Below are 57,671 nucleotides of genomic sequence, written 5' to 3' on the forward strand. Positions count from 1 at the left end.
TTCTCAAAATCGGTGGAGCTGCATGACAAAGTCATCGGGCATTATCTGAACATAAAACACTATCAGTAAGTTGGAGTCATTACCTTGCTGCCCGTGCTGAGCGCGGCCAATACCCTGACGCAACTGGGCGACGGCATTGTGGCACTCTATTATCTGCCGCTCTTTTTCCTGCTCACCTTAATGCTGTTTTTCGGCGTTGGGGCTATTCCCGGAATAGTGCTGTCGCTGTTTATTCGCTATTACCCGCAAGTTGGGCTGTTTGAAACCGTTGCCGGGATCTTCCATTTTATTATTCCCTTAGTGCTGAGTTGGGGCGGTTATCGCGTCTTTGCCCCCAGACGCAATATGACGGCTTACGGCGATATACGGCTGATGGCGCAGCGCATTTTCTGGCAGGTGTTATGTCCGGCAACGCTGTTTCTGGTGCTGTTTCAGTTTGCGGTTTATCTGGGCGTGTATGAGAGTCGCCAGAGCCTGGCGGGGCTGAACCCGCTTAATATTCACACGCTGATCAACTATCAGGCGCTGCTGGTCAGCGGCTTAACGGGCGTACCGCTGAGTTACCTGATAATCCGGCTGATTCGCCATCCGCGTTACTTCAGGGCATTGATTTCTCAGAGTCGCGCACAGATCGATAAAAAGGTGACGTTCATCGAGTTTCTGGTCTGGTTGATCATACTGGGCGGGTTGCTGCTGTTGCTGCTGATACCAATGAATGAGAACAGCTCTATCTTCACCACTAACTACACGCTGTCGCTCCTGATGCCGGTGATGCTCTGGGGCGCGATGCGCTTTGGTTACAGGCTGACATCCCTCATCTGGACGCCGGTCCTGCTGGTCTCTATTCACTATTTTTACCGTTATATCCCTGTGAATCAGGGCTACGACATTCAACTGGCGATCACCTCTTCCAGCTACCTGGTCTTCTCGTTTGTGGTGGTCTACATGTCGATGCTGTCGACCCGCCAGCGTGCCGTGAATAAGCGCTCCCGCAGGCTGGCGCTCCTCGACCCGGTTGTCCATATGCCTAACCTGCGGGCGTTGTTACGCGATCTGGCCCGGAACCCGTGGTCGGCGCTCTGTTTACTGCGTATTCCTGAACTGGAAGTGCTGGGCCGAAATTATGGCGTATTGCTGCGAATTTTATACAAACAGCAGCTGGCACAGTGGGTTAATGGCACACTCCAGCCCAATGAGCGGGTGTATCACCTTACCGGGTATGATCTGGCGGTGCGACTCAACGCGGAATCGCACCAGCAGCGAATCGAGACCCTGGATGAGCATATCAAACAGTTCCGTTTTATCTGGGATGGCATGCCGCTACAGCCGCAGGTGGGCTTGAGTTACTGCTATGTGCGCTCACCCGTGAACCATCTCTATCTGGTGCTGGGGGAGTTAGGGGTTATTGCCGATCTGTCGCTCTCAACCAACCACCCGGAAAACCTTCAGCAGCGTGGTGCTGTCCATCTGCAGCGCAGCCTGAAGGATAAAATCGCGATGATGAGCCGCCTGCAAAAGGCGCTCGACAACAACGAATTCACCCTGCTGGCGCAGCCCGTTCGTGGCCTGCGTGGCGATCGCTATCATGAAGTGCTGCTGCGGATGCCGGATGCGGACGGCGCATTGCTTACCCCCGATCGGTTCCTGCCCGTCGCTCAGGAGTTTGGCCTGTCGTCGCGGGTCGATTTGTGGGTGCTGGAGCGCACGCTGCGCTTCCTGGCCGAACACCGTGACAGGCTGCCCGGCCAGCGCTTTGCCATTAATCTTGCGCCCTCAACCGTTTGTCGGGTTCAGTTCCCGCTGGAGGTGAGCCGTCTGCTGAATAAATACGCCGTGGAGGCGTGGCAGTTGATCTTCGAGGTGACCGAGTGCAGTACCTTCGGCAGCGCGGAGCAGGCGATGCATACCCTCCGGCAGCTACAAAAAATGGGCGTACGCATTGCGATAGATGATTTTGGTACCGGCTATGCAAGCTATGCGCGGCTGAAAAGCGTGGACGCAGACATCCTCAAGATTGACGGCAGCTTTATTCGCAATATCGTCAGCAACAGCCTGGATTACCAGATTGTGGCCTCTATTTGCCATTTAGCGCGAATGAAAAAGATGCTGGTGGTTGCGGAATATGTGGAGACCGAAGAGATACGTAGCGCGGTTCACGCGCTCGGTATCGACTATGTGCAGGGCTATCTGATAGGTCGGCCGGAGGCACTTGAGTCACTGCTGGAGGCAGAGGCGTCCTTGACGGACGCCTGAGCCGTTACGCCGCGACGTCGGCGCTCTCTTCTTCGATTTTGAGCAGCCAGCCGGTGACCGCTTCCCAGTACTGCTGCTCTTTTTCCAGATCCAGCAGAACCAGCGCATTCTGGCTAAACCAGTCGTGCGGGAAGCTCAGCGTCCAGTGATGGTCATCCGTTTTGAGTTTCAGCGTGGGCGGCGTGGTTGTGGCCTGACGCTGGTTATTCAGCAGCACGCCCAGACGCAGCAGCTGAATCATCGGCAGGAACTGCTTTTTCTTGAACAGCGTGAAGCGCGGCAGATCGTCGAGCTTAATGGCTTTGCGATGATAGCGCACCAGCGTCGCCATCATGGTTTGCTGCTCCTGGTTGAAGCCCGGCAAATCGCTGTTTTGCAGAATGTAGGCGGAATGACGGTGCATGCCGCTGTGGTTGATGTTCAGGCCCACTTCGTGCAGCATCGCGGCCCATTTCAGCAGGGCGGCAAGCTGCGGATGGGCAAGCTTCGGATTCTGCTCCTGCCACTGATCGTACATCTGAACGGTCGTTTCCAGCACCCGCTTCGCCTGTTCGCGGTCGATGTTGTACTGGTTTGCCAGGCTTTGCGCGGTACGGCTGCGAATATCCTGATGGCGGAAGCGGCCTTCCATCTCATACAGCACGCCTTCACGCAGCGCGCCGTCAGAGAGACGCAGCTCTTTAATTGCCAGCGCATCGAATACGCCGCACAGGATAGCCAGCCCCGGTACAAACACCGCTTTACGCTCATCCGAAAGACCCGGCAGGCTTAACGCGTCGAAACTTTTATGTTTCAGCACCTCTTCGGTCAGCAACGTCAGGCGTTCGGGGGTGATAAAACCGTCTTTTTCACCCATCGCCAGCAGCACTTCATGGGCCGCTTTGATGGTGCCCGAGGCCCCCAGCGCGACGTTCCAGCCCTGGATACGGTACTGCCAGGCCAGATTTTCCAGCTTCTGAACGGCGGCCATGCGCGCCCGCTGGAAGTTTTCCCGCGAAATCGCGCCGCCCGGGAAATACATCTGCGCAAAGCTGACGCAGCCCATACGGCGGCTTTCCACCAGACGCGGTTCAAAGTCTTCGCCAATGACCAGCTCTGTGGAGCCGCCGCCGATATCAATCACCAGCTTGCGGCCTTTTTCCGGCTGCGTGTGCTCAACGCCCATAAAAATCAGACGCGCCTCTTCGTTACCGGAGATGATCTCAATGGGGTAGGGGATCACTTTTTCCGCACGCTTGAGGAATTCAGGGGCATTCAGCGCCTGGCGCAGGGTATGCGTTCCCACAATGCAGACGCTGGAGGGTGAGAAGCCCTGCAGGCGTTCAGCAAACAGCGACAGGCAGTTCAGGCCGCGCTCCATCGCCTCTTCGCTGAGCATGCTGCGTTCATCAAGACCATCTGCCAGGTGTACGCGCTGCTTCAGACGACCGATGATCTGCAGCGCGCCATCCACCTCACGGGCGATGACCATGTGGAAACTGTTAGAACCAAGGTCGACCGCGGCGAATTCCTGTGGTCGTGGGGTCTTATCATTTATCGGCATAGGTTAATCGGGTTGCTCGAGTGATTTGATATAGTCGTAAATCGCCAGTTGCGACCGCACTTTGCGGCGGTTGCCGCGCGGTACATAGCGGTTACTGAGTTCTTTGTCGATATAGCGCGCTTTCACCGTGTCGCTAAACAGAATCTCGATAATGTCGAGAATACGCTGTTTCAGGCGCGGATCCAGCAGCGGCGCTGCGACTTCAATTCGATAATCAATATTGCGCGTCATCCAGTCTGCCGAAGAGAGATAGACCTGTTTATCTCCCGCATTATCGAAAATATAGACCCGATCGTGCTCCAGGTAGCGGTCGACAATGCTGATGACGCGAATATTATCGCTGATACCTTCCAGTTCCGGGATGAGGGAGCACATGCCGCGGATCAGCAGGTTAACCGGAACGCCGGAGCTGGACGCCGCATAGAGTCTGTCCACGAGACCTTTGTCGACCAGATTGTTGAGCTTCAGCGTGATGCCGGACGACAAGCCTTTCTGGGCGTTGGCAATTTCTTTGTCGATCATATCGTACAGCAGGCGGCGCGAGTTCTGCGGTGACACCAGCAGATAATCGAAGCTCACCGGGCGGTACGGGTTCTCAATAAAGTTGAACACCCGACGCACCTCGTTGGTGATGCGCGCGTCGGCGGTCAGCAGCGAGTAGTCGGTATAAATTCGTGCGGTTTTCTCGTTAAAGTTCCCGGTACCGATGTGGGCATAGCGCACCACGTCGTCACCCTCTTTACGGGAGATAAGGAACAGCTTGGCGTGAATTTTCAGCCCCGGGGCGGAGAAGATAACGTGTACACCTGCTTCCGTCAGACGGCGCGCCCAGTGGATATTGGCCTCTTCGTCGAAACGTGCCTGCAGCTCAACCACCACGGTTACTTTTTTGCCGTTGTGCGCGGCGTGGATCATCGCGTCGATGATGCGGGAGTCTTTCGCCACGCGGTAAATATTGATTTTGATTGCCAGCACGCTCGGGTCAAAGGAGGCCTGACGCAGCAGCTCCAGCACGTGTTCAAACGTGTGATACGGATAGTAGAGCAGGACGTCGCGTTCGCGGATGGCATCGAAACCGTTACGGAACTTATCGAACCAGAGATGACGCAGGCGCGGCAGCGGTTTATTCACCAGATTGGCTTTGCCGACGTTCGGGAAGCCAATAAAGTCTTTAAAGTTATGGTAACGACCGCCCGGCACGATGGAGTCATAGCGCGAGATAGTCAGCTTGTCGCGCAGCATTTCCACCATCGCGTCTGGCATATCACGCTGATAGACAAAGCGCACCGGTTCGGCCGTCAGACGCTGCTTGAGGCTGGAGGACATCAGCTCCATCAGGCTGGCTTCCATCTCGTGCACCAGGTCATATTCGGCGTCACGGGTCATCTTCATCGAGTAGGCGTTTAACGCGTCGTAATCGAAGAAGCCTTTGAAGATATCGTCCAGACAGTAGCGCAGGATGTTATCCAGCAGGATCATCGGTTTGCGTCTGCGCGGGGTTTCCGGCGGCAGGTTCACAAAACGTGGCACCTTGTCGGACGGGATCTCCAGCAGCGCGTAACGGATGGATTCACCGCGAATAATTTCCACCGCCAGGTAGGTGTAGTCATCTTTCAGGAACTGCACCAGATCGGTTTCGCGGTTGATCAGAATAGGGGTGATGTGCTGGCGCAGATACTGTTTAAAGTAGTGGCGCAGCCAGTTTTGTTGGTTAACGGAGAGCTGACGTTCGTTAATCAGGAAGATTTGATTGCGTGCCATCTCCAGCAGCAACTCGTTATAGAGGCCGTCAAATTCCTGATCGGCTTTCAACACGCGGGACTGAATTTTGCCTAACAGATGGCGAGAGTGAGAGTTTAAGCCCTGCTCTTCGCTGATGATGATCCGCCGTTTCAGCTCGGCAAAGCGAACCTTGTAGAACTCATCAAGGTTGTTGGAATAAATGCCCAAAAAACGCATGCGCTCAATAAGCGGGTTGCTTTTGTCCGCCGCTTCCTGGAGTACGCGTTCGTTGAATGCTAACCAGCTTAGCTCTTTCTCGATATATAACTTTTCCTGACCCATTACAGCTCACACTCCAGTTCAATCACAGGACGTGGTAAATCCGTCTCGTCCTTATTATGGCGAGCATTTCCACGATATGTCCAACAGTGCCAGAAAAGTATGACAGTTATTTTTTTGTTGGAGATTTTAGAAGGTTGGAGAAGGGAATATCGGGTAATGCGCTTTGTTGGTCGGGTAAGCGCTGCTGCGCCACCCGACAGAACAGACTACTCTTCGGCCGCGTAACCCTGCGGGGGCAGTTTCACGCCATCCAGCCAGGCAGCCCCGTCGTGCATCGCCAGACGCCCGTCGACAAACCAGCTGACCACCAGTGGATAAATGGCATGTTCCTGGCTCTGCACGCGTTCGGTGATGTCGTCTTCGGTGTCGCCGTCAAAGACCGGGACTTTCGCCTGCAGGATCACCGGTCCGCCGTCCAGCTCATCGGTCACGAAATGCACCGAGGTCCCGTGCTCTTGATCGCCGTTTTCCAGCACCTGACGATGGGTGTGCAGGCCGGGATATTTCGGCAGAAGCGAAGGGTGGATATTCAGCAGACGCCCGGCGTAGTGCCCGACAAACGCCGGGCTCAGGATACGCATATACCCCGCCAGCACCACAACGTCCGGCGCGTAGGCATCAATCTCCTGAACCAGTTCGCGGTCAAACGCTTCACGGCCGGCGAACTGACTGGCCTCCAGCGCGTGCGCGGGAATGTTTGCTTCCCGGGCGCGCTCAAGGCCGAACGCGTCGGCCTTGTTGCTGAATACTGCCCGAATGGTGCCATTGATTTTCTTCTGTTTGCAGGCGTCAATGATGGCCTGCAAATTGCTTCCGTTGCCGGAAATGAGCACCACGATGTTTTTCATTCAATGACCACACGCTGTTCGGAATCGGAAGCTTTGATAATACCGATTTTCCACGCGTTTTCACCTTTGTCCGTCAGCAGCTTAACGGCTTTATCCGCTTCGCTCGCTGGCAGGGCGATCACCATACCTACGCCACAGTTAAAGGTGCGGTACATTTCGTGAGAACTCACGTTGCCCGCGGTTTGCAGCCAGTTAAAGACCGCTGGCCACTGCCAGGACGATTCGTCGATTACCGCCTGGGTGTTGTCCGGCAGTACGCGCGGAATGTTTTCCCAGAAGCCGCCACCGGTCAGGTGGGCAATGGCGTGAACATCAACGTTCTCAATCAGCTCCAGCACGTTTTTCACGTAGATGCGGGTCGGTGCCAGCAGATGGTCAGCCAGAGGTTTACCTTCAAGTTCGGTGGTTTGTGGGTCGCAACCGCTTACTTCGAGGATTTTACGCACCAGCGAGTAGCCGTTAGAGTGCGGGCCGCTGGAGGCCAGCGCAATCAGCACATCACCATCAGCCACTTTACTGCCGTCGATAATTTCTGATTTTTCTACCACACCCACGCAGAAGCCTGCGACGTCATAATCTTCGCCGTGATACATGCCAGGCATTTCCGCGGTTTCACCGCCAACCAGCGCGCAGCCAGACTGCAGACAGCCTTCGGCAATACCGTTGATCACGCTGGCTGCGGTATCCACATCCAGTTTGCCTGTCGCGTAGTAGTCGAGGAAGAACAGCGGCTCAGCGCCTTGTACCACCAGGTCGTTTACACACATCGCGACCAGATCGATACCGATCGTGTCGTGACGTTTAAAATCCATCGCCAGGCGCAGTTTTGTGCCTACACCGTCAGTACCCGAGACCAGAACAGGTTCACGATATTTTTGCGGCAGCGCGCACAGTGCGCCGAAGCCACCCAGACCACCCATCACTTCCGGGCGGCGGGTTTTTTTCACCACACCTTTGATTCGGTCAACCAGCGCATTACCTGCGTCAATATCAACACCGGCATCTTTGTAGCTGAGAGAAGTTTTGTTGGTCACGGCTCAAGTCCCCACGCGATTGCATAGCTAGTAAGAAAAATCGGCGCAATTCTAACAGTCCAGGCAAACGTTTGCGAGCCTATTCTCGGCGCGAGGATCTTTTTTTCTGCTCCGCCCCCGGCGGCGCGCAAACTTGACTCCGTTCACGAAAATGAAACCGGTTTCGGCGATCTGCTTGCATGCGGTTTAGGGAATGAACATCATGAAATGAAACCGGTTTCAGTTTCATTTAGGAGGAATGAAGGCCATGAACATCGCCGCATTTGATATCGGTGGCACCGCGTTAAAAATGGGCATTGCGACAGCGCAGGGAGAGCTACTGCAAACGGATAAGGCCGCCATCAGGAACAGCGACGGTGACGCCATTCTTGCGCAGATGCTGAACTGGGTAACGACCCATCCCGGGCTTGAGGGGATCGCCATCAGCGCGCCGGGGTATGTTAATCCGCATACCGGTTTTATTGAGATGGGCGGGGCCATTCGCCGCTTCGACCAGTTCGCAATGAAAGGCTGGCTTGAGGCGAAAACGGGTTTACCGGTTACCGTCGAGAATGACGCTAACTGCGTGCTGCTGGCGGAGCGCTGGCAGGGTAAGGCGAAAGATATCGATAACTTTCTGGTACTGACCATCGGCACCGGGATCGGCGGAGCAATTTTCTGCAACGGCAGGCTGGTTCACGGGGCGCGTTTTCGCGCCGGAGAGTTCGGCTACATGCTCACGGAAAGGGCAGACTCAAGACGCGTTGCCCGCCACTCCATGAATGAAAACTGTACGTTACGCACGCTTCGCAAGCGCTATGCCGACTTTCACGGTCTGACGCTTGAGAGCGTCACCGGCGAGGCCATTTTTGATGGCTATGACGCAGGCGACACCGTATGCCGCCGCCTGGTGGATGATTTTCTTAACGGCATTGCGACAGGGCTCTACAACCTGGCGAATGTGTTCGACCCGCAGACCATCTTCATTGGCGGCGGTATCGTGGAGCGGCCCGGGTTTATGGATCTGCTTCGCACCCATCTTGCGTGGTTTGGCATCGCGGATATCGCCGATGTCGTCAGCCACGGCAACCGGGCCGGTCTTGTCGGCGCGGTTTACCACTTCAGACAGCAGTATCCGTCAGCAATCAGCAACATCGAATGAGGGAAAGAGTATGTCAGGATTTAAAGAAGGTTTTCTGTGGGGCGGCGCGGTGGCCGCGCACCAGTTGGAAGGTGGCTGGAAAGAGGGCGGTAAAGGCGTAAGCGTCGCCGATGTTATGACCGCTGGCGCCCACGGCGTGCCGCGTGAAATCACCGACGGCGTGCTGCCAGGAAAAAATTACCCGAACCACGAAGCCATCGATTTTTACCATCGCTATAAAGAAGACATCAAACTCTTTGCGGAGATGGGGTTCAAATGCTTCCGTACCTCCATTGCCTGGACGCGTATTTTCCCGAAAGGGGATGAGCTGGAGCCGAACGAAGCGGGCCTTCAATTCTACGATGACCTGTTCGATGAGTGCCTCAAATACGGCATCGAACCGGTTATCACCCTGTCGCATTTTGAGATGCCGTATCATCTGGTCACCGAGTACGGCGGCTGGCGCAACCGTAAGCTGATCGACTTCTTTGTCCGCTTCGCAAAAGCGGTCTTCCAGCGCTATCAGCATAAGGTGAAGTACTGGATGACCTTTAACGAGATCAACAACCAGGCTAACTTCCACGAAGATTTTGCGCCGTTTACCAACTCCGGGCTGAAGTATGCGCCGGGTGAAGACCGTGAGCCAGTGATGTTCCAGGCCGCGCACTATGAGCTGGTGGCCAGCGCGCTGGCGGTAAAAGCCGGGCGCGAGATTAATCCTTCCCTGCAGATCGGCTGCATGATTGCCATGTGCCCTATTTATCCGCTGACCTGCGCGCCTGACGACATCATGATGGCGATGAACGCGATGCATCGTCGCTACTGGTTCACCGACGTTCACGTGCGCGGCAAGTATCCGCAGCATCTGCTTAACTACTTTGCGCGTCGTGGTTTCACGCTGGACATTACCGAAGAAGACAAAGCGGCGCTGAAGCAGGGCTGCGTGGATTACATCGGCTTTAGCTATTACATGTCCTTCGCCACCAAAGCGACGGCGGATAACCCGGAACTGGATTACGATGAAAGCAAGAGCCTGGTCTCCAACCCGTACGTGCAGAAATCTGACTGGGGTTGGCAGATTGACCCGGTTGGCCTGCGCTACTCTCTGAACTGGTTCTGGGATCACTACCAGCTGCCGCTGTTCATCGTTGAGAACGGCTTCGGCGCGATTGACGTGCAGGAGAGCGACGGCACGGTGAACGACCAGTACCGCATTGATTATCTCTCGGCGCACATCCGCGAGATGAAAAAAGCGGTGGTGGAAGATGGCGTGGATCTGATGGGCTACACCCCGTGGGGCTGTATCGATCTCGTTTCTGCCGGCACCGGCGAGATGAAGAAACGCTACGGGTTTATCTTTGTTGATAAAGACAATGAAGGGAACGGCACGCTGAACCGCAGCAAGAAAAAGTCGTTTGACTGGTATAAGCAGGTGATTGCGAGCAACGGCGACAACCTGTAATTGTCGGGTGGCGCTTACGCTTACCCGACCTACACTACACGTAGGCCCGCGTAAGCGCAGCGCCACCGGGCAGAACCCCGCACCCAAGCCGGAGTCTCGCCTCCGGTTTTTTTGTCTCTAAATCACTTTGCTTGATATACGTCAAGCAAGATGGGTATGGCCTAATCCGAAAAAAGCGGTATAATCCCGCGATTTTTTTGCGGACGCCACCTCAGAGGAGAAAGAGAATGAAGATTGTGGAAGTGAAACACCCACTCGTTAAACACAAGTTGGGCCTGATGCGTGAGCATGACATCAGCACGAAGCGTTTTCGCGAACTGGCATCTGAAGTCGGCAGCCTGCTGACCTACGAAGCGACCTCTGACCTCGAAACGGAAAAAGTGACCATCGAAGGCTGGAACGGCCCGGTGCAGGTTGAGCAGATCAAAGGTAAGAAAATTACCGTGGTGCCAATCCTGCGTGCTGGTCTTGGCATGATGGAAGGCGTGCTGGAGCACGTACCGAGCGCGCGTATCAGCGTGGTGGGGATCTACCGTAATGAAGAAACCCTGGAGCCGGTTCCGTACTTCCAGAAGCTGGTGTCTAACATCGACGAGCGTATGGCGCTGGTGGTTGACCCGATGCTGGCGACCGGCGGCTCAATGATTGCCACCATCGACCTGCTGAAGAAAGCAGGCTGCAGCAGCATCAAAGTGCTGGTGCTGGTTGCGGCACCGGAAGGGATCGCGGCGCTGGAAAAAGCACACCCGGATGTGGAGCTGTACACCGCGTCTGTCGACCAGGGGCTCAACGAGCACGGGTACATCATCCCGGGGCTGGGCGATGCCGGCGATAAGATCTTTGGTACGAAATAATCGAATAACGATAAATAAGCCGACTTTGAAAGTCGGCTTTTTTTTGAATAAAACACACATAACTAACCATCTCAGAGGAAAACACTATGACGCGCCGTGCTATCGGGGTGAGTGAAAGACCGCCGCTTTTACAGACTATCCCGCTTAGTTTGCAGCACCTGTTCGCTATGTTTGGCGCAACCGTGCTGGTGCCAATCCTGTTTCACATTAACCCGGCTACCGTGCTGTTGTTCAATGGTATCGGGACGCTGCTGTACCTCTTTATCTGTAAAGGCAAAATCCCGGCGTATCTGGGGTCGAGCTTTGCCTTTATCTCGCCGGTGTTGCTGCTGCTGCCCCTGGGGTATGAAGTGGCGCTGGGCGGCTTTATCATGTGCGGCGTGCTGTTCTGCCTGGTCTCATTCATTGTGAAGAAGGCCGGTACCGGCTGGCTGGACGTGATGTTCCCACCGGCGGCGATGGGGGCCATCGTTGCCGTCATCGGTCTGGAACTGGCAGGCGTGGCGGCGAATATGGCTGGCCTGCTGCCTGCTGATGGGCAGTCGCCGGACTCCAAAACCATCATCATCTCACTGGTGACGCTGGGCGTGACGGTATTTGGCTCCGTGCTGTTCCGCGGTTTTATGGCGATTATCCCGATCCTGATCGGCGTGCTGGCGGGTTATGCACTCTCCTTCGTGATGGGTGTTGTCGATACCACGCCAATTGCTCAGGCGCACTGGTTTGCCCTGCCAACCTTCTATACGCCACGCTTTGAATGGTTTGCTATCTTCACTATTCTGCCTGCCGCGCTGGTGGTTATTGCTGAACACGTTGGCCACCTTGTGGTGACGGCGAACATCGTCAAACGTGACCTGATCCGCGACCCGGGTCTGCACCGTTCGATGTTTGCAAACGGCTTCTCGACGATCATCTCCGGTTTCTTTGGCTCCACGCCAAACACCACCTACGGTGAGAACATCGGCGTCATGGCGATCACCCGCGTTTACAGTACCTGGGTTATCGGCGGTGCGGCAATCATCGCAATCCTGCTCTCCTGCGTGGGTAAACTGGCGGCAGCGATCCAGATCATCCCGGTTCCGGTGATGGGCGGCGTGTCTCTGCTGCTGTACGGCGTAATTGGCGCATCCGGTATTCGCGTGCTGATTGAGTCCAAAGTGGACTACAGCAAAGCGCAGAACCTGATCCTGACTTCCGTTATCCTGATCATCGGCGTGAGCGGCGCGAAGGTACACATCGGCGCGGCCGAGCTGAAAGGCATGGCGCTGGCGACCATCGTTGGTGTGGGCCTGAGCCTGATTTTCAAGCTGATTTCCGTGATCCGCCCTGAAGAGGTGGTGCTGGACGCTGACGAAAGCGAAAAAGCGTCACACTGATCGTAAAACCGGGTGGACGATCCGCCCGGTTCTCTCCTGGCAGGTTCCGTGCTAAACTCCGTTCCGATTTTATGTAAGATCTGGTTGAGGTACTTCTGAACGGACCGGCACAGCTCTCTCTGCCACTCTATCTCCCTGACGACGAAACTTTCGCGAGTTTCTGGCCGGGTGATAACCCCTCTTTACTGGCTGCACTGCAGAATGTGCTGCGCCAGGATCACAGCGGATACATCTATATCTGGTCACGCGAAGGCGCGGGACGCAGTCACCTGTTGCATGCCGCCTGTGCTGAGCTTTCAGCGCGGGGAGATGCGGTAGGCTATGTACCGCTGGATAAACGTACCTGGTTTGTGCCTGACGTGCTGGAGGGAATGGAACATCTCTCCCTGGTCTGCATCGATAATATCGAATGCGTGGCGGGGGATGAGCCGTGGGAAATGGCGATCTTTAACCTCTATAACCGTATCCTGGAATCGGGCAAAACCCGGCTGCTGATCACCGGCGATCGTCCGCCGCGCCAGCTGAATCTGGGGCTGCCGGATCTGGCCTCCCGACTCGACTGGGGGCAAATCTACAAACTGCAACCGCTGTCAGATGAAGACAAACTCCAGGCGCTTCAGCTGCGCGCCAGACTGCGCGGATTTGAACTGCCGGAAGACGTAGGGCGCTTCCTGCTCAAGCGTCTGGATCGGGAAATGCGCACGCTGTTTGATACGCTCGATCAGCTCGATCGCGCCTCCATTACCGCCCAGCGCAAGCTCACCATTCCGTTTGTGAAAGATATTCTGAAGCTTTGAGTTTTTTGCCCGGTAGCGCTGCGCTTACCGGGCCTACGGGATCGAGTAGGCCGGGTAAGGCGCAGCCGCTACCCGGCTAGAGGTCTCCCATCAGGTGCTCAACCAGCAGCGGAATCGGCCTCCCTGAGGCCACGCTTCTGCCACCCTCACGCCACAGCGCCGTACCGCTAATATCCAGATGCGCCCACGGGATTGTCGGCGGGCAGAAGTGATGCAGCAGCCACGCCGCCGAGGCACTGATCGCCGCATTGTTGGGCGGCGTATTGCACAGATCGGCGATGGCGCTGTCGGTCTGCTTTTTCAGCCGCGCATCCAGTGGCAGGGACCACACTTCATCTCCGCTCTGTTTTCCTGCCTGCGTCAGCGCCTGGCGCAGTGGCTCGTCCTGGGTCATCAACCCGCTCAGCTCATATCCCAGCGCTTTGACCACCGCACCGGTCAGTGTTGCCATATCGATAATGTAGCGCGCCTGCGGATGGCGCTGGCTGGCCCAGGCGATAGCGTCTGCCAGCACCAGTCGGCCTTCGGCATCGGTATTGTTGATTTCAACCGTGGTGCCGTTGCAGGCTCTGGCTACCGTGCCAGGCTGCATGGCGTCCGGGCCGATGGCGTTTTCTGCCAGCGCCAGCACGCCCATGAGGCGCACGGGGAGCGCCAGCTCTGCAACGGTCAGCATCAGCCCCAGCACGTTCGCTGCCCCGCACATGTCATATTTCATGGTGTACATGCCCGCGCCGTCCTTGAGCCACAGGCCGCCGGTATCGAAGGTAATGCCTTTACCTACATAGCAGCGCACCGGGCCGTCAGAAATACCGTCATAGTGAATAGCCAGCAGTCGTGGCGGGCAGGAGGCGCCTTTGCCAACGGCGTGAAGCAGCCCCAGACCCTGCTCAACGATCTGCTTTTCATCCAGCACTTCACAGCGCAGGGCAGGGAAGGCCGCGCACAGCGTCTGCGCCTCCTGCACCATAAACTGCGGCGTGCAGCGGTCGGAGGGGATATCGGCCAGACGGCGTGCGGCGACCATTCCACGGCTAATGGCGAGCTGCTGGCGGAAGATAACGTCCAGCCGCGCCTGCTGTTCTGGCAGGCAGAGGGCGGTAACGTGCTCAACGCGCAAAGTGACATCGTCCGCTTTCTTCAGCTGCAGATCGCTAAGCCTGTGCGACTGATTAAAAAGAAAACGCAGGACCTGTTGCAGTACAACGTCGTCAATGTGGGTGACATCCAGGACCACGTCGGTGCTGACGGGCGTGGCCAGCAGCGGACGGAGTGCCGTAAGCAATCCTTCGGTAAGGCTATCCTGCCAGAGAGCATCCGGCACCAGCGTGATGCGTGCAAAAGGCGCACAGCCAAAACGGGTGTCGGCAACGGCATCTTGCCCGCGCATTTCCGCAATCAGTGGCGTGTCCGGTAACAGCGTAGACGAGCTGCGGGCGATGAGGTGGCCGTGTGGCTTTACGTCAGAAAGGGCGGTGATCAGCTGATACGTCATCATCATTACTCCTCAATCGGTGCGTGGATCCGTGCGGCATAGGCCTGCATCCATTCATCATCCACCGCCTGATAGTGCGTTTTTTCCCGCAGGCGTTCGGCGCGAAACACGGTCAGCGGCTGGCGTGCCGTCGCCACCACAAAGGAGAACGTTTTAATGTTGGTGGCGGCGCCAAATTCACCTTTGTTATTCATGCATACCACGGAGAGATCCCCCGCGCGGCCAAAGCGCGACATCAGCTTGTCTTCCAGCTCGAACACCACGGAATCTGCCGCCTGCTGCGGAGACATCCCCTGCGCCATGCGGCGAACAATTTCGTAGCTGGTGCAGCCTTTCATCAGATCTTCGCCCACGCCCGTGGCGGTGGCGGCGCCGGTTTCACTGTCGCAGTAGAAGCCGGAGCCGATGATCGGCGAATCGCCAAGTCGGCCGCGCTTTTTCATAAACAGGCCGCTGGTGGAGGTCGCCACGCTCATGGATCCCTGTTTGTCGAGACCGATAATCCCGACCGTGTCATGGCCATCGTAGGGGCTTAAGCCTTTATCCAGCGTCTCCCGGCAGCGCTTGCGGTAGTGCTGCATGGCCCGGTCGGTGAGCATCGTTTTGTCGGCAAAACCCTGGCTCAATGCCCACTCGCGTGCGCCCTGGCCGACCAGCAGGCTGTTATAGCGCTGGCGGCTTAACGCCTGCGCCACGCGTACCGGGTTGGCGATATCCACCAGATTTCCCACGGCGCCAAACGCCAGCGTGTCGCCGTCCATGTAGGCGGAGTCCAGTTCCACCTCGCCATTTTCGGTTGGTAGCCCGCCGTAGCCGACCGATTTATAGAACGGGAAGTCCTCGACGGCGGCAACGGCATCCACGACCGCGGCAGCCACCGGTTTCCCTGCTGCCAGCGCAGAGGCCGACTCGGTGACGCCTTCAAGCGCCATTCGCCAGGTGGCGATAATTCCCCACATGCTTTACTCCTGTTTTGCAAGGGTGGTGTCGGTTTGCGTCACGGTGGCAATCTCCGCGGCGCGGTACTGTTTATCCACGATACGCATGAATGGCAGATACAGCATGGCGCCAATCAGCAGGTTGATAAGCTGCATGATGCTGCCGCTGAGATGCCCGGTGACGATAAAACCGCTGATAACAGGCGGCAGCGTCCAGGGGATAAACACCCCGGTGGTGACGGCGACCGCACCAATTTTCATTGCCACGTACTGCACGGTGACCAGCACCAGCGGCACCAGATTGAACGGAATGAGCATGATCGGGTTCATGATCACCGGCAGGCCGAACAGAATCGGCTCGTTGATGTTAAACACCGAGGCCCCCGCGCCCAGGCGTGCCACTTCGCGCATGTTTTTACTGCGGGCAAAAATCAGCATCGCAATCACCAGCGACAGCGTGGCCCCTGCGCCGCCCATCCAGATCATGTCAAAAAACTGTTCGGTAATAATGTGCGGTGGGGTGGCGCCGGCCTGAATGGCGGCGATGTTATCGGTCTGGTTCTCCATCCACAGCGGGCGAATAATGCCGTTGATCATCGAACCGGAGTTAATGCCCACTGACCACAGAATGGTGATGCTGAATACGGTCATCAGCGCGCCAAAATAGGAAGTGCCGTAGTGGCGAACCGGGGTTGCCACCACCTCGTAAATAAACTGATGGATGGTGTTGTAATGGGTGTTTTCAAAGCCGATGCGGATCATCAGCACCAGGATCATCACCAAGAGGGCAGGGATCAGCGCCGCGAACGACTCCTGCACCGCAGGCGGCACGCCATCCGGCATTCTGATAACCAGTTTTTTGCGCTTCAGCCAGCAGAACAGCTCCGTCCAAAGCAGAGAGCCAATCATTGCCACGAATAACCCTTTACTGCCAATCCACTCTACCGGCATGACGGTGATGCCACCCTGTTCCGCCACTTTGATAAAAGGGGTCAGGATCAGAAAGGAGACCAGCGCCAGAATGCCGCAGGAGATACGGTCTTCGCCATAGTGTTCAGCCAGGCGATAGGCGACCAGGAAGCTGATAAACAGCGACATGGTCGAGAACACCGCGTTGAACGGGATTTCGATAATCGCGCTCCAGCTTTCCCCAAACGCCTGAGACATAAACTGCTGATAGGTTTGGTTGGGGAAGGAGGAGATCACCAGCAGGATAGAGCCGACGATGATAAACGGCATGAATGAAACGTAGGCACCGCGAATGGCACCAAGATGACGCTGCTGGGCCGTTTTGGCCGCCAGCGGCATCAGTTTTGCTTCAAGAAATCCCAGAACATTGTTCATTGTGAACTCCGTACAAGATTGAGAGGTATTGTTTATGTTATCTCTGGGGATTATCAGTGAAGCGCGGCGAGCGAAAGGTGAAATCGGTCACAAAGCAATCGCTGGTGTATTATAAATCTCATAAGATTAGTTCTGGAGTTTGTTGCGATGGAAATCAAACTGCACGCCAATGCGACCACGACGCCGCGCATCCGCCGTTATCTTCAACAGTCGGATAAGAGCGACAGAGAGCTGGCCGTAGAGCTGGGGATTTCGGTCACTACCGTCAGACGCTGGCGCAATCGCGACCAGGTGTCGGATAACCATACGACGCCTAAAGTGATACACAAAGCGATGAGACAAGAGCAGGTTGCGCTGGTGAATGCCCTGCGTGACATCCTGGGTGCGCCGTTGGATGACCTGCTGCTTATGGTCAACGACGTCCTGGGGATCGCTGTTTCCCGCGCCACCCTGAACCGCTATCTCAAACCGGCCGCTGCAAAGCAAAAAGGGGCCCCCTTGCAGGGGAAAAAGGCGCTGAAAGCGGGTATTACGCCCCATACGCTGGAACTGCACCATTTGCCTTTGTCGCTGCATATGGACGACGGCGGGGAGCAGCATCTGCTTTGGGCGCGAGAGCCGGTGAGCCGCTGGTGCTATGCCCGGCTTTATGCGGGACTGTCGCCTCAACGACTGAATACCTGGACGCAGGAGGTGCTGGCGGCGTGTCCGGCTGCTATACAATCTATTGAGACTTTTGGTTTTGAGGCGACGCTGGCTGTTAACAACATTGCGGTGAAGGCACATCAACGTACCTGCAGGGCACTTCAGGTGATGGTGCCCTTACGCGATATTATTCCGCGGGTGAATGTGGAACCGGCGGGGGCGCTATTGATGACCTTGTGCGAGTTTTACAACCGGGGTAAAGCGCAGAAAAAACTGGGGGAAAGTACGCCGCAGGCCTTTCTGGAAGGGCTGCGGCGCGAGGCTTAAAGAATGTCGAGCACATCTTCCGGCGGACGCCCAATGCGCGCCTTGCCGTTTGCCACCACAATCGGGCGTTCAATGAGCTTCGGGTTGTCAACCATCGCCTGCACGAGCTCAGCTTCAGTGAGACGCGGGTCGTCCAGGTTAAGTGACTTATAGAGATCCTCTTTCTGGCGCATCAACTCACGTGCACTGCCCATGCCCAGCATATGAAGGAGCTGGCGGATCGTCTGCGCGTCAGGCGGTGTCTCCAGATACAGCACTACTTCAGGCTCTACGCCGTTGGATTTCAGCAGGCTGAGGGTGTCGCGGCTCTTGGAGCAGCGAGGGTTATGGTAGATTTTTACCGCGTCAGTCATATTTTCTTCCTTTTTACATCTTTTCGTACGGCTTGAAGCGCTGCTGTAGCGCGCGCAGCTGATCGATACGCGCATCGTAACGGGCCTGTTGCAGGCTGCCAAGTTTGACCTGCGAACTGGCGCTGCTGAGCATCGAAATGGCCTGATCCAGACGCCCCACCAGGGCAAACCCTTCGGCACGTGCCGCCAGCTCCTGATCGCGGTTGCCCAGCTGGGCTTCTGCCTGAGCGAGCAGATCCCAGCCGTTTTGATCGTCTTTATTGTCGAAGGTGTAGCGGTTCAGAATGGTGGCCGCTTCACCCGGCTGGCCGCCCTGCAGATAAGCGTTCGCCAGGTTAAGCTGCAGCACCGGGTTGGTCCGCACCTCTTTGGCACCTTTCAGGCGGTTAATCGCATCGGCAGGTCTCTTCTGCCCCAGATCGATATCCGTGGAGAGGTCGAGATACCACGGGTTATTCGGGTCGGCGGCCAGCAGCGGTTGCAGCGTTTTTCGCGCTTCGTCGTATTTGCTGGCTTCCATTGCCTGCAGGGCACGGCCGTATTGCGCCGCGTTCTTCTCGCGCACGTTGCCTTTTGCCAGGGCATCCAGCAGGTCGCTGGTGAGCTGGTTACGCCCGGAATTGTACATGCCCAGCGTTCTCACTTTCGCCATGTAGAAATCCTGTGAGGATTGCACCACCACCGGACGCATCTGATTGGCACGGTTACGCGCATCGGACAGACGGCTTTCCGGTAACGGGTGGGTGAGCAGGATTTCGGGTGGACGTGACGAGTAGCGTGCCTGATCGAGCAGTTTTTCCAGGAAGCTGGGCATCGCCTGTGGGTCAAAGCCCGAGCGCTGCAACACCTGGATGCCAATGCGGTCCGCTTCCTGTTCGTTTTGCTGGGTGAAACTGATCATCCCCTGGCGCGTGCCTGCCAGCGTGCCGGTTAATGCGGCCATCCCGGCCTGCGGGCTGGCCATCGCCAGCAAAATAGAGCCCAGCGCACCCACCCAGGTCAGGGGCGCGTTGCGTTTCTGGTCTTCCATCGCACGGGCCAGATGGCGCTGGGTCACGTGGGAAATTTCGTGCGCCATGACCGACGCCAGCTGGCTTTCGTTATCGGAATAACGGAATAACGCCGAATGCAGCACCACGTTACCGCCAAAGAAGGCGAAAGCGTTGATTTCGTCGTTATTAATTAAATAGAAGTGGAAGGGGGTTTTTACCGAGTTGGCGTGCGCGACCAGGCGCATCCCCAGACCATTAATGTACTGCACCAGCAATGGGTCATTGATCAGCGGAGCACTGCCGCGCAGCTGGCGAACATAGTAATCACCCATCTGCATCTCCTGACCAATGGAGAGCGTGCTTCCTGCTGTGGTGCCCATGTCCGGCAATGAATCGGACGAATCAGCGAAAGCTGGCAACACCTGACCGACCGTTACGGCGGCAATCAGTGTCGCAACCACTGTTTTTTTCAACTGCCTGAACATAACCACTGTCCTGTATTTTGGATGTGCTAATTTGACCGATGAACCCGCATATCGTTCATCTCCACTGCCCTGCGAGTGTAGCCGTGTTGTGGCATGAAGAAAATCCCATTCATCAGGCTTTTGCGGATTGTGACAGCGATACAAAAAGCGAAAGTCTTTTTTGTGACAGTTAGATACAATTCACCTTCTGACTCCCGTCATTCGATTCAGGGAAGGGTTGTATGCTCGAAATGTTAATGCAGTGGTACCGGCGCCGGTTTAGCGACCCGGAAGCCATTGCTTTGCTGGTTATTCTGGTTGCCGGGTTCGGTATTCTGTTCTTCTTCAGCGGCCTTCTGGCACCACTGCTGGTGGCCATTGTGCTGGCCTATCTGCTGGAGTGGCCAACCGCGCGGCTGGAAAATATCGGTTGCTCCCGACGCTGGGCGACCAGCATCGTGCTGGTGCTGTTTGTTGGCATTCTGCTGTTGATGGCTTTTGTGGTCATGCCCGTTGCCTGGCAGCAGGGGATCAACCTGATCCGCGATATGCCCGGCATGTTAAATAAGCTTTCCGATTTTGCCGCCACGCTGCCGCGTCGTTATCCGGCGCTGATGGACGCGGGGATCATCGATGCGATGGCCGAAAACATGCGCGCCCGCATCATGACCATGGGCGATTCGGTGGTGAAATACTCCCTGGCGTCGCTGGTTGGGCTCCTTACGCTCGCCGTCTACCTGGTGCTGGTACCGTTGATGGTGTTCTTCCTGGTGAAGGACAAAGATCAGATGCTCAACGCCGTGCGGCGTATTCTGCCGCGTAATCGCGGGCTGGCCGGGCAGGTGTGGGAAGAGATGAACCAGCAGATCACCAACTACATTCGCGGCAAGGTGCTGGAGATGATTGTGGTTGGGGTCGCGACGTGGATTGGCTTCCTGATCTTCGGGCTTAACTACTCGCTGCTGCTGGCGGTGCTGGTGGGGCTGTCGGTCCTTATTCCGTATATTGGCGCTTTTGTGGTCACCATTCCGGTTGTTGGGGTCGCGCTGTTCCAGTTTGGCCTGGGCACCGAGTTCTGGAGTTGCTTCGCGGTGTACCTGATTATTCAGGCCCTGGATGGCAACCTGCTGGTGCCGGTGCTGTTCTCAGAGGCGGTAAATCTGCATCCGCTGGTGATTATCTTATCGGTGGTGATTTTCGGCGGGCTGTGGGGATTCTGGGGCGTGTTCTTTGCTATTCCGCTGGCGACGCTGATTAAAGCCGTCGTCCATGCATGGCCGGATGTGCCAGCGGTGGAGGAGAAGTAGTTTTTGTGCGGCCTGATGCCCTTCTCTCACGGGGGAGAGGGGGAAAACACTAAAAACGGCAACCAGGTTGCCGTTTTGCATTTATCTTGTAGGTCGGGTAAGGCGAAGCCGCCACCCGACACTCACTGTCAGGCACTTTGTTTCAGCCAGTTCAGCACCACGTCGTGGTGGTTGCTGGTTTTGAAGTCGTCAAAGACATGTTCCACTTTACCGTCAGCGTCAATCAGGAAGCTGATGCGGTGAATGCCGTCATAGGTTTTGCCCATAAACGTCTTCTCGCCCCAGACGCCGAACTGCTCACAGACCTGATGATCTTCGTCGGAAAGCAGCGTGAAGTTCAGCAGCTCTTTTTCAGCAAATCGTGACAGCTTTTCTGGCTTATCGGTGCTGATGCCCAGCACTTCCACGCTGGCTTTTTTCAACTCGTCCATGTTGTCGCGTAAGCCGCAGGCCTGCACGGTGCAGCCCGGGGTCATGGCTTTCGGGTAGAAATAGACCAGAACACGCTGTCCCTGGAAGTCGGTCAAATTTACTTGCTCACCATCCTGATCCGGTAAGCTAAATTTCGGTGCGATGTCACCGGCTTTCAGTGGGTTCATTACTCAACTCCATCCTGTTCATGCTGCGAATAATTTACGACGCTTATACTGCCTTGCGCGTGTAATTCTGTACAGAGGGCTTTGAACGCTTGCTCGATATTTGACGCATCCTGTGATGCAGGACTGTGGGCGGTGATTTGAATAAAGAGGGTAGGAACGGCACTCTCATCAGCCGGTTGTGTGCGGGAAACCAGCTCGGCAATGTTCATCTGATGGCTGTCAAACAGCGCGGTAAAACGCTCGATCAGATGAGGGGAATCAGGAACTTCAACCTGTACCCAGACGGTGGCAGGCATGGCCGGACGCGGACGCGCATTGGTGCGTTTCATCACGATCAGCAAATCCAGCTCCGCGCCTTTTAGCGGCAGGGTAGATTCGATAAGCGTGATGGCGTTCCATGTCCCGGACAGCAGCATAATAAACGTGAACTCTTCGCCCAGCATCGCCAGACGGCTGTCCTCGATATTACAGCCGCAGCTGCTCACGTGGCGGGTAATGGTGTTCACGATACCCGGCCTGTCAGCACCCAGCGCAGTGATAACCAGGTAATGTTGTGATGAGGTTGTCAAACCTGTTCTTCCTTTGCTTGGTTAAGTCTTCCTAAGGAAAGCATAAAAAAAACATGCATACAACCGCCTGAGGGCCTCAGGTCGCTTGCTTTTATTACAGTTCCAAACGTACCATTGAGGCTCTTGTTCGCACAGAGGATGGCTCATGTTCACGGGAAGTATTGTCGCGCTTGTAACACCGATGGATGAAAAAGGTAATGTCTGCCGGTCAAGCATGAAGAAGCTGATTGATTACCATGTCGCCAATGGAACCTCGGCGATCGTTTCGGTAGGGACTACCGGTGAATCTGCAACGCTGAGCCACGAAGAGCACGGCGATGTGGTGATGTTGACCCTCGAACTGGCTGACGGACGTATTCCGGTCATCGCGGGAACGGGCGCGAATGCAACCGCAGAAGCGATCAGCCTGACCCAACGTTTTAACGACAGCGGCGTTGTTGGTTGTCTGACGGTCACCCCTTACTACAACCGTCCTACTCAGGAAGGTTTGTTCCAGCATTTCAAAGCCATCGCTGAACATACTGACTTGCCACAAATTCTGTATAATGTGCCGTCCCGTACTGGCTGCGATATGCTGCCGGAAACCGTTGGTCGTCTCTCGAAAGTAAAAAATATTATCGGGATTAAAGAGGCGACAGGGAACTTAAGCCGCGTTCATCAGATCAAAGAGCTGGTTTCAGACGACTTTATCCTGTTGAGCGGTGACGATGCGACCGCGCTGGACTTCATGCAGCTCGGTGGTCATGGCGTGATCTCCGTAACGTCGAACGTTGCGGCCCGCGATATGGCGGAAATGTGCAAGCTGGCGGCGGCAGGTCACTTTGATGAAGCCCGTCTCATTAATAAACGTCTGATGCCGTTGCACAATAAATTATTTGTCGAACCCAATCCGATCCCGGTGAAATGGGCATGTAAGGAGTTGGGACTTGTAGCAACCGATACGCTGCGTCTGCCAATGACACCGATTACCGACCACGGTCGTGAAATCGTCACTGCAGCGCTGAAGCATGCCGGTTTGCTGTAAAGTTTAGGGAGATTTGATGGCTTATTCAGTACAGAAGTCGCGCCTGGCGAAGGTTGCGAGTGTTTCGCTTGTTATGCTGCTCGCTGCCTGTAGTTCAGACTCGCGCTACAAGCGCCAGGTGAGCGGTGATGAATCCTATCTGGATGCGACCCCGCTTGCTGAACTTCATGCACCGGCTGGCATGATCCTGCCGATTCAGAACGGCGATTATAATATCCCCGTGACCAACGGCAGCGGCCCGGTGGGCAAAGCGCTTGATATTCGTCCGCCAGCACAGCCTCTGGCGCTGGTGAGCGGGGCGCGCACCCAGTTTACCGGTGATACCGCGTCTCTGATGGTGGAAAGCGCACGTGGCAGCACGCTGTGGCCACAGGTGGTGAGCGTCATTCAGTCGAAGAACTACACGATTGACAAGCGCGATGACGCCAGCCAGACGTTAACCACCGACTGGATCGAGTGGAACCGTCTGGATGAAGACCAGCAGTACCGTGGTCGTTATCAAGTCTCCGTTAAACCGCAGGGCTATCAGCAGGCGGTTACCGTTAAGCTGTTGAACCTGGAGCAGGCGGGTAAACCGGTGGCGGATGCTGCCTCTATGCAGCGTTACAGCACTGAAATGCTGAACGTGATTGCTGCGGGTCTGGATAAGAACGCCACAGACGCGGCTAACGCCTCACAGAACCGCAACGGCATGACGTTTGATGTCCAGAGCGGCGCGGATGATACCGGCCTGCCAATGCTGGTTGTTCGTGCGCCATTCAACCAGACCTGGCAGCGCCTGCCAGCGACGCTGGAGAAAGTGGGCATGAAGGTGACCGACAGCACGCGTTCAACTGGTAGCATAACCGCAACGTATAAGCCGCTGTCCGACAGCGCATGGCAGGAGCTGGGCGCACGCGATCCACAGCTCGCTTCCGGCGACTACAAGATTCAGGTAGGCGACCTTGATAACCGCAGTAGCCTGCAGTTTATCGATCCGAAAGGTCACACGCTGACCCAGTCGCAGAACGATGCGCTGGTCGCGGTCTTCCAGGCTGCATTCAGCAAATAAATACGAGGGCTGGTGAATCCAGCCCTTTTTATTTTCGTGCTACGCAAACGTGTGCGTGGCATAATATGCCCAGTTTTGAACACAAATCATCACACCAGGAGTAATCAAGATGCAGAAGCAAGCTGAGTTGTATCGTGGCAAAGCGAAGACCGTATACAGCACGGAAAACCCGGATCTGTTGGTGCTCGAGTTCCGCAATGATACGTCAGCAGGGGATGGCGCACGCATTGAGCAGTTCGATCGTAAAGGCATGGTGAACAACAAGTTCAACCACTTCATTATGACCAAACTGGCCGAAGCGGGTATCCCGACTCAGATGGAAGCGTTGCTGTCCGATACGGAATGTCTGGTGAAAAAACTGGATATGGTTCCGGTTGAGTGCGTCATTCGTAACCGTGCCGCGGGCTCCCTGGTGAAGCGTCTGGGCATTGAGGAAGGCATCGAGCTGAATCCACCGCTGTTCGATCTGTTCCTGAAAAACGACGCCATGCACGATCCGATGGTCAATGACTCCTACTGTGAAACCTTCGGCTGGGTGAATAAAGAGAACCTGGCGCGCATGAAAGAGCTGACCTACAAAGCCAACGACGTGCTGAAAAAACTGTTTGATGATGCTGGCCTGATCCTCGTCGACTTCAAGCTGGAGTTCGGTCTGTTCAAAGGCGAAGTGGTACTCGGCGACGAATTCTCACCGGACGGCAGCCGTCTGTGGGACAAAGAAACGCTGGATAAAATGGATAAAGACCGTTTCCGTCAGAGCCTGGGTGGCCTGATTGAAGCGTACGAAGCAGTGGCTCACCGTTTAGGCGTTAAGCTCGACTAACTCCCTCATCGCCAAAGGATGTTCATATCCTTTGGCGTCTTACCTTTGTTTCCTATGGTAATCTTGCCGTTAACCGCCTACGATCATAGCTATTATTAATGGAATAGTTCGAGGTAGTTATGCGCTGGCAAGGGCGTCGTGAAAGTGACAATGTAGAAGACAGACGTGGTGATAGCGGTGGCGGCCCTTCCATGGGTGGCCCCGGCTTCCGTTTACCCAGCGGAAAAGGCGGAATCATTCTGCTGATTGTGGTGCTGGTTGCGGGCTATTACGGGGTCGATCTCACCGGGTTAATGACCGGTCAGCCGCTGCAGCAACAGCAGCAATCTCAGCGCTCCATCAACCCAAATGAAGATGAAGCGGCCAAATTTACCTCCGTTATTCTCGCGACCACTGAAGACACGTGGAGCCAGCAGTTTGAGAAAATGGGGCGCAGCTACCAGCAGCCGAAGCTGGTGATGTACCGTGGTGCGACCCGCACCGGCTGCGGCACCGGACAGTCGGTGATGGGGCCGTTCTACTGCCCGGCAGACAGCACCGTCTATATCGATCTCTCTTTTTATGATGACATGAAACGCAAACTCGGTGCCGACGGTGATTTTGCTCAGGGCTACGTGATTGCGCATGAAGTGGGGCATCACGTGCAAAAATTGCTGGGCATTGAGCCTAAGGTTCGCCAGCTTCAGCAAAACGCCTCGCAGGCAGAGGTCAATCGCCTTTCCGTGCGTATGGAGCTGCAGGCGGACTGCTTCGCGGGCGTCTGGGGTAACAGCATGCAGAAGCAGGGCGTGCTGGAATCTGGCGACCTGGAAGAGGCGTTAAATGCCGCAGAAGCCATTGGTGACGACCGTCTCCAGCAGCAGAGCCAGGGCCGGGTTGTGCCGGACAGCTTCACTCACGGGACGTCAGAACAACGTTACACCTGGTTTAAACGCGGTTTTAACAGCGGTGACCCGGCGCAGTGCAATACCTTCGGTAAAGCCATGTAATGGTGGCGTTTGACCAACTGATTAGCCAGCTTGAGCGCACCGGCCAGCGTCGGCTGGTGGTGCTCAGCGGTGATGCGCAGTGGTCCCTGGCGCAGGCCGGGGCGCTGCGTGATACGCTTTCCGGGGATTGGGTGTGGCTGGATGAAAACCCTTCTCGGGAGATAAGCGGGCTGCTGGGGCGCGAGTTCCGGCATGCTGTTTTTGATGCCCGCGCCGGGTTTGATGTCTCAGCCTTTGCCGCCCTGAGCGGAACGCTGCGTGCCGGGAGCCTGCTGGTGCTGTTGGCTCCCCCGCTTGCGGTGTGGGCAGGCACGCCCGACAGTGATTCCCTGCGCTGGAGCGACAGCGCGGAACCCATTCCCACGCCGAATTTCATTCGCCACTTTTGTCAGACGATTACCCGCGATCCCGATGCAATCGTCTGGCAGCAAAACCAGCCGTTAACCCTTCCTCCGTTTCCTGATGCCCCTGACTGGCAACCCGCTAACGGCGCACCCCAGCGCGAGCAGGCGGAGATCCTGCAGGCACTTCGTGCAATGCCGAAAGGCGTTGCGGCCGTTACCGCCCCGCGCGGGCGGGGAAAGTCGGCGCTTGCCGGCATGCTGTTGAACAGCATTGAGGGCAGAGCAGTTGTCACCGCACCGGCAAAGGGAGCAACGGAGGTCATCGCACGGTTTGCGGGTGAACATTTTCACTTTATGGCACCGGATGCGCTGCTGGCCTCCTCACACCATGCCGACTGGCTGATTGTCGATGAGGCGGCGGCCATACCCGGCCCTGTGCTGGCGAAGCTGGTTGCGCGCTTTCCAAGGGTACTGTTAACCACGACGGTACAAGGGTATGAAGGAACCGGAAGAGGGTTTTTGCTTAAATTCTGCGCGCAGTTCAGCGCCCTGCAGCGTTATACCTTATCCACCCCCGTTCGCTGGGCTGCGGGATGTCCGCTTGAGCGGGTGGTCGCCAGCGCGCTGCTGTTTGACGACACGCTCATCGACCAGCAGCCGAAAGGAGAGGTGCAACTGACCTCTCTGGCCCCCGACGCATGGGAGCACACGCCTGCACTCGCCGCGAGTGTCTACGAGCTGCTTTGTGCGGCCCATTACCGTACCTCGCCGCTGGATCTGCGCCGTATGATGGACGCCCCCGGTCAGCACGTTGCCGTCGCGCAAACGGACCCGGTCATTGCGGGCGCGCTGTGGCTGGTAGACGAAGGCGGGTTAAGCCCGGCGCTAAGTCGCGCAGTATGGGCGGGTTTTCGTCGACCTCGCGGCAACCTTGTCGCGCAGTCTCTGGCCGCGCATGGCGGCACGCCTCTGGCAGCAACGCTGAAAGGTCGACGGATCACGCGCATCGCTGTTCACCCTCACCGGCAACGGGAAGGGATCGGCCGGGCGCTCATCCGCGAGGCCTGCGGGGAGGATTATCTCTCGGTGAGCTTTGGCTTTACCAACGCGCTGTGGCATTTCTGGCAGCAGTGCGGCTTTGTGCTGGTACGGATGGGCAGCCACCGCGAAGCCAGCAGCGGCTGCTATACCGCAATGGCATTATTGCCGCAAAGTGAGGCGGGGCATCGTCTGTGTGAACAGGCCCGGCTGCGCCTGCATCGCGATGCGCGCGTCTTATCATTGTGGAATGGCGAAAAGATCCCGGTGGCAGATGAGTGGGAAGCTACCCTTAATAGTGACGACTGGCTGGAGCTGGCAGGCTTTGCCTTTGCACACCGGCCCTTTGCTACGTCCGTTGCCGCATTGACGCGTTTGCTGCTCGCCGTCGATCTGCCGCTTCCGGCCCTGCGCGGTAAAATTGAGGCACGAAGAGAGGACGCTGCGCTCAGTGCTGAACTGTCGCTCACCGGGCGAAAAGCGGTGCTGGCAAGATTACGCGCTGAAACGGCGCAGGCCCTTGAATGTCTTGATAAATCACGCAGTCAGCAGCTCAAAAGCGACATTTTGCAATGGCAATTTTTTCAATGACTTCTTCAGTAAAGTGGCATGGTCATTCCCCCCGCAAGGCGTAGAATCCAGGTCATCAATTAAGGAGACCGCCATGAAACACGATCATTTTGTTGTTCAAAGCCCCGACAAACCGGCTAAACAGTTACTGCTGCTGTTTCATGGCGTTGGCGATAACGCCGTCAATATGGGAGAGATTGGTCGCTGGTTTGCACCTGTTTTTCCTGAGGCGCTGATTGTCAGCATCGGCGGCGTGGAGCCGTGTGGCCCTGGCGGACGGCAGTGGTTCTCCGTTCAGGGCGTGACGGAAGAGAACCGTCAGGCGCGTATTGATGCCATTATGCCGGTCTTTATCGAAACCGTGCGTTACTGGCAGCAGCAGAGCGGCGTTGGTGCCGACGCGACCGCGCTGATTGGCTTTTCACAGGGGTCAATTATGTCGCTGGAGAGCGTGAAAGCAGAGCCGGGTCTGGCTTCGCGCGTGATTGCCTTTAACGGCCGTTTCGCGACGCTACCGACGAGCGCGACCACGCAGACAACGATCCACCTGATCCACGGTGGCGAAGACCGGGTGATTGAGCTTTCGCATGCCGTAGCTGCCCAGGAAGCCCTGATCCGGGAAGGCGGGGATGTGACGCTGGATATCGTTGACGATCTGGGTCATGCGATTGACGATCGCAGCATGCAGTTTGCGCTCGACCATCTGCGCTATACCGTACCGAAGCACTACTTTGATGAAGCGCTCAGCGGCGGTAAGCCGGACGATGATGATATTGTTGAATTTATGTGATTATTTCCCCTCACCCTAACCCTCTCCCCTAAGGGGAGAGGGAACATGGCACCCCTCGCCCCTCTGGGAAGAGGGGCTGGGGGTGAGGGGATTACTTCTTCTGGTCTTTCTTTGGCCAGTCGTCGTCGTCATCCCACTTATCGTTAAAATCACGATGAGGCGGAAGATCCGGCTTGTTGGCGAGGAATTTTTTATGGTCAACGCGCTTAAGATCTTTAATCACGTTAAGCAATACGCCTACCAGAAACACTAACACCAGAATCCACCAGTACTTTGCAAGCCAATCCATTCGCTATTCCTCTCAGAGCGCTCGTCAGGCGACGATTTGCTCCATAATATGTTGATACATACGGGCCAGCAGTTGTAAATCCGCGGCATTTACACACTCATTGATTTTATGAATGGTCGCGTTCACTGGCCCCAGTTCGACAACCTGAGCTCCCATGCGTGCGATAAAGCGTCCGTCTGAGGTGCCACCCGTCGTCAGCAGTTGTGGCTTAATTTCATTATAGTGCTCGATGGCGTTCACCACCGCATCCACCAGTTTGCCACGCTGTGTCAGGAACGGCTGGCCGGAAAGCCACCAGTCCACGGTGTAACGCAGCTGATATTTTTCCAGCAGGGCGATAACGCGCGCTTTGATCATCTCATCGGTCAGCTCCGTGCTGAAACGGAAGTTAAACTGAACGAAACAATCGCCCGGGATCACGTTGTTGCTGCCGGTTCCGGCCTTCACGTTCGCAATCTGCATGCTGGTTGGCGGGAAGAACTCATTGCCTTTGTCCCACTCAATGCTCACCAGTTCACTCAGCATCGGCGCTGCGCGGTGAACTGGGTTATCGGCCAGATGCGGGTACGCCACGTGTCCCTGTACGCCGTGAATGGTCAGGTTACAGGTTAACGAACCGCGGCGGCCATTTTTCACCACATCGCCCACCACCTCGGTGCTGGACGGCTCGCCGACCAGACAGTAGTCCAGACGCTCGTTGCGGGCCATCAGGGCCTCAACCACCTTGACGGTGCCGTTATGGGCGCTGGCTTCTTCATCAGAGGTAATGAGAAACGCGAGACGGTTTTTATGGTTCGGGTGCTGGGCGACAAAGCGCTCAGCCGCCACAACCATTGCCGCAAGGGAACCTTTCATGTCTGCGGCACCGCGGCCAAACAGCATGCCATCGCGGATGGTTGGTTCAAACGGAGGGTTGATCCAGCGGTCCGCATCACCTGCGGGAACCACGTCGGTATGCCCGGCAAAGGCCAGCGTTTCGCCCTGGCCACGCCACGCCCAGAAATTCTGGGTGTCGCCAAAATCCATACGCTCCACGGTAAAACCGATGGCACGCAGGCGCTCAATCATTAATGCCTGACAACCTGCGTCGTCCGGGCTAAGGGAAGGACGGCGAATAAGCTGCTGAGTCAGCTCAATGACCGGGCATGACATAAACTACACCTCAACGAAAAAAGTCGGAATAAAGGGTTTCACTGAAACCCAGCAGCATAGGCTGCCCGGGCGCGCAGAGCAATGGGCGTTTGATGATTGCTGGCATTTCAAGCATCAGATTTGCTGCGCTGTTGGCATCCTTGATGCTGGCGCGCAGTGATTCGTCCAGCTTGCGCCAGGTCGTGCCGCGGGTGTTCAGCAGCGCTTCCCACCCCAGTTCGTTAATGGCGGTATGCAGAAATTCTGCATCAAGCCCATCGGCACGGTAATCGTGGAAGCGGTACTCGACGTTGTTAGCTTCGAGCCAGCGGCGGGCTTTTTTGATCGTGTCACAATTTTTAATGCCGTACATGACAACCATGTTGAATCCTTTTGTTCTTATGACCATTAAATGTTCAGTAAATTCGAAGATATATCCTTAAACGGAATATAACACATTCAGAAACGCTCTGGATTAACACCTCTTTTTAATTCAACTCACACCTGTACGCTGAATATTCTTTCATCATTTAAGCATAGATGTCCATCAGGTATAAATTGCCTGTAAACTCAGCGGGTAAAATAAAACTCACCCGTGCGTAGGGTTATTTCAAAATATTGCTGGCCGTCACACAAAATTTAAGGTTCTCCGTTCATATTTATCATAAATCCAGCGCGCAGACGGGGTACAATCACAGCAATCGGTTAAATTGTCTTCACAATGATGATACGTTTTCGTAGAATGCGCATAATAATAAGAGAGGTTGTTATGATTGAACGTGAACTGGGGAACTGGAAAGATTTTATCGAAGGCATGCTTCGTAAATGACATTCAGTAAGAATTGCAAGAGCACTTAAATAAGTAAAATAACCATAGTGTGAATTAATCGCACAGTAAAAAGGCGGCCTACTGAGCCGCCTTTTTTTTATTTTCATTATCTTATTCAGGCCGTTCCTTGAGCGGGAAGCGGCGACGTACCAGCACGAAGAACAGCGGCACAAAATAAATGGCCAGGATCGTGGCTGAAATCATTCCTCCCATGACGCCTGTACCTACCGCATGCTGGCTGCTGGAGCCTGCACCTGAGCTGGTTGCCATTGGTAACACCCCGAAGACAAACGCCAGCGAGGTCATCAGGATTGGACGTAAGCGCTGACGGCAGGCATGCAGCGTGGAAGCCATCAGTTCATGGCCTTTCGCATTCATCTCATTGGCAAACTCAACAATCAGGATGGCGTTTTTCGCCGACAACCCAATCACGGTGAGCAGCCCCACCTGAAAGTAAACGTCGTTCTCCAGACCGCGCATCCAGGTGGCGAGCAGCGCGCCGATCACGCCAAGCGGCACCACCAGCATGACCGAGAACGGGACTGACCAGCTTTCATACAGCGCCGCAAGACAGAGGAAGACCACCAGCAGCGAAAGCGCGTAAAGCGCGGGAGCCTGCGCCCCGGAGAGCCGCTCCTGATAAGACATGGCCGTCCACTGCAGACCAAAGCCAGCGGGCAGCTGTTGCACCAGCTTTTCCATGGTGTCCATCGCCGTACCGGTGCTGACGCCCGGCGCGGCTTCACCGACGATCTCAACGGCGGAATAGCCGTTATAGCGCTCCAGACGCGGAGAACCGCTCTCCCAGTGCGAGGAGGCGAAGGCGGAGAACGGCACCATGCCGCCCGCATTGTTGCGGACATACCAGCGGTTAATATCGTCCGGCAGCATGCGGTATGGCGCGGCGGATTGCACATACACTTTTTTAACTCGACCGCGATCCATAAAGTCATTCACATAGCTTGAACCCCACGCCGTTTGCAGGGTGTCGTTAATATCGTCGATGGAAACGCCCAGCGCCTGCGCCTTACGCTGATCAATATCCACCTGCAGCTGCGGGCTGTCATCCAGACCGTTGTGACGGACGCGGGTCAGACCCGGATCTTTACCGGCCAGCTCTAACAGCTTGTCGCGTGCCGCCATCAGCGCCGTGTGGCCCGCACCGGCATGGTCCTGCAACTCCATGTCAAACCCGGCAGAACTGCCGAGACCGCTGATGGCCGGTGGGCTGCTGGCAAAAACGCGAGCCTCTTTGATACGGGAGAAGGCTTTGGTCGCGCGTTCGATAATGGCAAACGAGGTGCCCGTTTTCGTATCGCGTGCGTCCCAGTCTTTCAGGCGCACAAACATACGTGCAACGTTCTGCCCGTTCCCGCCTGGGCCGGAGCCGACGGTGGAGAAGACCGACACCACGTTATCTTTCTCTTTGGTAAAGAAGTACTGCTCCACCTTCTGAACTACCTTCAGCGTTTGCTGCTGTGTTGACCCGCTCGGGAGCTGCACCGAAGTGATGAACATCCCCCGGTCTTCCTGCGGCAGGAACGAAGTCGGCAGATGCAGGAACAGCCACACCATACCGCCCAACAGCACAACGTAAATCATCATCCAGCGCAGGCTGCGGTGCAGCACCTTGCCGACGGCGGTTTCATAACGCGCAGCACTGCGGTTGAACATGCGGTTAAACCAGCCAAAGAAGCCCTTCTGACCGTGCTGCTCCCCTTTATGTAGCGGCTTGAGGAGGGTGGCGCAGAGGGCAGGCGTGAGGATCAACGCCACCAGCACCGAGAGCACCATTGCGGAGACGATGGTGATTGAAAACTGACGATAAATGGCGCCGGTTGTGCCGCCGAAAAACGCCATCGGGATAAAGACCGCCGAGAGCACCATCGCGATGCCAACTAACGCCCCCTGAATTTGTCCCATCGATTTACGCGTGGCCTGACGCGGGGAAAGCCCTTCCTCGCTCATGATGCGCTCGACGTTTTCGACCACCACGATGGCATCGTCCACCAGCAGGCCAATCGCCAGCACCATTGCAAACATCGTCAGGGTGTTAATGCTGTAACCAAACGCGTAAAGCACCGCGAAGGTACCCAGCAGCACCACCGGAACGGCAATGGTCGGGATCAGCGTTGCGCGGAAGTTTTGCAGGAACAGGTACATGACCAGGAAGACCAGCGCGATCGCTTCCAGCAGCGTTTTCACCACATCTTCAATAGAGGCTTTAACGAAGGAGGTGGTTTCGTAGGCGACTTTATATTCCAGCCCGTGGGGAAAATAGTGCGACAGCTCATCCAGACGATCCAGCACCAGCTGCGCGGTGGCCATTTCATTGGCCCCGGAGGCCAGTTTTACCCCCAGACCGGAGGCCGGGTTACCGTTAAAGCGGCTGAGATAATCATATTTCTCTGCCCCCATTTCTACCGTGGCGACATCGCCCAGGCGGACCTCTGAACCATCCTGATTTACGCGCAGGGTAATGTTGCGAAACTGCTCCGGGGTCTGAAGCAGCGACTGTGAGTTAATGGTGGCATTCAACGCTTGTTTATCGACGGAGGGCGTTCCCCCCAGTTGTCCCACAGCAATCTGGGCGTTCTGGGATTTAATGGCATCCGTCACGTCGGTTGCCGTCATCTGGAAGCTGTTCAGCTTATTCGGATCAAGCCAGATACGCATTGAATACTGAGAGCCGTAAGCATCGATATCACCGACGCCGTTAATACGGCTGAGGGGATCCTGAATATTACTGGCGACGTAGTCCGCAATGTCCTGCTTATCCATGGAGCCGTCGGTAGAGACAAACGCAATAGTCAGGATGTTGGTGTCACCGGTTTTGCGCACGGTAACCCCCTGATTCTGCACCGCCTGAGGCAGTTTACGCATCGCCGACTGCAGCTGGTTTTGCACCTGCTGTACGGCTTCGTCCGGATCCGTACCGGCGGTAAAGCTCAGGGTGACGGTCGCCTGGCCCGTGGCGCTACTCTGCGAGGACATGTACATCAGGTTATCCAGACCCGTCATGTTCTGCTCGATAACCTGCGTGACGGTATTTTCCAGCGTTTGTGCTGAAGCTCCGGGGTAGTTTGCCGTGACGCGCACGTTTGGTGGTGCCAGGTCGGGATATTGCTCAACAGGAAGTGAAGTAATGGCAAGGACACCTGTCAGACACAACAGTATGGCAAGTACCCAGGCAAAAATGGGGCGATCGATAAAAAAATTCGCCATGAAAATGAGACCTCGTTTTGCTGCACGTCATTATTGTTTATTGCCCGCATCACTTTAGCGGCAAGACGAAGACCAAACGTGGAGAAATAAAGGAGATAGTGTAAATTATCATGCGCTTTTCTCTGCGCTTCACCTTTTACCGTTATTTACCTCCCGGCCCCGTTTGTCGGGAAGATCACGCTCACCAGCGTCCCCCCGTTTTGCGGCTGGGAAAAGTGCAGCGTTCCGCCAAGTCGCGCCGCCCGTTCGCGCATAATATTCAGCCCGTAATGTCCCGGCGGCTCGCTGGCTTCGCCAATCCCGATACCGTTATCGCGAATGCTAACGCTGTGGGTGCCGTCAGCAGACGTCACGCAGCTGACGGTTATCTCGCTGGCCTGTGCGTGCTTCATCGCATTCAACACCGCTTCACGCACGATCTGCAGCAAATGCACCTGTTTCTGGGCATCCAGCGCCAGCGAGGAGAGGCGGCAGTCGAGGTGCAGCTTTGCCTGCGTCTGGCTCTGTAACCCGTCCAGTGACTCCTGTAGGGCCGCGGGCAGATTGGCGTGGTTAAGCGTCAGGCGGAAGGTGGTAAGCAGTTCCCGCAATTGATGCCAGGCGTTGTTAAGCTCGCGGGAAAAGTCGGTGATAATGGTCTGCGCCGGGGTATTTTCCTGCGGGATAGCGCGTTTCAGCAGCGCCAGCTGAATACGTAAATACGACAGTACCTGCGCCAGGGAATCGTGCAGCTCGCGGGCGATCGTCGCGCGTTCTTCCATCAGCAGCAACTGCTGGTAGTGCTTTTGCGCCTGGTTGAAATACAGTCCGCGTCCGAGCATTGTCGCCACGCTTTCCATCAGCGGCAGAGGAACGTGGCCCGTCTCGCTTTGCCAGCGTAATTCCCCGTACAGGGTATCCTGCATCAGCACGGGCAGCGTTCGGACAGGGCTCCCGTTTGATTCGATACCCTCACTGAGCCGCCAGTCGTCGCTGGTGCGCAACTCCAGGTAGTTCATCTGCGTGTACTCATGCACTATCTGCAAAATATGCCGGAAACAGTGGCTGTCTATCTGGCCGGTATTCAGTGCCTGAGAGCATTTAAACAGCATCTCGAGTTGCTGATGCGCCTCATTCAGATGCTGCGTCTTTTCCGCTACGGAGTGTTCAAGCGAGCGATACAGCGTATGCAGCTCGGCAGACATGTGGTTGAACGCCCGGGAAAGTTGGCCCAGCTCGTTTGGCAGCGCGGTATCCGGTGCAGGCGTATCGAATTGCCCCCGCTCAATGCGCTCGCTGGCCGCCACCAGATTATTCAGCGGTAACACCACCTGGCGGCGGATGCGTCGCAGGGTAAAGATCGTCAGGATCAGGATGCCCATCCCGCCCGCCAGGGAGATCAGAATCACCGCCCGGATTTTATGTTCGGTGTAGTGCTGAAGGGCGAGCACAAAGGCGTCAATCCGGCCGACAAAGTCTTCAATGTGGGCCTGATACCACCCGATATCGCCGCGAGCGATGTGGTTGTCCATCTCCTGCCATGCCAGATGCAGTTGCTGATAGCGCGCCTTAACATCGTCCGGCACGTACCAGCGGCTCAGCTTCTGTAGCGCAGGGGCGCTCAGCGTCTGCTGCCAGCTCTCGCGATGCGCCGCCAGGGCGTCGCTGTTGCGTTGCATCTCATAGCCCAGACGGTAGCTCTGCATTCGCAGGGAACCGGCAATATTGATGGCTTCTGCATCCCGCTGGCTGCTGGCAAGCGTGAACAGTGCGACGGTGCTGGTCAGAACGGACAGCACGATAATGGAAATGAAAGCCCGGGCCAGGCTTCCGGAAACGGGTCGTTTAACGGTCACAGAACAGCTTCCTGAAAAAAATTGATCTGCCACAGGTTCACTGGAGATAGTTCGGCTTCCTGGGCATTTGTACATTGCCTGATAGCGCCGCCGTGGGTAAATACAATATTCCTATAAAGAATAAGGTTATTGAACCAAAAACAGGTGTCGTTATGAATCGTTTTATTATGGCCAACAGTCAGCAGTGTATAGGGTGCCGTGCCTGCGAAGTGGCCTGCGTGATGGCGCACAACGATGAACAACACGTGCTGAGCGAACGCCATTTTCATCCCCGCATCACTGTCCTGAAATCTGGCGCGAAGAGCACGCCTGTAACCTGCCACCATTGCGAGAATGCGCCCTGCGCGCAGAGCTGCCCTAACGGGGCCATCAGCAAATGCGATGACAGCGTACAGGTGAATCAACAAAAATGCATTGGCTGTAAAGCCTGCGTGGTTGCCTGTCCGTTCGGCACGATGGAGATCGTTGTTACGCCTCTCGACAAGGGCAACGTAAAAGCCTCGGCGCATAAATGCGATCTTTGCCACACGCGCCCACAGGGCCCGGCCTGCATCGAAAATTGTCCGGCACAGGTGCTTACCCTGGCGACGCCCGCCGTACTGAATAACCTGGCGAAAACCCGCCGCCAGCGCACCGCCCGTCAGGAGGCGCAGCCCTGGCACGGCGAGGCGGTAAGGCCAGACCTGCCGCACACCCGCCTTGAGCAGATGAGAAACACACCGCGACGCGGGGAGCCGGATAAACTCGCCGCGAGTGCACGCGTCAGCCATTTTCAGGAGATCTACCTGCCGTTTCGGGCAGAGCAGGCCGCGCGTGAGGCATCGCGCTGCCTGAAGTGCGGCGAACACAGCATTTGTGAATGGACCTGTCCGTTGCACAACCATATCCCCCAGTGGATTGAACGCGTTAAAGCGGGGGATATCGCCGGGGCGGTTGAGCTTTCACACCAGACCAACTGTTTACCTGAAATTACCGGCCGCGTCTGCCCGCAGGACCGATTATGTGAAGGCGCCTGCACCGTGCGTGATATCTCGGGCGCGGTGACCATTGGCAACATCGAGCGCTATATCTCTGACCAGGCGCTGGCGATGGGCTGGAAGCCGGATCTGAGCGGCGTGACACCGGTTGATAAACGTGTGGCGGTGATCGGCGCGGGGCCTGCGGGGCTTGCCTGTGCCGACGTGCTGGCGCGCAGCGGCGTGCGCGTCACGGTCTATGACCGGCACCCGGAGATTGGCGGCTTGCTGACGTTTGGTATCCCGGCCTTTAAGCTCGATAAATCGCTGCTCGCACGGCGCAGGGAGATATTCACGGCCATGGGGATCCAGTTCGTTCTGAACTGCGACGTCGGACAGGATGTGCCGCTGTCACAGCTGCAACGCGAATACGATGCACTGTTTATTGGTGTGGGAACCTATCGTTCCATGAAAGCGGGTATCGCACATGAAGATGCGCCCGGCGTCTATGACGCGTTACCTTTCCTGGTGGCAAACACCCGCCACGTGATGGGGCTTGAGGCAACAACCAAAGAGCCATTTATCGATACCCGGGGGCTGAACGTGGTGGTGCTCGGCGGGGGCGATACCGCCATGGACTGTGTCCGCACCGCGTTACGTCACGGTGCGGCGAAGGTAACCTGCGCCTACCGCCGGGATGAAGCCAATATGCCGGGCTCGAAAAAAGAGGTGAAGAATGCGAAGGAAGAGGGCGCCGCGTTTGAGTTTAACGTTCAGCCCGTGGAGTTAACTCTGGCACCTGACGGACAGGTCAACGGCATTCGCATGCTGCGTACCGAACTCGGCGAACCGGATGCTCAGGGCCGTCGTCGGCCGGTACCGATAGCGGGGAGCGAATTTGTGATGCCTGCGGATGCGGTGATCATGGCATTTGGTTTCAATCCGCATGAGATGCCGTGGCTGCAGGCGCAGGGCGTGGAGACGGATAGCTGGGGACGAATTATCGCCTCGGTGGAGAGCCGCTATCGCTATCAGACCTCTAACCCGCAAATTTTCGCAGGCGGTGACGCCGTACGCGGCGCAGATTTAGTGGTCACCGCCATGGCGGAAGGGCGACATGCTGCGCAGGGTATCCTCGACTGGCTGGGCGTCAGCGCGTTAAAAACGCATTAAATCGGGTGGGCGACAAAGCGGGGTTCACGGCGTAATATAGGCAGACTCATTGTGTCGTGGAGCCCGTATGACCCTGAAAATTGACGTTATCAAAGACAAAATCCTTTCTGATAATTACTTTGTCCTGCGTAACATCACCTATGATTTAACGCGTAATAACGGGGACGTGATCCGCCACAAACGTGAGGTTTACGACCGCGGCAATGGGGCAACCATTCTGCTTTATAACCGTGAAAAGCAGAGCGTGGTGCTGATCCGCCAGTTCAGGGTGGCGACGTGGGTCAATGGCAATTCGGACGGACGGCTGATTGAAACCTGCGCAGGTCTGCTGGATGACGATGAGCCGGAAGTGTGTATCCGCAAAGAAGCCATCGAGGAGACAGGCTTTGAAGTGGGTGAGGTTAAAAAAGTTTTCGAACTGTTTATGTCACCCGGCGGCGTGACGGAAATCGTCCATTTCTTTATTGCCGAATACAGCGATGCGCATCGTATCCATCAGGGCGGTGGCGTGGAAGATGAAGATATCGAGGTGCTGGAGATACCGTTTGTCCAGGCGCTGGAGATGATCCGTTCCGGGGAAATTAAAGATGGTAAGGCTGTAATATTACTGCAGTATTTACAAACAACCGGGCTGATGGATCCCTCTTTCGAACGGATGTAGTTTGTTTTTCGGATAAATCTATCCGATAAATCCGATTGAGCAACCCCGGCGGGAACACGAAGATACTGCCCAGTTAAGCGTTTTCGTTCCGGGATTGTGCCATTCATGCGCTACTGCGTTTTTATTTTTTTCCTGATTTGTGTGCTCCCCGCACCGCGGGTGTGGGCTGCGCCTGCACAGCAATCATTCTCAGACTGGCAGGTGACCTGCAATAACCAGAATTTTTGCCTGGCACGCAACACCGGTGAACACCGTGGTCTGGTGATGACGCTTAGCCGCAGCGCTGGCGCGAAAACCGATGCCTCGTTACGTATCGATCTCGGCGGTCTTTCAGACCCGTCTGTCAAAGAGCCTGCAATTGCGCCGCGCCTGCTGCTTGATGGGGTGCCCGTGACACTGGAGCGCCAGCACTGGCAGTTAACGCCATGGCATCTGAAAACGGACGATGCTGCGACCATCACTGCATTTCTTAAGCATATCCAGGAAGGGAAAGCGCTAACCCTGCGTGATGGCAAGCAGGCGATCTCCCTCAGTGGCCTGAAAGCGGCGCTGTTGTTTATCGATGCGCAGCAAAAGCGCGTCGGCAGTGAAACCGCCTGGATTAAAAAAGGTGACGATCCGCCGTTAAGCGTGCCGCCCGCACCGGCCCTGAAAAAGGTGGCGGTTGTGAATCCCACCCCGACACCGCTCTCCCACAGCGAACTGAACGATCTGCTGGATTATGGTACCTGGCGGATGAATAACAGCCAGTGCTCGCTCGACCCCAACCGTCGGGAAGTGCGCGTCACTGCGCTTACCGATGACAAAGCGCTGCTGATCGTCAGTTGCGAAGCGGGGGCGTATAACACCGTCGATCTGGCCTGGCTGGTATCACGTAAAAAACCGTTTTCTTCCCGTAGCGTCAGGCTGCGTCTGCCGTTTACGCCGTCCAGCGGCAGCAGTGAAATGGAGTTAATGAACGCTCGCTTTGATGAGAAAACGCGTGAGTTGACCACCCTGGCGTTAGGGCGGGGGATTGCCGACTGCGGTATCCAGACGCGCTGGCGCTTTGACGGCCAGCGCTTCCGTCTGGTGCGTTATGCCGAGGAGCCCAGCTGCGATAACTGGAATGGGCCAGATGCCTGGCCCACGTTGTGGATCACACGCTAGTTTTGCCCGGTAAGCGTAGCGTCACCGGGCACGCAGGCCGCACTAAAGCACGCTTAACGCCTTCTCAACGACGTTCTCAACGGTAAAACCGAAATACGGGAACAGCTTGTCGGCCGGCGCCGATTCACCGTATCCCCGCATGCCGACAATGGCCCCTTTCAGCCCGACATATTTGTACCAGTAGTCGGCAATACCCGCCTCAACTGCCACGCGGGCCGTCACGCTGGATGGCAGGACCGATTCACGATATGCCTCATCCTGCGCGTCAAAGATGTCGGTTGAAGGCAGGGAAACCACGCGCACCGCGTGACCTTCGGCAGTCAACTTCTCCGCCGCTTTGACGGTAATCTCCACCTCGGAACCGGTGGCAATCAGGATCACATCCGGCTTGCCGCCGCTGTCCTTCAGAATGTAACCGCCACGGGCAATGTCTTTCACCTGCTCCGGCGTGCGTTCAATCTGCGCCAGGTTCTGACGTGACAGGATCAGCGCCGTCGGTCCGTTATGGCGCTCTACTGCCAGCTTCCAGCCCACCGCGGCCTCGACCTGATCGCACGGACGCCAGGTGCTGAAGTTTGGCGTCAGGCGCAGGCTCGCCAGCTGTTCAACGGCCTGGTGGGTTGGCCCGTCTTCCCCAAGACCGATGGAGTCATGGGTGTAAACCATAATCTGCCGCGCTTTCATCAGAGCCGCCATGCGTGCGGCGTTACGGGCGTATTCCACAAACATCAGGAAGGTGGCGGTGTAGGGGACAAATCCCCCGTGATGAGCGATACCGTTGGCAATGGCGGTCATGCCGAACTCGCGTACGCCATAGTGAATATAGTTTCCGGCGATATCCTCTTTCAGCGATGTCGAGCCAGACCAGATGGTCAGGTTGCTGGGGGCCAGATCCGCCGAGCCGCCCAGCAGCTCAGGCAGGATTGGGCCAATCGCATTCAGGGTGTTTTGCGACGCCTTACGGGTGGCGATTTTGGCCGGGTTAGATTGCAGGTTTTCAATCAGCGCCTGCGTTTTCTCTTCCCAGTCCTCCGGTAGCCCTCCGCTCATGCGGCGGGTGAATTCGGCCGCCAGCTCCGGGTAGGCCTTTTTGTAGGCGGCAAATTTCTCGTTCCAGGCGTGCTGGGCCTTTTCACCCTCTTCACGGGCATCCCATGCGCGGTAAATCTCTTTCGGAATTTCGAACGGCGGATATTTCCAGCCCAGTTTCTGACGGGTCAGCGCCACTTCCTCATCACCCAGCGCCGCACCGTGCGCCTCTTCTTTACCTGCTTTGTTCGGCGAACCAAAGCCGATAACCGTGCGGCAAATAATCAGCGACGGTTTGTCCTTAACGCTTTGCGCTTCCTGAATCGCTTTTTTCACCGCCTCGGGATCGTGGCCGTCAATTTCATGCACCACATGCCAGTGGTAGGCCTCAAACCGTTTTGCCGTGTCGTCGGTAAACCAGCCCTCGGTTTCCCCGTCTATGGAGATGCCGTTGTGGTCATAGAAGCCAATCAGCTTGCCCAGCCCCAGCGTGCCCGCGAGCGAACAGACCTCATGGGAGATCCCCTCCATCAGACAACCGTCACCCATAAAGACGTACGTGTAGTGATCGACGATGTCATGCCCCGGCTGGTTAAACTGCGCACCCAGCGTGCGTTCCGCGATGGCCAGCCCAACGGCGTTGGCTAAACCCTGTCCCAGCGGCCCGGTGGTGGTTTCCACCCCAGGCGTATAGCCAATCTCCGGGTGGCCGGGGGTTTTCGAATGCAGCTGGCGGAAGTTTTTCAGCTCTTCGAGCGGCAGATCGTAGCCGGACAAATGCAGCAGGCTGTAGAGCAGCATCGACGCGTGGCCGTTAGAGAGAATAAAACGGTCGCGATCGTACCAGGTGGGGTCGTTAGGGTTGTGCTTCAGGAAATCATTCCACAACACTTCGGCAATATCTGCCATGCCCATTGGTGCGCCAGGGTGGCCGGAATTGGCTTTTTGCACGGCATCCATGCTGAGGGCGCGAATGGCATTGGCTAACTCTTTACGGGACATAGTTCACTCCGTGGCAAGGTTAAAGTTTGGCGGCGAGAAGATCTTCAAGTTTGCGCTGGTCGACGGCGAACTGGCGGATGCCGTCCGCCAGTTTTTCCACGGCCATTGGGTCCTGATTGTGCTCCCAGCGGAATTCCGCTTCGGTCATGGCTTTCGGTTTGGGCAGTACGGTGGAGGTCGGCACCAGTTTACGGATCACCGTCTCTTCTTTGTCCTGCAGCTTTTTCAGCAGGTCAGGGGAGATGGTCAGGCGGTCACACCCTGCCAGCGCCAGGATCTGCTCGGTGCGGCGGAAGCTGGCCCCCATTACGATGGTTTCGTAGCGGTGCTGCTTGTAATAGTCGTAGATATTACGTACCGACTTCACGCCCGGGTCTTCCTCGACCACGTACGGATCCATCGGCTGTTTTGCCTGATACCAGTCGTAGATGCGCCCGACGAATGGTGAGATCAGGAATACGCCCGCTTCGGCACAGGCGCGCGCCTGCGCAAACGAGAACAGCAGCGTCAGGTTGCAGTGGATCCCCTCTTTTTCCAGCACTTCCGCCGCGCGGATGCCTTCCCAGGTGGAGGCGAGCTTAATCAGAATGCGTGATTTGTCGATCCCCTGCTCCTGGTAGAGTTCGACGAGGCGGCGGGCTTTATTGATGCTCTTCTCTTTATCGAAGGAGAGGCGGGCGTCGACTTCGGTGGAGACGCGCCCCGGGATGCTTTTCAGAATTTCCGCACCGAAATTAACCGCCAGCTTGTCGCTGGCTTCGGCAACCTGTTGTTCCTGGGTTTTGCCGCGCTGTTTGCCATAGGCAATGGCGTCATCAATCAGATGACTAAAATGGGAAAGCCCTGCCGCTTTGAGTAGCAGCGACGGGTTGGTGGTTGCGTCTTCAGGCTGGTAGTGCCGAATCGACTCGATATCGCCGCTGTCTGCAACCACGGTAGTGAATTGTTTGATGCCGTCAAGTTGGTTCATAAGTCATGACTCCTTGAAAATAAAAGCGTTAGACGAGTGCGTTAGTTCACACTTCTGGAAAAATCATGATGGACTTAACAAAAAAGCATAGCAGACGGGGGAGGCATTGCTTTTGAGACGGGTAACATGGCTGTTATAAATTGATAACAATTTTTAATGTGTGATGGTGAGAGTTTGGCAGCCTTCAAAGTTTATGCCGCAGCCTGCGGCGATACTATCTGACCGATACGTAAAAGGAATAACAAGATGGACGATCAGTTAAAACAGAGTGCCCTCGATTTTCACGAGTTTCCTGTCCCGGGTAAAATTCAGGTCTCCCCGACAAAACCGCTGGCAACCCAGCGCGACCTGGCGCTGGCCTACTCGCCGGGCGTGGCGGCACCGTGTCTCGAAATTGAAAAAGATCCGCTGGCCGCTTACAAATATACCGCGCGCGGCAACCTGGTCGCCGTGATCTCTAACGGTACGGCGGTGCTGGGCCTGGGCAACATTGGTGCGCTGGCCGGTAAGCCTGTGATGGAAGGGAAGGGCGTTCTGTTCAAGAAATTCGCCGGTATCGACGTGTTTGATATCGAAGTGGACGAACACGATCCCGATAAATTCATCAACGTCGTGGCGGCGCTGGAGCCGACCTTTGGCGGTATTAACCTCGAAGACATCAAAGCGCCGGAATGTTTCTACATTGAGCAGAAACTGCGTGAACGTATGAACATTCCCGTGTTCCATGATGACCAGCACGGGACGGCGATTATCAGCACCGCCGCCATTCTTAACGGCCTGCGCGTGGTGGAGAAAAATCTTTCTGACGTGCGCATGGTAGTCTCCGGCGCGGGTGCGGCGGCCATTGCCTGTATGAACCTGCTGGTGGCGCTCGGGATGCAGAAACACAACATTGTGGTCTGCGACTCCAAAGGCGTGATCTACAAAGACCGCGAGCCTAACATGGCGGAAACCAAAGCAGCCTACGCGGTGGACGACGACGGCAAGCGTACGCTTGAGGATGTCATTGACGGCGCGGATATCTTCCTGGGTTGTTCAGGCCCGAAAGTGCTGACCCAGGAGATGGTGAAGAAGATGGCGCGTGCGCCAATGATTCTGGCGCTGGCGAACCCCGAGCCGGAAATCCTGCCGCCGCTGGCGAAAGCGGTGCGTGAAGATGCCATCATCTGTACCGGTCGCTCCGACTACCCGAACCAGGTGAACAACGTGCTCTGCTTCCCGTTCATCTTCCGTGGGGCGCTGGACGTAGGCGCGACGGCCATTAACGAAGAGATGAAGCTCGCGGCGGTGCACGCCATTGCGGAACTGGCACACGCTGAGCAGAGCGAAGTGGTTGCTTCAGCCTATGGCGATCAGGATCTGAGCTTTGGCCCGGATTACATCATTCCAAAACCGTTCGACCCGCGTCTGATTGTCAAAATCGCGCCAGCGGTTGCGAAAGCGGCAATGGACTCCGGCGTGGCGACGCGCCCGATAACCGATTTCGATGCTTATGTGGATAAGCTCACCGAGTTTGTCTACAAAACTAACCTGTTTATGAAGCCGATTTTCTCTCAGGCTCGTGCCGACGCGAAGCGGGTGGTGCTGGCGGAAGGGGAAGAGGCGCGCGTGCTACATGCCACGCAGGAGCTGATCACCTTAGGGCTGGCGAAGCCGATCCTGATTGGCCGCCCGAGCGTTATCGAGATGCGTATCCAGAAACTTGGCCTGCAGATCAAGCCGGGCGTTGATTTTGAGATCGTTAACAATGAATCCGACCCGCGCTTTAAAGAGTACTGGAGCGAATACTACGCGATCATGAAACGTCGCGGGATCACTCAGGAGCAGGCGCAGCGGGCGGTGATCAGCAACACCACGGTGATTGGCGCAATCATGGTTCATCGCGGCGAGGCGGATGCGCTGATCTGCGGCACCATCGGTGATTACCACGAGCACTTCAGCGTGGTGCAGGAGATCTTCGGCTATCGCGACGGGGTGCACACGGCCGGTGCGATGAACGCGCTGCTGCTGCCAAGCGGTAACACCTTTATCGCCGATACCTACGTCAACGACGATCCAACCCCGGACGAGCTGGCGGAGATCACCGTGATGGCGGCTGAAACCGTGCGTCGCTTTGGTATCGAACCGAAGGTGGCGCTGCTGTCGCACTCTAACTTCGGCTCCTCTAAATCTGCGGCGGCCTGCAAAATGCGACAGACGCTGGAGCTGGTTCGCGAGCGCGCACCGGAGTTGATGATTGACGGTGAGATGCACGGCGACGCCGCGCTGGTGGAGAGCATCCGCAATGAACGTATGCCAGACAGCCCGCTGAAAGGCTCAGCGAATATCCTGATTATGCCAAACGTGGAAGCGGCGCGTATCAGCTACAACCTGCTGCGCGTCTCGAGCTCTGAAGGGGTGACCGTGGGGCCGGTGCTGATGGGGGTGGCAAAACCGGTGCATGTGTTAACGCCAATTGCGTCTGTACGCCGTATCGTGAATATGGTGGCGCTGGCGGTGGTTGAGGCGCAGACGCAGCCGCTGTAAGCGCGTGGTGTCGGGTGGCGCGTTCGCTTACCCGACCTACGGGTTGACCAGGACGGATAAGCGCAGCGCCATCCGGCAGTTAAACCCAGTCCCGAACCTTAATAAACTCACTCAGGGCAGCCTCCGGGCTGCCTTCTTTTGGCTCGTAGCAGTACTCCCAGCGCACCAGCGGCGGCATCGACATCAGAATCGACTCCGTGCGCCCGCCGGTTTGCAGGCCAAACAGCGTCCCGCGATCCCACACCAGGTTAAACTCCACGTAGCGCCCGCGACGGTAAAGCTGGAACTCGCGTTCGCGCACGCCGTAGTCGGTGTTTTTACGCCGTTCAACAATGGGCAGATAAGCGTCGGTATAGCCTTCGCCCACCGCACGCATAAAGCTGAACGCGGTATCAAAATCAGGCGTGTTCAGATCGTCAAAGAACAGCCCGCCAATGCCGCGCTGTTCGTCGCGGTGTTTGAGGTAAAAGTAGTCGTCGCACCACTTTTTGTATTTCGGGTAAACGTCTTCGCCAAACGGCAGGCAGAGATCGCGTGCGGTCGTATGCCAGTGCACGGCATCCTCTTCAAAGCCGTAGTAGGGGGTCATGTCGAAACCGCCCCCAAACCACCAGACCGGATCGGCCCCCGGTTTTTCCGCAATGAAAAAACGCACGTTGGCGTGGCTGGTTGGCACAAACGGGTTGTGCGGGTGTACCACCAGCGAAACGCCCATCGCCTGGAAGCTGCGGCCCGCCAGTTCAGGACGATGCGCCGTTGCAGAAGCGGGCATGGCTTCCCCGTAAACGTGGGAAAAATTGACGCCCGCCTGTTCAAAGATCCCGCCGTTTCGCAACACACGGCTACGCCCGCCGCCGCCGGCCTCGCGCTGCCAGTTATCTTCCTGAAAATTACCGCCGTCTGCAGCGGCCAGTTTCTGGCAAATCTCATCCTGCAACTGCAGCAGGAAGGTTTTTACCCGCTTTGCATTCGGTTTCATTAACGTTTCCTGGAGTGCGCTTTTTGATTATCGAACCAGTTAAAGTAACTGATGATGCCGGAGGCGATGGCATTGGCGATCTTCTGACGAAACGCCGCGGTACCAAGCAGACGCTCTTCTTCCGGGTTAGTAATGAAAGAGGTCTCCACCAACACGGACGGAATCGACGGTGATTTCAGCACCACGAACGCGGCCTGCTCCGTGCTCTTGCTGTGCAGACGGTGCACCGGCTTAATCCGTTTGAGGATATGCGAGCCCAGCGTCAGACTGTTTTTGATGGTATCGGTCTGCACGAGGTCGAACAGCACCTGCTGTAACAGGTGATCTTTATCGGTGGCCTTCTTCCCGGCGACTTCATCCGCACGGTTTTCACGGTCGGAGAGGTATTTCGCCATGGCGCTACTGGCGCCGCGATTGGAGAGGGCAAACACCGACGCGCCCGCGGCGGAAGGGTTTGTAAAGCCATCCGCGTGAATGGACATAAAGAGATCGGCACCGTGCTTATGGGCAATTTCCACGCGGTCATACAGCGGAATAAAGGTGTCGCCCGTGCGCGTCAGGCGGGCGTCAATGCCGTTGCTGCGTAAAATCGATCGCACATTTTTTGCAATTGCCAGCACGACGTGTTTTTCTTTTGACCCGTTTTTGCCAATGGCGCCGGTATCAATGCCGCCGTGACCCGGGTCGAGCATGACCAGACGCTTCGCGCCTGGTTTTTTGGCTTTGGGTTTGCTGTGTCCGTTACTGGTTTTAAGCGTGCTCTCTTCTTTTGCCTGAGCCTGCTGTGCGATGCCCGTTAACGTTAAGGCCGCCAGCCCCGCTTTGAGAACCTGACGACGCGATGTGAGTGCTTTTAATGGTTTGAATGTGCTCATGCGGCCTGAATAGTAAAAATTGCGGTCCTGGTGTTATATCGTATCGCGTTTAGCGTTACGACAGTCCTTATTGAGAATTGTTTTACTTTTCATTTCAATACGTGACAAAGTGACATTATGCCAAATTTTGGCGAGATTTTCCCCGGTTATTGGCTAAATGCCCTGTTCGCGCCATAATCACTGTTTTTAAACCCGAAAAGGCGGTTAATACCATGGAGATACGCGTTTTTCGTCAGGAAGATTTCGAAGAGGTGATCACCCTTTGGGAGCGCTGCGATTTGCTGCGTCCGTGGAACGATCCAGAGATGGACATTGAGCGTAAGCTGAATCACGACGTCAGTCTGTTTCTGGTGGCGGAAGTGAACGGCGAAGTGGTGGGCACGGTGATGGGCGGTTACGACGGTCATCGCGGCTCTGCTTATTATCTGGGCGTTCACCCGGAATACCGGGGGCGCGGCATTGCCAATGCGCTGCTCAATCGTCTTGAGAAAAAACTGATCGCTCGCGGTTGCCCGAAAATTCAGATCATGGTGCGCGAAGATAACGACGTGGTGCTGGGCATGTATGAACGTCTGGGCTATGAACACGCTGACGTGCTGAGCTTAGGTAAACGTCTGATCGAAGATGAAGAGTATTGAGATCCACCCGGCAGATTACGACGCGCAGGGGCGTGTCAGGCTGCCTTTCTTATTCTGGTGCGTACTGCTGCTGCAGGCCCGCACCTGGGTGCTGTTTGTCATGGCCGCCGCGTCCCGCGGGCAGGGCGATACATTACTGACGCTCTTTTATCCCGATCACGACGCCTTTTGGCTCGGCCTGTTACCGGGCGTACCGGCGGTGGTGACGTTTTTGTGCAGCGGCCGACGACAGGCGATCCCACGGCTTTGGCGTGCGCTTCGCTGGCTGCTGATCCTGGCCCAGATTGCGCTGCTCTGCTGGCAGCCTGTGCTCTGGTGGTACGGTGAACCGCTTACGGGCATCGGCATTGCGCTGGTGGTTGCCGATATCGTGGCGCTGCTGTGGCTGCTGACTAACCCCCGCTTACGCGCCTGTTTTACGCATGAGTCAGATTAACGCGGCACTTTTTGCCGATGCTGCACTCCAACAAGCGTTGATTTAACACGTAAGGACGTTTCAATGAAATCGCTGCGTTTACTTTTATGCGCTCTCCCGCTGGCGTTAACCGGCTGTTCAACGCTCTCCTCCATTAACTGGTCGGCCGCTTATCCGTGGAACTGGTTTGGCTCTTCGCTGGAAGTGGCCGAGCAGGGCGTGGGCAACATTACCGCCGCGACGGCGCTGGATCAGGACGCGCTTCAGGCGGCCCTGAGCAGCGACTATCGTCTGCGCAGCGGCATGAAAACTGAAAACGGCACTATCGTGCGTTACTTCGAAGCGCTGAAAGGAGACAAACTGGCGCTGGTGATTAACGGCGATAAAGGCACGGTAAACCGTATTGCCGTGCTGGACGATGCCATCCCGACGGCGAGCGGCGTGAAGGTTGGTACGCCGTTTAGCGATCTCTATAAACAGGCTTTCGGCAACTGCGCCAGCGCGCCTTCAGACGATGGCGTGGCGGTGCAATGTAAAGCACCGGACAGCCAGCACATCAGCTACCTCTTTACCGGAACCTGGAGCGGTCCTGAAGGCTTAATGCCGTCTGACGACACGCTGAAAAACTGGAAAGTGAGCAAAATTATCTGGCAGCAGTAATTTGCGCCTGAACAATCCGTCTCGCTGAAATCAGGGTATAATACCCGCCATCAATGCCACGTTGTCGTGGCATCTTTATTTCAGGAGGAGCGATGTCTCAGGTTCAGAGTGGCATTTTGCCAGAACATTGCCGCGCGGCGATTTGGATTGAAGCCAATGTGAAAGGGGATGTGGATGCCCTGCGTGCGGCCAGCAAAGTCTTTGTGGATAAACTGGCCACCTTCCAGGCCAAATTCCCGGATGCCCATCTGGGCGCTGTGGTGGCCTTTGGCAATAACGTCTGGCGTCAGCTGAGCGGCGGTGAAGGGGCGGAAGAGCTCAAAGACTTTATCCCTTACGGCAAAGGTCTGGCACCGGCAACCCAGTACGACGTGTTGATCCATATTCTCTCTCTGCGCCACGACGTGAACTTCTCCGTTGCTCAGGCGGCGGTAGCGGCGTTTGGTGACAGCATTGACGTTCAGGAAGAAGTCCACGGTTTCCGCTGGGTGGAAGAGCGCGACCTGAGCGGCTTTGTCGACGGGACGGAAAACCCGGCAGGTGAAGAGACGCGCCGTGAAGTGGCGGTCATCAAGGATGGCGTGGACGCCGGCGGCAGCTACGTATTTGTTCAGCGCTGGGAGCATAACCTTAAGCAGCTTAACCGCATGAGCGTGCAGGATCAGGAGATGATGATTGGTCGTACCAAAGAGGCCAACGAAGAGATCGACGGCGATGTACGCCCGGTGACCTCTCACCTGAGCCGCGTTGACCTCAAGGAAGACGGTAAAGGGCTGAAGATTGTTCGCCAGAGCCTGCCGTATGGCACCGCAAGCGGAACCCATGGCCTTTATTTCTGCGCCTACTGCGCGCGTCTGTACAATATTGAGCAACAGCTGCTGAGCATGTTCGGCGATACCGACGGCAAGCGTGACGCCATGCTGCGCTTCACCAAACCGGTCACCGGCGGCTACTACTTCGCACCATCCATTGAGCGCCTGCTGGCGCTGTAATTCCCTTTCTCCCTCTCCCTTCGGGAGAGGGTTGGGGTGAGGGCAACAGGCCGCACCCTTATTCCCTTTTCTGCTTGTAAATCACCAAACGGTATATAAAACCGTTACTCCTTTCGACCTCGTTATAAATATTATGACAATAAGATAGTCATCACATTTATAAGGGTGCGCAATGGCCGTTACTGTACTGAAAAAAGGATCCCTGGCACTGGCAGGTTTACTGCTGGTGGCACAGGCGCAGGCGACTGAGCTGCTGAACAGTTCATATGACGTCTCCCGCGAGCTGTTTGCCGCCCTTAACCCGCCGTTTGAGCAGCAGTGGGCGAAAGACAATAACGGCGACAAGCTGACCATTAAACAGTCTCACGCCGGTTCGTCCAAACAGGCGCTGGCGATCCTCCAGGGGTTGAAAGCGGACGTGGTGACCTATAACCAGGTGACCGATGTGCAGATCCTGCATGACAAAGGCAAGCTCATCCCGGCCGACTGGCAGAGCCGTTTACCAAACAACAGCTCGCCGTTCTACTCCACCATGGGCTTCCTGGTGCGTAAAGGCAATCCGAAGAATATCCACGACTGGAGCGATCTGGTTCGTTCTGACGTAAAGCTGATTTTCCCGAACCCAAAAACCTCCGGCAACGCGCGTTATACCTATTTAGCGGCGTGGGGCGCGGCGGACAAGGCTGACGGTAACGATAAAGCCAAAACCGAGCAGTTCATGACCCAGTTCCTGAAAAACGTCGAAGTGTTTGATACCGGCGGTCGCGGAGCAACCACGACTTTCGCAGAACGCGGTCTGGGCGATGTGCTGATTAGCTTTGAATCGGAAGTGAACAACATCCGCAAACAGTATGAAGCGCAGGGCTTTGAAGTCGTTATCCCGAAAACCAACATCCTGGCCGAGTTCCCGGTGGCGTGGGTGGATAAAAACGTGCAGGCAAACGGCACTGAGAAAGCGGCAAAAGCCTATCTCAACTACCTGTACAGCCCACAGGCGCAGACCATCATTACTGATTACTATTATCGCGTGAACAACCCTGACGTGATGAACAAACTGAAAGATAAATTCCCCCAGACCGCGCTGTTCCGCGTGGAGGATCATTTCGGCTCCTGGCCTGAGGTGATGAAAACGCATTTTGCCAGCGGCGGTGAATTAGACAAATTGCTGGCGGCGGGGCGTAAGTAATGTTTGCCCTCTCGACTAAACGCGTGCTGCCGGGGTTTACCTTAAGCCTCGGAACCAGCCTGCTGTTCGTCTGCCTGATTTTGTTGTTGCCGCTCAGCGCGCTGGTGATGCAGCTTGCGCAGATGAGCTGGTCCCAGTACTGGGAAGTGGTCACCAACCCACAGGTCGTAGCGGCCTATAAAGTGACGCTGCTGTCGGCGTTTGTGGCCTCGCTTTTTAACGGCGTGTTTGGCCTGCTGATGGCGTGGATTTTAACCCGCTATCGTTTTCCGGGCCGCACGCTGCTCGACGCGTTAATGGATTTACCGTTTGCACTGCCGACGGCAGTTGCCGGTTTGACGCTGGCGTCACTTTTCTCTGTAAACGGTCTGTACGGCGAGTGGCTGGCGAAATTTGACATCAAAGTGACCTATACCTGGCTCGGTATCGCGGTGGCGATGGCCTTTACCAGCATTCCGTTCGTGGTGCGTACCGTACAGCCGGTGCTGGAAGAGTTAGGCCCGGAATATGAAGAGGCGGCAGAAACGCTGGGGGCTACGCGCTGGCAGAGCTTCCGTAAAGTTGTCCTGCCTGAGCTTTCCCCGGCACTGATGGCGGGAGTGGCGCTGTCGTTTACCCGTAGCCTCGGCGAGTTCGGTGCGGTCATTTTTATCGCCGGTAATATTGCGTGGAAAACGGAAGTGACGTCGCTGATGATTTTTATCCGTTTGCAGGAGTTTGATTACCCGGCAGCGAGCGCCATTGCCTCGGTCATTCTTGCCGCATCGTTGCTGCTGCTCTACACAATCAACACTCTGCAAAGTCGCTTTGGTCGACGTGTGGTAGGTCACTGATGGCGGAAGTTACTCAATTGAAGCGATACGATGCGCCCCGCATCAACTGGGGTAAATGGTTTTTGATTGGTACGGGCGTGCTGGTTTCTGCTCTCATCCTCGTGGTACCGACAATCTATATTTTCGTGCAGGCGTTCAGCAAAGGGATTATGCCCGCGCTGGAAAACCTGGCGGACCCGGATATGCTGCACGCCATTTGGCTGACGGTGCTGATTGCGCTGATCACCGTGCCGGTCAACCTGGTATTCGGTACGCTGCTGGCCTGGCTGGTGACGCGCTTTACCTTCCCGGGGCGTCAGATGCTGCTGACGCTGCTGGATATCCCGTTCGCCGTCTCACCGGTGGTGGCGGGTCTGGTTTACCTGCTCTTTTACGGCTCTAACGGCCCGCTGGGCGGCTGGCTGGATGAGCACAACCTGCAGGTGATGTTTGCCTGGCCGGGTATGGTGCTGGTGACTATCTTTGTAACCTGTCCGTTTGTGGTACGCGAACTGGTACCGGTGATGTTAAGCCAGGGGAGCAACGAAGACGAAGCGGCTGTGCTGCTGGGCGCGTCAGGCTGGCAGATGTTCCGCCGCGTCACGCTGCCGAATATTCGCTGGGCACTGCTCTATGGGGTGGTGCTGACCAACGCCCGCGCAATCGGCGAGTTTGGGGCGGTGTCGGTTGTATCCGGTTCCATTCGAGGTGAAACCCTGTCGCTGCCGTTACAGATTGAACTGCTGCAGCAGGACTATAACACCATCGGCTCCTTTACCGCCGCAGCGTTGCTGACGCTGATGGCTATTTTGACCCTGTTTTTGAAGAGTGTGGTGCAGTGGCGTTTAGAAAATCAGGAAAAACGTCAGCATCAGGAGGGAAATCATGAGCATTGAGATTGCCAATATTAAGAAGTCTTTTGGTCGCACCCAGGTGCTGAATGATATCTCGCTGGATATCCCTTCCGGACAAATGGTGGCGCTGCTGGGGCCGTCTGGTTCGGGTAAAACCACGCTGCTGCGTATCATCGCCGGTCTTGAACATCAGACCAGCGGACATATCCGTTTTCACGGCACCGACGTGAGCCGCCTGCATGCCCGCGATCGTAAAGTCGGCTTCGTGTTCCAGCATTACGCGCTGTTTCGCCACATGACGGTGTTCGACAACATTGCGTTTGGCCTGACCGTGCTGCCGCGTCGCGAACGCCCGGATGCGGCTACCATCAAAGCGAAAGTGACCAAACTGCTGGAAATGGTGCAGCTGGCCCACCTGGCTGACCGTTTCCCGGCGCAGCTTTCGGGCGGCCAGAAACAGCGTGTCGCACTGGCGCGCGCGCTGGCCGTGGAGCCACAAATACTGCTGCTTGATGAGCCGTTTGGCGCGCTGGATGCGCAGGTGCGTAAAGAGCTGCGCCGCTGGCTGCGTCAGCTGCATGAAGAGCTGAAATTCACCAGCGTCTTCGTCACCCACGACCAGGAAGAGGCGATGGAAGTCGCGGACCGCGTGGTGGTCATGAGCCAGGGGAACATCGAGCAGGTGGACGAGCCAGAGCAGCTCTGGCGTGAACCTGCCACCCGTTTTGTCCTGGAGTTTATGGGCGAAGTTAACCGTCTGCAGGGCACCGTACGCGGCGGACAATTCCACGTCGGGGCACACCGCTGGCCGCTGGGATACACGCCTGCCCATCAGGGGCCGGTGGATCTGTTCCTGCGCCCGTGGGAAGTGGATGTCAGCCGTCGTACCAGCCTGGATTCACCACTGCCGGTGCAGGTACTGGAAGCTAGCCCTAAAGGTCACTACACACAAATGGTGGTACAACCGCTGGGCTGGTATACCGAGCCGCTGACGGTGGTGATGCGCGATGAAGAGGCGCCACACCGGGGTGAACGCCTGTTTGTGGGGCTACAGCATGCCCGTATTTATCACGGTAACCAGCGCATCGAGACGCGCGAGGATATTGCTCTGGCGGAGTCAGCCTGATAGGTTATTAGGATGTTTATCGCCCGGTGGCGCTGCGCTGACCGGGCCTACAGCTAAAACTGCGTCTTGTAGGCCGGGTAAGCGAAGCGCCACCCGGCTTTTTTATTGAGTAAAAATCGTGAATACACTCGAACACACCATCGGCAACACTCCACTGGTCAAGCTTCAGCGCATGGGGCCTGACAACGGCAGCGAAATCTGGGTCAAACTCGAAGGCAATAACCCGGCGGGGTCAGTCAAAGACCGCGCGGCGCTGTCGATGATTGTCCAGGCTGAGAAGCGCGGTGAAATTAAGCCAGGCGACGTGCTCATTGAGGCCACCAGCGGGAATACCGGCATTGCGCTGGCGATGATTGCCGCGCTGAAAGGCTACCGCATGAAGCTGCTGATGCCGGACAACATGAGTCAGGAGCGCCGCGCCGCGATGCGGGCTTACGGTGCTGAACTGATACTGGTGACCAAAGAGCAGGGAATGGAAGGGGCGCGCGACCTGGCGCTGGCGATGGCTGAGCGCGGTGAAGGCAAACTGCTGGATCAGTTCAATAATCCGGATAATCCCTACGCCCACTACACGACCACTGGCCCGGAAATCTGGCAACAAACCGACGGGCGTATCACCCATTTTGTCTCCAGCATGGGCACCACCGGCACCATCACCGGCGTGTCGCGTTTTCTGCGCGAGCAGGAAAAACCGGTCGCCATTGTCGGCCTGCAGCCGGAAGAGGGGAGCAGCATTCCGGGTATTCGTCGCTGGCCTGCGGAATACATGCCGGGCATTTTTAATGCTCAGCTGGTGGATCAGGTGCTGGATATTCATCAGCGCGAGGCGGAAAATACCATGCGCGAGCTGGCGGTACGCGAAGGCATCTTCTGCGGGGTTAGCTCGGGTGGCGCGGTAGCAGGTGCGATGCGTGTGGCGCAGGAGAACCCTGGTGCAGTGGTGGTGGCGATTATCTGCGATCGCGGCGATCGTTATCTGTCTACCGGCGTCTTTGGCGAAGAGAGTTATTCGCAGGGGGCGGGGATTTAAGCGTCATGGAGATGATTTTATTCCGGGATAAGACCCGGGCGCAGCAAACCGATATTGTCGCGGTGCAGTCGCAGGTGGTGTACGGCAGCGTGGGGAACAGCATTGCGGTACCCAATATTCGTACCCACCGGCTTAACGTGACCGCCGTGCCGACGGTGCTGTTCAGCAACACGCCGCACTATGACACCTTTTACGGCGGGGTGATCCCCGATGAGTGGTTCAGCGGCTACCTGAAGGCGCTGGAAGAGCGCGAGATCCTGCGCGAGCTTAAGGCGGTCACCACGGGCTACATGGGCAGCGCCAGCCAGATTGTTCTGCTGGCGCAGTGGCTGAAGGCGATCAAAGTGCAGCACCCGGAACTGCTGGTGCTGGTTGACCCGGTGATCGGGGATATCGACAGCGGTATGTACGTTAAACCTGATATTCCTGAGGCGTATCGTGAGCATCTGCTGCCGCTGGCGCAGGGCATTACGCCCAACGTATTCGAACTGGAAGTGTTAAGCGGTAAACCGTGCCGCACGCCAGAGAGCGCCATCGCCGCCGCGCAGGGGCTGCTTTCCGATACGCTGAAATGGGTGGCGATAACCAGTGCGCCAGTGGCCGACGACCCGCAGAATATTCACGTCGTGCTGGTGAGTAAAGAGGGCGTTACCGTAAGCGCGCACCCGCGCGTCGAGACGGATCTGAAAGGAACGGGCGATCTGTTCTGTTCAGAACTGGTCAGCGGTATCGTGGGGGGAAAAACCGTTGCTGACGCCATACGCATGGCAGGCGATCGGGTGACTGACGTGATGATCTATACGCAGTCGAAAGGTTACGACGAGCTTATCCTCCCCGCATAAACAAAAATGGCGCCCGAAGGCGCCATTTTTCTGTGCGGCAAGAATTACTTCTTGATGCGGATAACCGGGGTTTCACCCACGGTGACGCTGCCAGACAGTTTGATCAGCTCTTTGATTTCGTCCATGTTGGAGATAACAACCGGCGTCAGGGTAGACTTGGCTTTTTCTTCCAGCAGTGGCAGATCGAATTCAATCACCGGGTCGCCAACTTTAACACGCTGGCCTTCTTCTGCGATACGTTTGAAGCCTTCGCCTTTCAGTTCAACGGTGTCGATACCGAAGTGAACGAACAGTTCGATACCGCTATCAGATTCGATAGAGAACGCATGGTTGGTTTCAAAAATTTTACCGATGGTGCCGTCAACTGGAGCAACCATTTTGTTGCCAGTTGGTTTGATAGCAATGCCATCACCAACGATTTTCTCAGCAAACACTACATCCGGCACGTCTTCGATGTTGACGATCTCGCCGGAGAGCGGAGCAACAATCTCAATAGTTCCGGAGTCTTTCTTATCATCAGAAACCAGAGATTTCAGTTTATCGAACAAACCCATGATCTTCTCCTAAGCAGTAATTTGGGCCGCATCTCGTGGATTAGCAGATTGTTTTTTCTTCAATGAACTTGTTAACCAGCGTCATTAACTCGTCCGTTGTCGGTTGAGCAAGAGCCTGCTCTGCTAACACCTTCGCATCTTCGAAGTTCGTGTTACGGATAATCTTCTTAATGCGCGGGATGGAAATGGCGCTCATAGAGAATTCGTCCAGACCCATACCCAGCAACAGAAGTGTAGCACGTTCGTCGCCTGCAAGCTCACCACACATGCCAGTCCATTTACCTTCTGCATGAGAAGCATCAATAACTTGCTTGATCAAGTTCAGTACGGACGGTGACATTGGCTGGTAGAGATGTGAAATCATATCATTACCACGGTCAACTGCCAGGGTGTACTGCGTTAAATCATTGGTGCCGATACTAAAGAAATCAACTTCTTTGGCTAAATGACGCGCAATGGTCGCGGCTGCTGGTGTTTCCACCATTACGCCGATCTCAATTGACTCGTCAAATGCTTTACCTTCGTCACGCAGTTCCTGTTTGTAGATCTCGATCTCTTTCTTCAGTGCACGCACTTCTTCAACAGAGATGATCATCGGGAACATAATGCGCAGCTTACCGAAAGCAGAGGCACGCAGAATCGCACGCACCTGGTCACGCAGGATCTCTTTACGATCCATGGCGATACGCACTGCACGCCAGCCCAGGAATGGGTTCTCTTCTTTCGGGAAGTTCATGTACGGCAGCTCTTTGTCGCCACCGATGTCCATGGTACGGACGATAACGGCCTGAGAGCCACAGGCTTCAGCCACCGCTTTGTACGCCGCAAACTGCTCTTCTTCAGTTGGCAGGGCGTCACGGTCCATGAACAGGAATTCAGTACGATACAGACCCACACCTTCCGCGCCGTTGCGCTCAGCG

Annotated in this window: 52 protein-coding genes (1 of these 52 running past the window's edge); 30 read left to right on the forward strand and 22 right to left on the reverse strand. The window is 56.3% G+C overall.

All coding sequences use genetic code 11. The features are described from left to right. Positions 1-69, forward strand: a 69-nt coding sequence (locus AX755_RS24455) for an IS1 family transposase (protein WP_071607219.1), incomplete at its 5' end; no start/stop codon positions are given. A gap of 9 nt (positions 70-78) precedes the next feature. Then, the gene (locus AX755_RS10240; protein WP_331710274.1) at positions 79-2,253 is read left to right on the forward strand and encodes an EAL domain-containing protein; all 2,175 of its coding nucleotides are present in this window, start codon (positions 79-81) and stop codon (positions 2,251-2,253) included. Between the two features lie 4 nt (positions 2,254-2,257). Here the strand turns inward: AX755_RS10240 and ppx are convergent, their stop codons facing one another. From ppx to purM, 4 genes are all read right to left on the reverse strand, one after another. Then, positions 2,258-3,796 carry an exopolyphosphatase gene (gene ppx / locus AX755_RS10245; protein ID WP_044157876.1) on the reverse strand — a complete coding sequence of 513 codons (1,539 nt, stop codon included), beginning with the start codon at positions 3,794-3,796 and terminating at the stop codon, positions 2,258-2,260. A gap of 3 nt (positions 3,797-3,799) precedes the next feature. Next, positions 3,800-5,860: a polyphosphate kinase 1 gene (gene ppk1 / locus AX755_RS10250; RefSeq protein ID WP_013098243.1), complete on the reverse strand. Its 2,061-nt coding sequence runs from the start codon at positions 5,858-5,860 to the stop codon at positions 3,800-3,802. Between the two features lie 206 nt (positions 5,861-6,066). Further along, complete coding sequence (purN, locus tag AX755_RS10255) at positions 6,067-6,708, reverse strand: phosphoribosylglycinamide formyltransferase (protein WP_062856715.1); 642 nt, start codon at positions 6,706-6,708, stop codon at positions 6,067-6,069. Further along, complete coding sequence (gene purM, locus AX755_RS10260; protein WP_062856716.1) at positions 6,705-7,742, reverse strand: phosphoribosylformylglycinamidine cyclo-ligase; 1,038 nt, start codon at positions 7,740-7,742, stop codon at positions 6,705-6,707. Before purM ends, purN begins: the two co-directional genes overlap by 4 nt. Positions 7,743-7,989: 247 nt before the next feature. Here purM and bglK point away from each other — a divergent pair, with 247 nt between their 5' ends. The 5 genes from bglK (at position 7,990) to AX755_RS10285 (ending at position 13,351) form a co-directional block, all read left to right on the forward strand. Continuing rightward, positions 7,990-8,883, forward strand: a complete 894-nt coding sequence (bglK, locus tag AX755_RS10265; RefSeq protein ID WP_062856717.1) for a beta-glucoside kinase BglK — start codon at positions 7,990-7,992, stop codon at positions 8,881-8,883. A 10-nt stretch (positions 8,884-8,893) separates the two neighbouring features. Next, positions 8,894-10,324, forward strand: a complete 1,431-nt coding sequence (locus AX755_RS10270; protein WP_062856718.1) for a 6-phospho-beta-glucosidase — start codon at positions 8,894-8,896, stop codon at positions 10,322-10,324. 227 nt (positions 10,325-10,551) lie between these two features. Continuing rightward, positions 10,552-11,178: a uracil phosphoribosyltransferase gene (gene upp / locus AX755_RS10275; RefSeq protein ID WP_003860560.1), complete on the forward strand. Its 627-nt coding sequence runs from the start codon at positions 10,552-10,554 to the stop codon at positions 11,176-11,178. An 86-nt stretch (positions 11,179-11,264) separates the two neighbouring features. Then, positions 11,265-12,554, forward strand: coding sequence for a uracil permease (uraA, locus tag AX755_RS10280; protein ID WP_013098238.1), 1,290 nt, complete (start codon positions 11,265-11,267; stop codon positions 12,552-12,554). 95 nt (positions 12,555-12,649) lie between these two features. Next, positions 12,650-13,351, forward strand: a complete 702-nt coding sequence (locus AX755_RS10285) for a DnaA inactivator Hda (RefSeq protein WP_211944493.1) — start codon at positions 12,650-12,652, stop codon at positions 13,349-13,351. Positions 13,352-13,427: 76 nt separating this feature from the next. Here AX755_RS10285 and AX755_RS10290 read toward each other — a convergent pair whose 3' ends face one another. The 3 genes from AX755_RS10290 to celB are packed head-to-tail and all read right to left on the reverse strand — an operon-like array spanning position 13,428 to position 17,128. Then, on the reverse strand, positions 13,428-14,849 hold the full coding sequence (locus AX755_RS10290; protein ID WP_062856719.1) for a leucyl aminopeptidase family protein: 1,422 nt from the start codon (positions 14,847-14,849) through the stop codon (positions 13,428-13,430). Between the two features lie 2 nt (positions 14,850-14,851). Next, positions 14,852-15,805, reverse strand: a complete 954-nt coding sequence (locus AX755_RS10295; protein ID WP_062856720.1) for a N(4)-(beta-N-acetylglucosaminyl)-L-asparaginase — start codon at positions 15,803-15,805, stop codon at positions 14,852-14,854. A 3-nt stretch (positions 15,806-15,808) separates the two neighbouring features. Beyond that, positions 15,809-17,128: a PTS cellobiose transporter subunit IIC gene (celB, locus tag AX755_RS10300; RefSeq protein ID WP_062856721.1), complete on the reverse strand. Its 1,320-nt coding sequence runs from the start codon at positions 17,126-17,128 to the stop codon at positions 15,809-15,811. Between the two features lie 147 nt (positions 17,129-17,275). On the opposite strand from celB, the gene AX755_RS10305 reads away from it, so the two are divergent. Next, positions 17,276-18,100, forward strand: coding sequence for a hypothetical protein (locus AX755_RS10305; protein WP_062856722.1), 825 nt, complete (start codon positions 17,276-17,278; stop codon positions 18,098-18,100). On the opposite strand, the gene arsC is transcribed toward AX755_RS10305, so the two are convergent. Next, positions 18,097-18,453 carry an arsenate reductase (glutaredoxin) gene (gene arsC, locus AX755_RS10310; RefSeq protein WP_013098232.1) on the reverse strand — a complete coding sequence of 119 codons (357 nt, stop codon included), beginning with the start codon at positions 18,451-18,453 and terminating at the stop codon, positions 18,097-18,099. The genes AX755_RS10305 and arsC overlap by 4 nt on opposite strands. A gap of 13 nt (positions 18,454-18,466) precedes the next feature. Next, on the reverse strand, positions 18,467-19,930 hold the full coding sequence (bepA, locus tag AX755_RS10315) for a beta-barrel assembly-enhancing protease (RefSeq protein WP_013098231.1): 1,464 nt from the start codon (positions 19,928-19,930) through the stop codon (positions 18,467-18,469). A 221-nt stretch (positions 19,931-20,151) separates the two neighbouring features. Here bepA and AX755_RS10320 point away from each other — a divergent pair, with 221 nt between their 5' ends. Then, positions 20,152-21,216: an AI-2E family transporter gene (locus tag AX755_RS10320; protein WP_013098230.1), complete on the forward strand. Its 1,065-nt coding sequence runs from the start codon at positions 20,152-20,154 to the stop codon at positions 21,214-21,216. A 128-nt stretch (positions 21,217-21,344) separates the two neighbouring features. Here the strand turns inward: AX755_RS10320 and bcp are convergent, their stop codons facing one another. Both bcp and AX755_RS10330 read right to left on the reverse strand, forming a co-directional pair. Then, the gene (gene bcp / locus AX755_RS10325; protein ID WP_062856723.1) at positions 21,345-21,815 is read right to left on the reverse strand and encodes a thioredoxin-dependent thiol peroxidase; all 471 of its coding nucleotides are present in this window, start codon (positions 21,813-21,815) and stop codon (positions 21,345-21,347) included. Next, positions 21,815-22,384, reverse strand: a complete 570-nt coding sequence (locus tag AX755_RS10330; protein WP_013098228.1) for a glycine cleavage system transcriptional repressor — start codon at positions 22,382-22,384, stop codon at positions 21,815-21,817. The genes bcp and AX755_RS10330 overlap by 1 nt, the downstream gene beginning before the upstream one ends. A 145-nt stretch (positions 22,385-22,529) precedes the next feature. Between AX755_RS10330 and dapA the strand changes: the two genes are divergently transcribed. The 6 genes from dapA to ypfH all read left to right on the forward strand — a co-directional run bounded on the left by dapA (position 22,530) and on the right by ypfH (position 29,013). Then, entirely contained in the window at positions 22,530-23,408 is an 879-nt protein-coding gene (gene dapA / locus AX755_RS10335; RefSeq protein ID WP_013098227.1) for a 4-hydroxy-tetrahydrodipicolinate synthase, read from the forward strand. Positions 23,409-23,424: 16 nt separating this feature from the next. Next, positions 23,425-24,459 (forward strand): outer membrane protein assembly factor BamC, encoded by a 1,035-nt coding sequence (bamC, locus tag AX755_RS10340; protein WP_013098226.1) that lies wholly within the window; start codon positions 23,425-23,427, stop codon positions 24,457-24,459. 109 nt (positions 24,460-24,568) lie between these two features. After that, the gene (purC, locus tag AX755_RS10345; RefSeq protein ID WP_008501631.1) at positions 24,569-25,282 is read left to right on the forward strand and encodes a phosphoribosylaminoimidazolesuccinocarboxamide synthase; all 714 of its coding nucleotides are present in this window, start codon (positions 24,569-24,571) and stop codon (positions 25,280-25,282) included. 119 nt (positions 25,283-25,401) lie between these two features. Next, entirely contained in the window at positions 25,402-26,271 is an 870-nt protein-coding gene (gene ypfJ / locus AX755_RS10350) for a KPN_02809 family neutral zinc metallopeptidase (protein ID WP_062856724.1), read from the forward strand. Then, positions 26,271-28,244: a tRNA(Met) cytidine acetyltransferase TmcA gene (locus AX755_RS10355; RefSeq protein ID WP_062856725.1), complete on the forward strand. Its 1,974-nt coding sequence runs from the start codon at positions 26,271-26,273 to the stop codon at positions 28,242-28,244. The genes ypfJ and AX755_RS10355 overlap by 1 nt, the downstream gene beginning before the upstream one ends. Positions 28,245-28,317: 73 nt before the next feature. Then, a complete protein-coding gene (ypfH, locus tag AX755_RS10360; protein WP_045293425.1) occupies positions 28,318-29,013 on the forward strand; it encodes an esterase in 696 nt (231 codons plus the stop codon). Positions 29,014-29,104: 91 nt separating this feature from the next. On the opposite strand, the gene AX755_RS10365 is transcribed toward ypfH, so the two are convergent. The 3 genes from AX755_RS10365 to AX755_RS10375 are packed head-to-tail and all read right to left on the reverse strand — an operon-like array spanning position 29,105 to position 30,815. Next, positions 29,105-29,302, reverse strand: a complete 198-nt coding sequence (locus tag AX755_RS10365) for a YpfN family protein (protein ID WP_013098222.1) — start codon at positions 29,300-29,302, stop codon at positions 29,105-29,107. A gap of 24 nt (positions 29,303-29,326) precedes the next feature. Next, a complete protein-coding gene (dapE, locus tag AX755_RS10370) occupies positions 29,327-30,454 on the reverse strand; it encodes a succinyl-diaminopimelate desuccinylase (RefSeq protein ID WP_062856726.1) in 1,128 nt (375 codons plus the stop codon). A 10-nt stretch (positions 30,455-30,464) separates the two neighbouring features. After that, positions 30,465-30,815 carry an ArsC family reductase gene (locus AX755_RS10375; RefSeq protein WP_013098220.1) on the reverse strand — a complete coding sequence of 117 codons (351 nt, stop codon included), beginning with the start codon at positions 30,813-30,815 and terminating at the stop codon, positions 30,465-30,467. 387 nt (positions 30,816-31,202) lie between these two features. On the opposite strand from AX755_RS10375, the gene ypfM reads away from it, so the two are divergent. Then, a complete protein-coding gene (ypfM, locus tag AX755_RS25340) occupies positions 31,203-31,262 on the forward strand; it encodes a protein YpfM (RefSeq protein ID WP_015572204.1) in 60 nt (19 codons plus the stop codon). A gap of 111 nt (positions 31,263-31,373) precedes the next feature. On the opposite strand, the gene acrD is transcribed toward ypfM, so the two are convergent. Together acrD and narQ are read right to left on the reverse strand one after the other, a co-directional pair. Then, positions 31,374-34,487: a multidrug efflux RND transporter permease AcrD gene (gene acrD, locus AX755_RS10380; RefSeq protein WP_029882269.1), complete on the reverse strand. Its 3,114-nt coding sequence runs from the start codon at positions 34,485-34,487 to the stop codon at positions 31,374-31,376. A gap of 146 nt (positions 34,488-34,633) precedes the next feature. Beyond that, the gene (narQ, locus tag AX755_RS10385; RefSeq protein WP_062856727.1) at positions 34,634-36,322 is read right to left on the reverse strand and encodes a nitrate/nitrite two-component system sensor histidine kinase NarQ; all 1,689 of its coding nucleotides are present in this window, start codon (positions 36,320-36,322) and stop codon (positions 34,634-34,636) included. A 152-nt stretch (positions 36,323-36,474) separates the two neighbouring features. Between narQ and aegA the strand changes: the two genes are divergently transcribed. The 3 genes from aegA to AX755_RS10400 all read left to right on the forward strand — a co-directional run bounded on the left by aegA (position 36,475) and on the right by AX755_RS10400 (position 40,261). Then, positions 36,475-38,451, forward strand: coding sequence for a formate-dependent uric acid utilization protein AegA (gene aegA, locus AX755_RS10390; RefSeq protein WP_058651780.1), 1,977 nt, complete (start codon positions 36,475-36,477; stop codon positions 38,449-38,451). Positions 38,452-38,518: 67 nt separating this feature from the next. Next, positions 38,519-39,112 carry a GDP-mannose pyrophosphatase NudK gene (gene nudK / locus AX755_RS10395; protein WP_062856728.1) on the forward strand — a complete coding sequence of 198 codons (594 nt, stop codon included), beginning with the start codon at positions 38,519-38,521 and terminating at the stop codon, positions 39,110-39,112. Between the two features lie 105 nt (positions 39,113-39,217). Beyond that, positions 39,218-40,261, forward strand: coding sequence for a DUF1176 domain-containing protein (locus AX755_RS10400; RefSeq protein WP_020689967.1), 1,044 nt, complete (start codon positions 39,218-39,220; stop codon positions 40,259-40,261). Positions 40,262-40,303: 42 nt separating this feature from the next. Here AX755_RS10400 and tkt read toward each other — a convergent pair whose 3' ends face one another. Both tkt and tal read right to left on the reverse strand, forming a co-directional pair. Beyond that, positions 40,304-42,292: a transketolase gene (gene tkt, locus AX755_RS10405; RefSeq protein WP_013098214.1), complete on the reverse strand. Its 1,989-nt coding sequence runs from the start codon at positions 42,290-42,292 to the stop codon at positions 40,304-40,306. 19 nt (positions 42,293-42,311) lie between these two features. Further along, positions 42,312-43,262, reverse strand: a complete 951-nt coding sequence (gene tal, locus AX755_RS10410) for a transaldolase (RefSeq protein WP_013098213.1) — start codon at positions 43,260-43,262, stop codon at positions 42,312-42,314. Between the two features lie 246 nt (positions 43,263-43,508). Here tal and maeB point away from each other — a divergent pair, with 246 nt between their 5' ends. Continuing rightward, entirely contained in the window at positions 43,509-45,788 is a 2,280-nt protein-coding gene (maeB, locus tag AX755_RS10415) for an NADP-dependent oxaloacetate-decarboxylating malate dehydrogenase (RefSeq protein WP_013098212.1), read from the forward strand. Between the two features lie 79 nt (positions 45,789-45,867). Here the strand turns inward: maeB and hemF are convergent, their stop codons facing one another. Both hemF and amiA read right to left on the reverse strand, forming a co-directional pair. Then, a complete protein-coding gene (hemF, locus tag AX755_RS10420; RefSeq protein WP_038420320.1) occupies positions 45,868-46,767 on the reverse strand; it encodes an oxygen-dependent coproporphyrinogen oxidase in 900 nt (299 codons plus the stop codon). Beyond that, a complete protein-coding gene (gene amiA / locus AX755_RS10425; RefSeq protein ID WP_013098210.1) occupies positions 46,767-47,642 on the reverse strand; it encodes an N-acetylmuramoyl-L-alanine amidase AmiA in 876 nt (291 codons plus the stop codon). The genes hemF and amiA overlap by 1 nt, the downstream gene beginning before the upstream one ends. 212 nt (positions 47,643-47,854) lie before the next feature. Between amiA and AX755_RS10430 the strand changes: the two genes are divergently transcribed. The 10 genes from AX755_RS10430 to pdxK all read left to right on the forward strand — a co-directional run bounded on the left by AX755_RS10430 (position 47,855) and on the right by pdxK (position 56,197). Next, positions 47,855-48,280, forward strand: a complete 426-nt coding sequence (locus AX755_RS10430; RefSeq protein ID WP_014832842.1) for a GNAT family acetyltransferase — start codon at positions 47,855-47,857, stop codon at positions 48,278-48,280. After that, the gene (locus AX755_RS10435) at positions 48,267-48,716 is read left to right on the forward strand and encodes a DUF2919 domain-containing protein (RefSeq protein WP_014832841.1); all 450 of its coding nucleotides are present in this window, start codon (positions 48,267-48,269) and stop codon (positions 48,714-48,716) included. The genes AX755_RS10430 and AX755_RS10435 overlap by 14 nt, the downstream gene beginning before the upstream one ends. 63 nt (positions 48,717-48,779) lie before the next feature. Then, positions 48,780-49,355, forward strand: a complete 576-nt coding sequence (locus AX755_RS10440) for an RpoE-regulated lipoprotein (protein WP_062856729.1) — start codon at positions 48,780-48,782, stop codon at positions 49,353-49,355. Positions 49,356-49,447: 92 nt separating this feature from the next. Beyond that, on the forward strand, positions 49,448-50,347 hold the full coding sequence (locus tag AX755_RS10445) for a Dyp-type peroxidase (protein ID WP_013098206.1): 900 nt from the start codon (positions 49,448-49,450) through the stop codon (positions 50,345-50,347). 172 nt (positions 50,348-50,519) lie between these two features. Then, a complete protein-coding gene (cysP, locus tag AX755_RS10450) occupies positions 50,520-51,533 on the forward strand; it encodes a thiosulfate/sulfate ABC transporter substrate-binding protein CysP (RefSeq protein ID WP_013098205.1) in 1,014 nt (337 codons plus the stop codon). Continuing rightward, positions 51,533-52,366, forward strand: coding sequence for a sulfate/thiosulfate ABC transporter permease CysT (gene cysT, locus AX755_RS10455; RefSeq protein WP_013098204.1), 834 nt, complete (start codon positions 51,533-51,535; stop codon positions 52,364-52,366). Before cysP ends, cysT begins: the two co-directional genes overlap by 1 nt. After that, positions 52,366-53,241 carry a sulfate/thiosulfate ABC transporter permease CysW gene (cysW, locus tag AX755_RS10460; RefSeq protein ID WP_013098203.1) on the forward strand — a complete coding sequence of 292 codons (876 nt, stop codon included), beginning with the start codon at positions 52,366-52,368 and terminating at the stop codon, positions 53,239-53,241. Before cysT ends, cysW begins: the two co-directional genes overlap by 1 nt. Continuing rightward, entirely contained in the window at positions 53,231-54,325 is a 1,095-nt protein-coding gene (cysA, locus tag AX755_RS10465; RefSeq protein WP_013098202.1) for a sulfate/thiosulfate ABC transporter ATP-binding protein CysA, read from the forward strand. Before cysW ends, cysA begins: the two co-directional genes overlap by 11 nt. A gap of 118 nt (positions 54,326-54,443) precedes the next feature. Next, on the forward strand, positions 54,444-55,355 hold the full coding sequence (gene cysM, locus AX755_RS10470; RefSeq protein WP_013098201.1) for a cysteine synthase CysM: 912 nt from the start codon (positions 54,444-54,446) through the stop codon (positions 55,353-55,355). 5 nt (positions 55,356-55,360) lie between these two features. After that, positions 55,361-56,197, forward strand: coding sequence for a pyridoxine/pyridoxal/pyridoxamine kinase (gene pdxK, locus AX755_RS10475; protein WP_038420313.1), 837 nt, complete (start codon positions 55,361-55,363; stop codon positions 56,195-56,197). Between the two features lie 44 nt (positions 56,198-56,241). Here pdxK and crr read toward each other — a convergent pair whose 3' ends face one another. Continuing rightward, positions 56,242-56,751: a PTS glucose transporter subunit IIA gene (gene crr, locus AX755_RS10480; protein WP_003861316.1), complete on the reverse strand. Its 510-nt coding sequence runs from the start codon at positions 56,749-56,751 to the stop codon at positions 56,242-56,244. Between the two features lie 40 nt (positions 56,752-56,791). After that, positions 56,792-57,671 carry the 3' portion of a phosphoenolpyruvate-protein phosphotransferase PtsI gene (gene ptsI / locus AX755_RS10485; protein ID WP_013098199.1) on the reverse strand. The gene runs 848 nt beyond the window's last position, so only the last 880 of its 1,728 coding nucleotides appear in the window; its start codon lies beyond the right edge, outside the window; the stop codon is at positions 56,792-56,794.

Origin of the sequence: Enterobacter sp. SENG-6, assembly GCF_001605945.1 — a bacterium.
GTDB classification, from domain to species: Bacteria; Pseudomonadota; Gammaproteobacteria; order Enterobacterales; family Enterobacteriaceae; genus Enterobacter; species Enterobacter cloacae.

Bases quoted from the DNA above. Each gene is read 5' to 3' on its own strand.
- ppx (WP_044157876.1), bottom strand. From the start codon at position 3,796: ATGCCGATAAATGATAAGACCCCACGACCACAGGAATTCGCCGCGGTC.
- ppk1 (WP_013098243.1), bottom strand. From the start codon at position 5,860: ATGGGTCAGGAAAAGTTATATATCGAGAAAGAGCTAAGCTGGTTAGCA.
- purN (WP_062856715.1), bottom strand. From the start codon at position 6,708: ATGAAAAACATCGTGGTGCTCATTTCCGGCAACGGAAGCAATTTGCAG.
- bglK (WP_062856717.1), top strand. From the start codon at position 7,990: ATGAACATCGCCGCATTTGATATCGGTGGCACCGCGTTAAAAATGGGC.
- AX755_RS10270 (WP_062856718.1), top strand. From the start codon at position 8,894: ATGTCAGGATTTAAAGAAGGTTTTCTGTGGGGCGGCGCGGTGGCCGCG.
- upp (WP_003860560.1), top strand. From the start codon at position 10,552: ATGAAGATTGTGGAAGTGAAACACCCACTCGTTAAACACAAGTTGGGC.
- uraA (WP_013098238.1), top strand. From the start codon at position 11,265: ATGACGCGCCGTGCTATCGGGGTGAGTGAAAGACCGCCGCTTTTACAG.
- AX755_RS10290 (WP_062856719.1), bottom strand. From the start codon at position 14,849: ATGATGACGTATCAGCTGATCACCGCCCTTTCTGACGTAAAGCCACAC.
- AX755_RS10295 (WP_062856720.1), bottom strand. From the start codon at position 15,805: ATGTGGGGAATTATCGCCACCTGGCGAATGGCGCTTGAAGGCGTCACC.
- celB (WP_062856721.1), bottom strand. From the start codon at position 17,128: ATGAACAATGTTCTGGGATTTCTTGAAGCAAAACTGATGCCGCTGGCG.
- AX755_RS10305 (WP_062856722.1), top strand. From the start codon at position 17,276: ATGGAAATCAAACTGCACGCCAATGCGACCACGACGCCGCGCATCCGC.
- arsC (WP_013098232.1), bottom strand. From the start codon at position 18,453: ATGACTGACGCGGTAAAAATCTACCATAACCCTCGCTGCTCCAAGAGC.
- bepA (WP_013098231.1), bottom strand. From the start codon at position 19,930: ATGTTCAGGCAGTTGAAAAAAACAGTGGTTGCGACACTGATTGCCGCC.
- AX755_RS10320 (WP_013098230.1), top strand. From the start codon at position 20,152: ATGCTCGAAATGTTAATGCAGTGGTACCGGCGCCGGTTTAGCGACCCG.
- bcp (WP_062856723.1), bottom strand. From the start codon at position 21,815: ATGAACCCACTGAAAGCCGGTGACATCGCACCGAAATTTAGCTTACCG.
- dapA (WP_013098227.1), top strand. From the start codon at position 22,530: ATGTTCACGGGAAGTATTGTCGCGCTTGTAACACCGATGGATGAAAAA.
- bamC (WP_013098226.1), top strand. From the start codon at position 23,425: ATGGCTTATTCAGTACAGAAGTCGCGCCTGGCGAAGGTTGCGAGTGTT.
- purC (WP_008501631.1), top strand. From the start codon at position 24,569: ATGCAGAAGCAAGCTGAGTTGTATCGTGGCAAAGCGAAGACCGTATAC.
- ypfJ (WP_062856724.1), top strand. From the start codon at position 25,402: ATGCGCTGGCAAGGGCGTCGTGAAAGTGACAATGTAGAAGACAGACGT.
- AX755_RS10355 (WP_062856725.1), top strand. From the start codon at position 26,271: ATGGTGGCGTTTGACCAACTGATTAGCCAGCTTGAGCGCACCGGCCAG.
- ypfH (WP_045293425.1), top strand. From the start codon at position 28,318: ATGAAACACGATCATTTTGTTGTTCAAAGCCCCGACAAACCGGCTAAA.
- AX755_RS10365 (WP_013098222.1), bottom strand. From the start codon at position 29,302: ATGGATTGGCTTGCAAAGTACTGGTGGATTCTGGTGTTAGTGTTTCTG.
- dapE (WP_062856726.1), bottom strand. From the start codon at position 30,454: ATGTCATGCCCGGTCATTGAGCTGACTCAGCAGCTTATTCGCCGTCCT.
- AX755_RS10375 (WP_013098220.1), bottom strand. From the start codon at position 30,815: ATGGTTGTCATGTACGGCATTAAAAATTGTGACACGATCAAAAAAGCC.
- acrD (WP_029882269.1), bottom strand. From the start codon at position 34,487: ATGGCGAATTTTTTTATCGATCGCCCCATTTTTGCCTGGGTACTTGCC.
- aegA (WP_058651780.1), top strand. From the start codon at position 36,475: ATGAATCGTTTTATTATGGCCAACAGTCAGCAGTGTATAGGGTGCCGT.
- nudK (WP_062856728.1), top strand. From the start codon at position 38,519: ATGACCCTGAAAATTGACGTTATCAAAGACAAAATCCTTTCTGATAAT.
- AX755_RS10400 (WP_020689967.1), top strand. From the start codon at position 39,218: ATGCGCTACTGCGTTTTTATTTTTTTCCTGATTTGTGTGCTCCCCGCA.
- tkt (WP_013098214.1), bottom strand. From the start codon at position 42,292: ATGTCCCGTAAAGAGTTAGCCAATGCCATTCGCGCCCTCAGCATGGAT.
- tal (WP_013098213.1), bottom strand. From the start codon at position 43,262: ATGAACCAACTTGACGGCATCAAACAATTCACTACCGTGGTTGCAGAC.
- maeB (WP_013098212.1), top strand. From the start codon at position 43,509: ATGGACGATCAGTTAAAACAGAGTGCCCTCGATTTTCACGAGTTTCCT.
- hemF (WP_038420320.1), bottom strand. From the start codon at position 46,767: ATGAAACCGAATGCAAAGCGGGTAAAAACCTTCCTGCTGCAGTTGCAG.
- amiA (WP_013098210.1), bottom strand. From the start codon at position 47,642: ATGAGCACATTCAAACCATTAAAAGCACTCACATCGCGTCGTCAGGTT.
- AX755_RS10430 (WP_014832842.1), top strand. From the start codon at position 47,855: ATGGAGATACGCGTTTTTCGTCAGGAAGATTTCGAAGAGGTGATCACC.
- AX755_RS10435 (WP_014832841.1), top strand. From the start codon at position 48,267: ATGAAGAGTATTGAGATCCACCCGGCAGATTACGACGCGCAGGGGCGT.
- AX755_RS10440 (WP_062856729.1), top strand. From the start codon at position 48,780: ATGAAATCGCTGCGTTTACTTTTATGCGCTCTCCCGCTGGCGTTAACC.
- AX755_RS10445 (WP_013098206.1), top strand. From the start codon at position 49,448: ATGTCTCAGGTTCAGAGTGGCATTTTGCCAGAACATTGCCGCGCGGCG.
- cysP (WP_013098205.1), top strand. From the start codon at position 50,520: ATGGCCGTTACTGTACTGAAAAAAGGATCCCTGGCACTGGCAGGTTTA.
- cysT (WP_013098204.1), top strand. From the start codon at position 51,533: ATGTTTGCCCTCTCGACTAAACGCGTGCTGCCGGGGTTTACCTTAAGC.
- cysW (WP_013098203.1), top strand. From the start codon at position 52,366: ATGGCGGAAGTTACTCAATTGAAGCGATACGATGCGCCCCGCATCAAC.
- cysA (WP_013098202.1), top strand. From the start codon at position 53,231: ATGAGCATTGAGATTGCCAATATTAAGAAGTCTTTTGGTCGCACCCAG.
- pdxK (WP_038420313.1), top strand. From the start codon at position 55,361: ATGGAGATGATTTTATTCCGGGATAAGACCCGGGCGCAGCAAACCGAT.
- crr (WP_003861316.1), bottom strand. From the start codon at position 56,751: ATGGGTTTGTTCGATAAACTGAAATCTCTGGTTTCTGATGATAAGAAA.